This is a genomic window from Pseudomonas sp. PNPG3, from assembly GCF_023093815.1.
Taxonomy (GTDB): domain Bacteria; phylum Pseudomonadota; class Gammaproteobacteria; order Pseudomonadales; family Pseudomonadaceae; genus Aquipseudomonas; species Aquipseudomonas asiatica.
This window is the reverse complement of sequence record NZ_JALLKV010000002.1, coordinates 12031-69701: the sequence shown is the minus strand read 5'-3', so window position 1 is coordinate 69701 and position 57671 is coordinate 12031. Positions and strand designations below refer to the sequence as shown.

Here is a 57671-nt window from a genome sequence, read left to right as displayed (position 1 = left end):
GTTCAAAGGCCTGCACCATCGCCTCGATCACCTGGGTCGAGGCCAACAGGTTGCCTGCCGCCGCACATTGCTCACCGGCCACGGCGTGGTGGGTGCCCAGGGCTTCCTTGCCAGTGAACAGCGCGACCTGGCCATGGCTGTCGATCACCGTGAGCTGGCGATACTCGCTCCAGCCGTTGGCGCTCAGCACCCGGTCCAGCGCAGCGGCAGGCGGCAACTGGCCCTGTTCCAGGGCATCGAGAATCTGCGGGCCCAGCGCCGGCAAGGTGATGTTCTGGGTGGCGACCGCACCCACACCGGCACGCACCCACGGGCAGCGGGCGCCCACGGCGATGCTCGAAGAGCTGATGGCGATACCGACCTGGCCGGTTTCCTGGCAACGACCGATGATGGAAAAAGTCATGTCATGGTTCCTGTTGTGCTGTGCGATACACGGCATTCTGGGTTGAACCTTTCGGCCGGCGAAACGACCTTTTTCCGAGGGTTTGCAGAGGAAAAAACTATGACCACGAAACGTTCGGACAAAACCCTGGCACAGCTGCTGCTGGAACCGCTGCAGGCGGCAGGAATCAAAGCCTTCGCCGTTTTATCGGCAAGCCCCAGCTAAATACTATTTTCGCCATTTCCACGGCATCCCTAGTCTGGCCCCAGGCAACGGCGGTCCTCCAAACCGACCTGACAAAAACCGCCTGAACAAGGGCTCGGACATGACACTGAACAACCTCGAAATCGACACCCTCGTCGTCGGCGCCGGCCAGGCCGGCGTGGCCATGAGCGAACACCTGAGCAAGCTTGGCGTGCCGCACCTGGTGCTGGAGCGCAAGCGTATCGCCGAGGCCTGGCGCACCGGCCGCTGGGACTCGCTGGTGGCCAACGGCCCGGTCTGGCACGACCGCTTCCCGGGGCTGGAATTCAACCTCGACGCCGACGCCTTCGCCGGCAAGGACCAGGTGGCCGACTACTTCGAGCAGTACGTACGCAAGTACAACCTGCCCGTACGCACCGGCATCGAAGTGAAGAAAGTGCTGCGCAACAGCGACCGCCCCGGTTTTACCATCGAAACCAATGAAGGCGTGATTCGCGCCAACCGCGTGGTCGCCGCCACCGGCCCGTTCCAGAAGCCGGTGATCCCGGCCATCGCGCCGAAAGACAGCAACCTGCACCAGATCCACTCCGCTGCCTATTACAACCCCGAGCAGTTGCCAGAAGGCGCTGTGCTGGTGGTCGGCGCCGGCTCCTCGGGCGTGCAGATCGCCGAAGAACTGATGCGTGCCGGGCGCCATGTGTACCTCTCGGTCGGCGCCCACGATCGCCCGCCACGCGCTTACCGCAACCGCGACTTCTGCTGGTGGCTGGGCGTGCTGGGTGAGTGGGATGCGGAAATCGCCAAGCCTGGCCGCGAGCACGTGACCATTGCCGTCAGTGGCGCCCGTGGCGGCCACACCGTGGACTTCCGCGCCCTCGCCCACCAGGGCATGACCCTGGTCGGCCTGACCCAGTCGTTCGAGAACGGCGTAGCGCGCTTCCAGGACAACCTGGTCGAGAACATCAACCGCGGCGACGAAAACTACCTGGCCCTGCTCGATGCCGCCGATGCCTACATCGAACGCAACGGCCTGGACCTGCCGGAAGAGCCCGAAGCCCGCAAACGCCTGGCCGACCCGGAGTGCATGCGCAACCCGCTGCAGCAACTGGACCTGGCCAAGGCCGGCGTCACCAGCATCATCTGGGCCACCGGTTACGGTGTCGACTTCAGCTGGCTACAGGTCGACACCTTCGACGCCAACGGCAAGCCCCAGCACCAACGCGGCGTGGCCCGCGAGCCGGGCGTGTACTTCCTTGGCCTGCCGTGGCTGTCGCGTCGTGGCTCGTCGTTCATCTGGGGCGTGTGGCACGACGCCAAGCACGTCGCCGGCCACATCGCCACGCAACGCACCTATGCCGCCTACCGCGACCGCGAGCAACGCGCAGCGGATGAGCAGCAGCAACCCAAGATCAGCAACGTCAGCACCCTCGGAGCCCACTGATGCCTACTCATACCCGCATCCGCATGTTCAACACCAAGGCCACCTACCCCAACCAGACCCTGGACAACGACCTGTGCCAGGCGGTGCGCGCCGGCAACACCATCTACGTGCGCGGCCAGGTCGGCACCGACTTCGAAGGCAACCTGGTGGGCCTGGGTGACCCACGGGCGCAGGCCGAGCAGGCAATGAAGAACGTCAAGCAACTGCTCGAAGAAGCCGGCTCGGACCTGTCGCACATCGTCAAGACCACCACCTACATCACCGACCCGCGCTTCCGCGAGCCGGTGTACAAGGAGGTAGGCAAGTGGCTCAAGGGTGTGTTCCCGATTTCCACCGGTCTGGTGGTGGCCGGGTTGGCCCAGGCCGAGTGGCTGATGGAGATCGATGTGATCGCCGTGGTGCCAGATTCGGTCTGATCGATCGGTTCAACCTGTAGGAGCGGCCTTGTGTCGCGAAAGGGCCGCAACGCGGCCCCAGGATTGATGCGCAACACTTGAAATTGCTGGGGCTGCTTTGCAGCCCTTTCGCGACACAAGGCCGCTCCTACAGGGAACGCGCCCACTTTTGAAATGGGCTAGAAACCCACTGTCGCCGACAGCAGGTAGGTACGCGGCGTAGACAGCGTCAGCCCCGGCTCGCTGTCATCCGAAGCTCCGGCCGAGCTCCAGTAGCGGTCGTCCAGCACATTCTCGACACTGGCACGCAAGGTCACCTGAGTGGCATCCACCTTGAACGCATAACGCGCACCCACGTCGTAACGCTCCCAACCGTCGATCTGCTTGCTGTTGTTCTGGTCCAGGTACTGCGAGCTCGAGTGGATGCCCCGCGCCGTCAGGGTCAGGCCGTTCACCCCAGGCACATCCCATTCTGCGCCCAGGTTGACGTTGTACTCGGGCGTGGCCGGCGCGCGGTTGCCATCGTAGGCGCCACCGATGGTGTCGGTCAGTTCGCTGTCGATATACATCACCCCGCCCAGCACACGCACGCCTTGCACGGGCTCGCCAAACACGCTCAGTTCGATACCGCGGTTGTCGCGCTTGCCATTGGGGCCGAACACCCGCGATGTGGGGTTGGTTTCATAGGCGGGCTGGCGGATGCGGAAGGCACTGGCGGTAAAGGCGACCTGGCCCAGGTCGTACTTGGCCCCCACCTCGACCTGGCGGCTGGTGAACGGCGGGAAGATCTGGTCTTCGTTGACCGATGTCGACGGCGCAATCTTGCCCTGGCTCAGGCCCTCCATGTAGTTGGCATACAACGACAGCTGGTCGGTAACCTTGAGCAGCACGCCGCCCGAGGGCGACATCTTCTCTTCATCGTAGGCGGTATCCCCCTTGATGCCGTCGCTCCAGTCATCCACCTGCACCCGCTGCCAACGCGCGCCCAGGGTCAGCAGCAGGCGGTCGTCGAAGAAGCCCAGGGTGTCGGCCAGGGCCACGCCGGAAAAGCGGTTTTCCGTGTACACCTCGGGGTCGATGCGGGTTGGCGTGCCCGGTGTCGGCGTGGCCACCGGGTGGTAGAGGTTGCTGGGCGCCGAGGCATAGCGGGCGCCGCCGTTGGTGAAGTCCATGTAGAAGTAGGTGGCGGCCAGGTTCAGCTCGTGGCTGACCGGCCCGGTATGGAACCAGTTGCGCACGCCGGCCATGGCGGTACGCACGCTTTCATCCCGGGTGAAGTCGCGCGGCTGCACGGTGAAGTCGCCGGCATCGTTGCTGATGGACACGTTGTGGCGCAGGAAGTCATGGTTGCTCTTGCGCGCGCCGACCGCGCCATAGGCCAGCAGCGACTCGCTGATATCGTACTCGGCATGCAGCGCACCGAAGGTGTCGTTGGTGCGCGCCTTGCTCCAGGCCTGGGCGTAGTTGTGGCGTACGTCGTTGGCATCCGGCACCTTGGCATTGGCACCGACCAGCACCCGCTCCTGCGGTGCATCGGTATCGCGCTCGGTATGGCCAAGGTCCGCCGAAAGCCGCAGGCGCTCGCCACGAAAGTCCAGGCCCAACACCGCCATTTCACGTTCGACTCGCTGGTGGTCCCATTCGGTATCGCCCGCCTGTTTCACGCCATTGAAGCGCACGCCGAACTGCTGGCCTTCGCCAAAGCGCCGGCCAACGTCCACCGCACCGCCTGCCTGGCCGGCCGAGGCATAGCTGCCGGTAAACTCGGTGAGCGGCTGGTCGCCGGCTCGCTTGGGCTGCACATTGATGCCGCCGCCGACACTGCCTCGCGGCGAAATGCCGTTGATCAGTTGGCTGGGGCCTTTGATGATGTCGACCCGGTCGGCCATTTCCATGTCGATCGAGTAGGTCGGCAGGATGCCGTACAGGCCGTTGTAGGCCACATCACTGTTGAACAGGCTGAAGCCGCGAATGGTGAACTGCTCGAAGCGCCCACCCGCCGGGTTGGTGGCGCGTACCGATGGGTCGCTGGCGATCAGCTCGCCCAAGGTTCGCGCCTGCTGGTTCTTCACCAGTTCGCTGGTGTAGCTGGTGATGCTGAACGGGGTTTCCATGAAGTCGCGCGTGCCGAGCAGGCCCTGTGAACCCTGACGGGCCACCTGGCCACCGGCATAAGGTTGCGTTTCGTTGCCTGCGGCCAGGCCACCGACGATGCTGGTCGGGGCGATTTCAAGCGCACCACCCGCCTGGGGTGCCGGCATCAATGTGAAAGCGCCCTCGCCCACCGGCAGCAGCTGCAGGCCGCTGCCGCGCAACAGCTGGGTGAAGCCTTCGTCGACGCTGTAGCTGCCGGACAGGCCATTGCTCTGCCGGCCGTTGACCAGCGCCGGGTCCAGCGACAGGCTGACCCCGGCCTGATCGGCAAACTGGGTAAGTGCCGCACCAAGGTTTGCAGGCGGCACCTGATAGCTGCGCCGGGCGGGTTCTTCGGCCCAGGCCGGTGCACACAACAACAGGCTCATGGCGAACAACGGATGTGCCGCACGCGCCAGTGGGCGCAGGCGGCTGGACATGACAACAGGCATTGAACAAGGCTCCCCTTTATTTGCTCCTACCGGTAATGACCGGTGAGCGAAAAAAAGGGGACAGCATCATGCGCGATTTTCTCGCGCGGCCAGGCTCACCCAGTAACGCGTGCGCGTGTGCACCTGCAACGGCAGGCTGACGGCGAGCAAGGCCAGCACCCGGTCGGTGTCGTCGAGGCGGAACGTACCGGTCACGCGCAGGGCCTCCAGTTCGGGCGCCCAGCGCAGCACGCCGGGGCGGTACCTGCGCAGCTCGTGCAGCAGCTCGCCCAAGGGGCGATCCTCCAGCCGCAGTACCCCTTCGCGCCAGCCCAGCAGCCATGCGTCCAGGCCGGTGACAGGGCCAACCCCGACCACTTGCAGGCTGGCCTGCTGCCCGGCCTGCAGCAGCAGCGCCGGGCCTTGCCGCGGCTGCAGGTTGGCCGTGCCCTTGAGCACCGATACCCGGCAAGCCTGATCGACCAGGCGCAAGCACACCTCGCCAGCATCCAGCGCGACCTGGCCATAGGGCACCTGCAACGTCAGGCTCAGGTTGCCGGGCAACCTGACTGCCACTTCGCCACGCAGCAATGTCAGGCGACGCGCGCCCAGGTCGATATCCACCGCACTGTCGGTGTTCAACTGCACGAATGTGCCATCGCTCAGCAGCACCTGCCGGCGCTCCCCGACCGCGGTGCGCATGTCGGCGACCCAGGCCTCCAGCGGCAGTTCGCGGCTTGCCAGCCAGGCCGCCGGCAACAATGCAGCCACGCCCAGGGCCTGCTTGAGCAGCGCCCGGCGGCCGCTATCCGGGCGGTCCAGGGTGGCCATGGCCAATGCGCCGGGTAGCGCGGAAAAGCGCTGGCGCAACAGCAGTGCCTTTTGCCAGGCGTGTTCGTGCAAGGTGCTGCTGGTGCGCCATTGTTCCAGGCGCTGCAGGTCACCCTCGCTGGCAGCGCCAGAGTCCACCAGCGCCAGCCAGCGCGCGGCGGCCTGCAGTGCCTCGCGGGTTTCGGGGGAATGGCTGGTCATTACAGTTCAGCCAGCAGGCAATGCTCGTAGGCCTGCGCCATGTAGCGTTTGACCGAGCGCTCGCAAACACCCAGGCGCTTGCCGATCTCGGCATAGCCCAGGCCCTCCAGCTGGCTCCAGAGAAAAGCCTTGCGTACCGGCGCCTTGAGGCCGTCGAGCAACTCGTCGAGGGCTTGCAGGGTTTCCAGCAGTACCCAACGCTGCTCTGGCGAGGGCACATGCTGCTCGGGCAACTGCGCCAGTGCATCGAGGTAGGCTTGTTCCAGGCTGCGCCGCTGGTGGAAGTTGCTCAGCAGGCGCTTGCCCACGGTCAGCAGGTAGGCACGCGGTTCGCGAATGTCTGCCAGCGGCTGGGCGCTGGCCAGGATACGCAGGAAGGTATCCTGGCTGAGGTCGGCGGCATCCCAGGCATTGCCCATGCGCCGCCGCAGCCAGGTTTCCAGCCAGCCGCGGTGTTCCCGGTACAGGGCAGGCAGGCTATGCTCCGGTGGCGGCGCGGCGTCGATCATGGGGAAGGCCCTGTGGTGGCGTAAATAAGATTAATTCTAATTTACAGTACACCACAGAACCAAGCGGTTTGTTACCAGTCAGGCAATCGCCGCATCCACCAGCACTTGCGCTTCCTGCACCAGGCGCTGCAGGTGCGCCTCGTCGATGAAGCTTTCGGCGTAGATCTTGTAGATATCCTCGGTGCCCGAAGGGCGCGCGGCGAACCAGCCATTGGCGGTCATCACCTTCAGCCCGCCGATCGCCTGGCCGTTGCCCGGTGCATGGCTGAGGATCTGCACGATCGGCTCACCCGCCAGCTCGGTCGACTTCACCTGCTCCGGCGCCAGCTTGCTCAGCAAAGCCTTCTGCCGGGCATCGGCCTTGGCTTCGACACGGGTGGCGAACGGCTTGCCCAGCGCCTCGGTCAGGTCGGCGTAGGCCTGGCTCGGGTTGCGCCCGGTGCGGGCGGTCATCTCGGCAGCCAGCAAGGCCGGGATCAGCCCGTCCTTGTCGGTGGCCCAGACCGAGCCATCGCGGCGCAGGAACGAAGCCCCCGCACTTTCCTCGCCACCAAAGCCCAGCGTGCCGTCGAACAGGCCCTGGGCGAAGAACTTGAAGCCCACCGGTACTTCGTACAGTTCACGGCCCAGGCGCTGGGTGACGCGATCGATCAGGCCACTGGACACCACGGTCTTGCCGACGGCGGCATCGCTGCGCCATTGCGGGCGGTGGCGGTACAGGTAGTCGATGGCCACGGCCAGGTAGTTGTTCGGCTGTAGCAGGCCATCGGGGGTGACGATGCCATGGCGATCGTGGTCCGGGTCGCAGGCGAAGGCCACGTCGAAGCGTTCGCGCAGGCCGATCAGGCCCTGCATGGCATAGGGCGAGGAAGGGTCCATGCGGATCTGGCCGTCCCAGTCGACAGTCATGAAGCGGAAGGTCGGGTCGACCTCGGTGTTCACCACTTCCAGGTCGAGCTGGTAATGCTTGGCGATCGCCGACCAGTAGCGCACCCCTGCCCCGCCCAGCGGATCGACGCCCAGGCGCAGCTTGGCAGCGCGGATGACGTCGAAGTCGATGACGTTTTCCAGGTCGGCCACGTAGTTGCTCACGTAGTCATGACGCTGGGTGGTGGATGCCAGCAGCGCCTGGGCATGGTCCATGCGCTTGACGCCCGCCAGGTCAGCAGCCAGCAGTTCGTTGGCCTTGGCCTCGATCCACTTGGTCACGTCGCTGTCGGCTGGGCCGCCATTGGGCGGGTTGTACTTGAAGCCACCGCTTTGCGGCGGGTTGTGCGACGGGGTGATGACGATGCCGTCGGCCAGGCCCTGCTCGCGGCCACGGTTATGGCAGAGGATGGCATGGGAAACCGCTGGTGTTGGCGTGTATTCGTCGTCCTTGGACAGCATTACCTGCACGCCATTGGCAGCCAGCACTTCCAGGGCGCTGGCGGTAGCCGGTGCCGACAGTGCGTGGGTGTCGGCGCCGATGAACAGCGGGCCATCGATGCCCTTCTCCTGGCGATACAGGCAGATGGCCTGGGTAATGGCCAGGACGTGGTACTCGTTGAAGCTCAATTCAAGCGAAGTGCCACGGTGCCCCGAGGTGCCGAAGGCCACCCGCTGGGCCGCCACGGCAGCGTCGGGGCGGCCGGTGTAGTAGGCGGTGAGCAGTCGGGGAATATCGACCAGCACGCTGGCCGGAGCCGGCTTGCCTGCCAAAGGACTGAGCGTCATGCAGTAACCTCGAGTTCAACGGATGTTGGTGTTGGAGCGTGCAGTGTACTGAGAGTTGCAATGCCGCGCGATGGGCGGCAGCAAAGAATCAGTGAGCACACCGCATACCCTGTGGGAGCGGCTTTAGCCGCGAAGAATCCAACGCGGTGCATGGCACCGGCTGCGCCGGTGTTCGCGGCTAAAGCCGCTCCCACAGGGTACTTGCCAGCCACCGCGGTGGCTGCTTCGCGGGCTCGCCCGCTCCCACAATGGACCCGCGCATGTCCCTCATCTCTGTAATGACCGGCTAGAGTGGTAGCCATACCCCCGAAAACGAGGCCCCATGGCTTTCCACCGCCTGACCCACACCCACCCGCGCCTGAGCATCGCCACTGTGGTCGGCCTGCTCGGCGCCTGGCTGATCCCCGCCAGCGACAGCGTGCAGCACATCCTCGCCGGCTGGAATCTTGGCGTATGGCTGTACCTGCTGCTGGTGCTCTACCTGACCTTGAGCGCCAATGCGGAAAAGGTACGCAAGGTCGCCCGCGTCGAAGACGAAAACGCCGGCCTGGTCCTGCTCACCGTGTGCATCGCCGCCATCGCCAGCCTCGCCGCCGTCACCCTGCAACTGGTGTCCAGCCGTGGCCTGCAAGGCACGGCGCTGGTCGTGCACTACCTCTACACCGGCCTGACCGTGGCCGGTTCCTGGCTGTTGATCGGCTGCATTTTCAGCCTGCACTACGCGCGGCTGTTCTATACCGGACAAAACCACGAACCGCCGCTGCGCTTCGCCGATGGCGAACGCAACCCCGATTACTGGGACTTCCACTATTTCTCGTTCACCATCAGCGTGGCGGTACAAACCTCCGACGTGGGCGTCGCTGGGCGGGGCCTACGGCGGGTGGTGCTGGCGCATTCGCTAGTGGGGTTCGTATTCAATACGGCGATTTTGGGGTTCACCATCAACATCGCTGCTGGCCTGCTGGGCTGAGCTTCCCATCAATTCTGCTAGTTGCAACCGTTCGGCCCACCAAGAGACTCTTGATGGCCGAAGTGTAAAAGGGTTAAGCCATGAAAACGGCTGGTTCGAAAAGTTTGCTGATTCAAGCCGACACCGCAAGTACGATCATGGGCACGGCTGCAACGCCATCGCAACAGGTGTATTCACCTTATGGGGTTAGTAAGCCGAATTCCGTTGAAAGCTTGTTAGGTTTTACTGGAGCTCTCTATGACGCTGCTTTCAGAACCTATTCGCTTGGAAATGGCCATAGAGTCTATAGCCCTTTACTAATGCGCTTTTACCAACCAGACAGCTTTTCGCCTTTCCATTACGGCGGTCTGAACTGTTATGTCTACTGCCAAGATGACCCTATAAATTTCACCGATCCAACGGGCCGTTTCAAAATGCCGCGTCGACCAATGGCACAGGCCAGAACAAATGGCGTCCCGAAAAATAGCTTCCGCCCACCCCAAGGTTTTACTACCCAACGCCCTCGCAGAGTTCAACAAAGGGCCGAGCAACGACAGCAGCAACGAGCACAACGCCCGCAGGACCGGCCGCAAAGAGAGCCACAAGATAATCACCAGGCCCCGCAGCCGCACCAAGCTCCGGAAATGAACCTTGCACAACTGATGCAAATGATGGATCAGGCCGTCTTGCAGGCACAGAATATCGGCCTCCAGGCTGTAATCACTCAACAAGTCCACCCTGCTGAGCTAACTCTCGGGGGCATGACGCTCGCCATGTCAGGAGCTTCAATCCTGGAGACGGTCGTTACATGGATGACGACGGGAACCATCAGGAATCCCATGGATACTACCTCTGCGATGGCAAACTACTCGCCCGGTTATTCACTTCAACGTCCTCCCGTGGGCTGAGGAGCAATGCCGCTCGTCCGAAAGTACCATGTCACAGTATCAATTGCCCCTGCAGAGTTCATCGGAATATCTGCCGCCATCGCACGCGGAAAACGTTTGCCAGAGCGCCGGTCTCCAAGTTGCCGTCCCTCACAAGGATGTGACCGCTGTCATGCATTAGCACATTTGTCGTATTTGCAGCCGAGAATACTCCGTGACAGGTGCTATGGTTACTTTCCCGGCGGTCGCATCGATGTGGCCACCCGCTCACCACGTCCAGGTACGAACAAGGAGGCTGGCATGAACAAGATGACGTTCCCCAACGCCTGCCAGGTGATGCGCTGGCATTTCCACCCGCTGGGCTTCGAAGCCAGCATGGATGCGCCACGCAGCATGGTCGCGCGGCTGTTCGACCGCGCCACCGGCGAAACCCTGCTGGCGATTGCCGGCATCCCCTGCTCGGCAATCATGGCGGCCGCCGACGTAGAGCGCATCATCGAGGCCGTCGAGGCGGAGATGGATACTTTCATGCCCGCCTTCACCCTGCGCGACGCAGTCTAGCCCACTGCCGTACTTTCCTGGCGCATGGCCTGCAACTTGCCCATGAACTGCTCGGCCGGCACCGGCTGGCCCAGCAGGTAGCCCTGCAGCGAATCGCAGCCCAGGCGGGTCAGGAAGTCCTGCTGCCTGTCAGTCTCCACCCCTTCGGCAACGATGCGCAGCCCCAGCGCCTGGCCCAGCGCCACGATTGCCGAAACGATCGCCGCATCATCGCTGTCCTGCTCCAGGTCGCGCACGAAACCGCGGTCGATCTTCAGCTCGTTGGCCGGCAGGCGCTTGAGGTACATCAGGCTGGAATAACCGGTGCCGAAGTCATCGATGGACAGGTCCACGCCCATGTCGGACAACCGTTGCAGCACCGTAAGGCTGGCATCGGCGTCGTGCATGGCGGTGGTTTCGGTAATTTCCAGGGTCAGGCAGTTGGCCGGCAGGCTGTTCTGCTGCAGGGCTCGGGCCACGCTGTCGACCAGCCCGGCATGGCAGAACTGGATGGCCGACAGGTTCACCGCCATGCGCCAGCCGTGGTGCCCTTGGTCCAGCCACTGACGCATCTGCCGGCAAGCCTCGATGAGCACCCATTCGCCAATGGGAATGATCAGGCCGGTCTTTTCTGCCAGGCCGATGAAACGGTCGGGCAGCAACAGGCCCTGCTGCGGGTGCTCCCAGCGCAGCAAGGCCTCGGCACCGATCGGCTGGCAATTCTGGGCGTCGAACTTGGGCTGGTAGTGCAGGCGGAACTGGCGCTGCTCCAGGGCCTGGCGCAGGTCCTGCAGTAGCTGCAATTGCTGGCGGGCGTTGCTGTTCATCGACGCGTCGAAGAAACTGTAGCCATTCTTGCCGGCGCTCTTGGCGTGATACATGGCAGCGTCGGCATTGCGCAGCAGCTCATGCTGGTCCAGGCCATTGCCCGGGTACAGGACGATGCCCAGGCTCGCTGTCAGCTGCAGGTCATGCTCGGCCACGCGGAATGGCCGTGACACCAGGTTGACCTGCTTGACCGCCACATCCATGGCATCGTTCGGCTCGCGCAGCTCCACCAGCAGCACGAATTCGTCGCCGCCGATGCGCGCCAGCGTGTCCTGGCTGTGCAGGTGCCCGCGCAGGCGCGCCGCCACGGCCTTGAGCAGCAAGTCGCCGATGTGGTGGCCGAAGGCATCGTTGACTGGCTTGAAGCCGTCCAGGTCGATGAACATCAGGGCAAAGCAGCCGCCCTGCTCCGCTACCTTGGCAATGGCCTGCTCGATGCGGTCGGCCAGCAACGTACGGTTGGGCAGGTCGGTGAGCGTGTCGTGCAGGGCCAGCTGGGTCAGTTCCTGGTTGGCCAGGGTCAGCGAGCGGGCCAGCTCGGCGGTGCGTGCCTCCAGGCGGGCATCCAGTACCGAGGTGAGCAAGGCCACCGCCAGTACCGCCAGCGTGGTGATCAGCACCAGGTAGACCAGGCCGTCGCCTTGCAGGCCTCCCGCTGCCAGCGCACCGCAGAAGCTGCCTTCGGGGAAATTCGCCGCGGCCATGCCGGTGTAGTGCATGCCAACGATGGCAAAGCCCATCACCACTGCCGCCAGGCCGCGAATCTGCCTCACATAAGGAGTATGCGCACGCAGCCGGAAGGCGATCCACAACGCCGCTGCCGAGGCGGCCACGGCAATCAGCAGCGAGGCCCCGAACAGCGTCGGGTCATAGGCGATGCCCGGCAGCATGCGCAGCGCGGCCATACCGGTGTAGTGCATGCAGGCAATGCCGGTGCCCATGATCAGTGCGCCAAATGCCAATTGCTGCCACGGCAGGCTCGGCTGGCTGACCAGCCACAAGGCAAAGCCCGAGGACAACACGGCAATCAGCAGCGAGAACGCGGTCAGGGCAAGGTCGTAGCCCAGGTCGATGGGCAGGCTGAAGGCGAGCATGCCGATGAAGTGCATCGACCACACGCCGATGCCCATGGCCAACGCGCCCCCCCCCATCCACAGGCAGGCAGCCCGGCCTTTGGCCGTGGCGATGCGGCCGGTCAGGTCAAGGGCTGTATAGGACGCCAGGATCGCCACGCACAGCGAAATCAACACCAGCGAAGAGGAGTAGCTACCGGTCAGCATCGAGAGTTCCAGCGGGGCGGGAAGCCCGGAAAAAGCTGACGATTGTACTCAAGGTCAGGCGAAACGCACGGGGTTTTTGCGAATGGGAATGGATCCAAAGGGAAGACGCTATACGGCCTCGCAGAAATGCACTCTCTTTTGTGGGAGCGGCCTTGTGTCGCGAAAGGGCTGCGAAGCAGCCCCAGCAATATCAGCCATTGTGCCGAGAACCTGGGGCCGCTTTGCGGCCCTTTCGCGACACAAGGCCGCTCCCACAAAGCACTGCCAATATTTCAGTCCTGCTCGGCAAACGCCTGTTCCGCATCCCAACCACCACCCAGCGCGGCAACCAGCTGCACGCTGGCCACCAGGCGCCCTTGCAGCAGGTTCAACACACTGCGCTCGTTGCTCAGCGCCGTGGTCTGCACGTTGACCACATCCAGATAGCCGATCAGCCCGGCGCGGTACTGGTTCTCGGTCAGGCGCAGCGACTCGCGAGCGGCATCCAGTGCCTCCTGGCGCACCACCGCCTCATCGCCATACACCTTCAACTGCACCAGCAGGTTTTCCACTTCCTTGAAGCCGTCGAGCACGGTCTGGCGGTACTGCGCCACGGTCTGGTCATACACCGCCACCGTGCGGTCCACCTCGGCACTGCGCTTGCCGGCGTCGAACAAGGTCAGCGCCAGCTGTGGGCCCACCGACCAGTAGCGGTTGGGCAGTTCGATCCAGTTGCTGAAGCTGCTGCTGGAGTAACCGCCACTCATGCTCAGGCTCAGGTCCGGGAAATACGCCGCCCGCGACACGCCGATGTTGGCGTTGGCAGCCATCACGTTGCGCTCGGCCGCAGCGATGTCCGGGCGTCGCTCCAGCAACTGCGAAGGCAAGGCCACCGGAATTTGCGGCAGCGCTGGAATGGATTTGCTGTCGGCCAGGGCGAAGTCCGCCGGGGCCTTGCCCAGCAACACGGCAATGGCGTTCTCGAACTGCGCGCGCTGCCAGATCAGGTCGATCAGGTCGGCCTGGGTGCTCTTGAGCTGGGTACGCGCCTGGGCCACTGCATCCGGGCCGGCGACGCCGGCGCGATACTGGTTTTCGTTCATCCGCAGGGAACGTTCATAAGCTGCCACGGTGGCTTCCAACAGGCGTTTCTGCTCGTCGATCACCCGCAACTGCAGGTAGTTCTGCACCAGTTCCGACTGCTGGCTGAGGCGGATCGAGGCCAGGTCGGCCAGGCTGGCTTCGGCACTGGCTTCGTTGGCGTTCAGGGTCTCGCGCAGCTTGCCCCACAGGTCGATTTCCCAGCTGACGCCGAGCTGGGCGTTGTAGGTGTTGCGAATGCCGCTGCTGTTGTTGGACAGGCTCGAGCTGGAGCTACCGGTGCCCTGGGCCGAGCGGTTCTTGCCGACGCTCAGGTCCAGGCTGGGGAACAGCGCCGCCCGGCTGCTGCGCACCAGCGCCTGGGCCTGGCGATACTGGGCCTCCGATTGGGCCACGGTCTGGTTGCTGCGGTTGAGCTCTTCGACCAGTGCATTGAGCCCGGCATCGCCGTAGATTTCCCACCAGGCGCCGCGGGCGATGGCATCGGACGGCGTGGCCTGGGTCCAGCCTTCGGCGTGCTTGAACTGCGCCGTGCTGCTCAGCTCCGGGCGGTGGTAGTCCGGGCTCAGGGTGCAGGCGCTGAGCAAGGCGACGCACAACCCGGCGCCGAGCAGGCGCGAGCCACGCCCACGGGTCAGCGTCTGCAGGGCACGGTGAAGTGGGGTCTGGGCAAAAGTCATAGCGGGGTTTCCAGGGCGGCGTCGGTGCGCACGCCACGCCAACGGTTGAAACGGTGACGCAGGCGGTCCAGGTACAGGTAGACCACCGGTGTCGTGTAAAGAGTGAGGACCTGGCTGAACACCAGGCCGCCAATGATGGTCAGGCCCAGAGGCTGGCGCATTTCCGCGCCTTCGGCGCGGCTCAGCAGCAGCGGCAAGGCACCGAGGATGGCCGCCAGGGTAGTCATCAGGATCGGCCGCAGGCGCAGCAGGCAAGCCCGGCGGATCGACTCTTCCGGTGTCAGGCCCTGGTGGCGCTCCAGCTGCAAGGCCAGGTCGATCATCAGGATGGCGTTCTTCTTCACCACGCCGATCAGCAGGAACAGCCCCAGCAGCGAGATCAGGCTGAACTCGCCGCCGGTGACGTACAGCGCCAGCAAGGCACCGACGCCGGCCGAGGGCAGTGTCGAGAGGATGGTCAGCGGGTGAATGTAGCTTTCGTAGAGAATGCCCAGCACCAGGTAGACCAGCACCAGCGCGCCAAGGATCATCAGCGGCTGGCCTTCCTGGGTCTTGGCAAAGGCATCGGCGGTACCGCCGAGCTTGGCGATCACTTCCTCGGGCAAGCCCAGCTTGGCCACCGCAAGCTCCAGCGCCGCCATGGCCTGGTCGGGGCTGTAGCCTTCGGCGACGTCGAAGGCGATGCTTTCGGCGGCGAACTGGCCTTCGTGGCTGACCCGGTCGTTGGCCAGGCTGTTCTCGTAGTGGGCGATGGTCGACAGCGGTACGCGGGCACCGTCGGCGGTAATCACCTGCACCTGCTCGAGGGTGCTTGGGTCCCAGGCGTACTTCGGGTTGATCTCGAGCACTACCTGGTACTGGTTGAGGCTGTCGTAGATGGTGGAGATCTGCCGCTGGCTATAGGCGTTGTTCAGCACCGAGGTGACCATGTCCATGTCGATGCCCAGGCGCTTGGCCTGGTCACGGTCGACCACCAGGGTCACCTGCTGGGTGCCGGCACCGTCGCGGGCGTCGATGGCAGTCAGTTGCGGCAGTGCACGCAGCGCCGCCACCACTTTCGGGAACCATTCGCGCAGGGCCGCCAGGTCTCCGCTCTGCAGGGAGTACAGGTACTGCGAAGAGGTCTGGTCACGGCCACCACCACCCAGTTGCAGGTCCTGGTCGGCCATCAGGAACAGGCGCCCGCCGGGTACCTTGGGCATTTCCTTGCGCAGGCGTTCGATCACCTTCTGGGCGTCGAGCTTGCGCTCGCTAATCGGCTTCAGGCGCACCAGCACAAAGGCATTGTTGGTCCCGCTGTTGCCACCGATGAAGCCGGCAACGCTCTGCACTGCCGGGTCGGCCAGCAAGGCGCGGCGGTAGATTTCCATTTTCGGTTGCATGACGCTGAACGACAGGCCATCGTCGCCACGGATGAAGCCTATCAGCTGGCCGGTATCCTGCTGCGGCATCAGCGTTTTCGGCACCACCACGTACAGGGCGATGTTGATGCCGATGGTGGCCAGCAGGCTGATCAGCGTCAGGCGTTTGTGGCGCAAGGCCCAGCCCAGGCTGCGGTCATAGGCATCGACCATGCGCTGGTGCAAGTGTTCGCTCCAGCGCTGCAGACGTGTCGGCTCGGCCTGGTGCGGTTTGAGCCAGCGGGCGCACAGCATCGGCGTGAGGGTCAGCGACACCACCAGCGACACGATGATCGCCGCCGCCAGGGTGATGGAGAACTCCTGGAACAGGTTGCGCACGATGCCACCCATGAACAGGATGGAGACGAATACCGCCACCAGCGACACGTTCATCGACAGCAAGGTGAAACCCACTTCCTTGGCGCCCAAGAAGGCCGCTTTCATAGGTGGTTGGCCGTCCTCGATGTGCCGGGATATGTTCTCCAGCACCACGATGGCATCGTCCACCACCAGGCCAGTGGCGAGGATCAGCGCCATCAGCGACAGGTTGTTGAGCGAGAAGCCGCACAGGTACATGACCGCGAAGGTGCCCACCAGTGACACCGGCACCGCCAGGCTGGGGATCAGCGAAGCACGCAGGCTGCCGAGGAACAGGTAGACCACCAGGATCACCAGCACCACGGCGATCAGCAGGGTGTGCTCGGCTTCCTTGAGGGTTGCCTTGATCACTGGCGAACGGTCCATGGCCACGTTCAGTTGCACGCTGGCCGGCAGCAGCGACTGCAGGGCCGGCAACTGCGCCTTGATCTGGTCGACCGTTTCAATGATGTTGGCGCCTGTCTGGCGGTTGACCACCAGCAGCACCGCGCTCTGGTCATTGAAGAAGCCGCTGTTGTAGCGGTTCTCGACGCCGTCGGTGATGGTCGCCACGTCGGAAAGGCGCAGGATGGTGCCGTTCTGCTGGCGGATCACCACGGGCTCGTAGTCCTTGGCGCTTTCCAGCTGGTCATTGGCACGCACCTGCCAGTTGCGCTCGGCGTCCTCGACAAAGCCCATCGGCCGGCGCTGGTTGGCGTTGGACACCGCAGTGCGCACTTCATCCAGCGACACGCCGTACTGGTTGAGCAATTGCGGCTCGACGGCAATGCGCACCGCCGGCAGCGAACTGCCGCCGATCTGCACCTCCCCTACCCCGGGCACCTGGGCCAGGCTCTGCGACAGGATGGTGTCGGCCAGGTCGTACAACTGGCCCTTCTGCAGCACGTCCGAAGTCAGCGACAGCACCATGATCGGTGCCTGCGACGGGTTGATCTTCTTGTAGGTGGGCATGCTGCGCATACCGCTGGGCAGCAGGTTGCGGGTGGCGTTGATCGCCGCCTGCACCTCGCGCGCCGCTCCGTCGATGTCGCGGCCCATCTCGAAGCCGATGATCACCCGTGTGGAGCCTTGGTTGGAGCTGCTGGTCAGGGTGGTCACGCCGGCAATGCTGCCCAGCTTGCGCTCCAGCGGCGTGGCCACGGTGGACGCCATCACTTCCGGGCTGGCGCCTGACAGGTTGGCCGACACCACGATTACCGGGAAGTCCATCTGTGGCAGCGGTGCCACCGGCAACAGGCCGAAGCTGACCCCGCCCAGCAGCATGATCGCCAGGCTCAACAGCATCGTCGCAACGGGGCGACGGATGAAAGGACCGGACAGGTTCATGCCTCGGCCTGCTTCACGTCAGTGGCCGGGCGCCAGCGGCGGGCCAGGCGGTCGAAGTACAGGTAGATGACCGGGGTGGTGAACAGCGTCAGCACCTGGCTGACTAGCAACCCGCCGACCATCACCAGGCCCAGCGGCTGGCGCAGCTCGGCGCCGGAACCGGTGGCGAGCATCAGCGGCACGGCGCCGAACAGCGCGGCCAGGGTAGTCATCAGGATCGGCCGGAAGCGCAGCAGCGCCGCCTGGTAGATGGCATCGCGCGGGCTCATGCCCTGCTGGCGCTCGGCCTCGAGGGCGAAGTCGATCATCATGATCGCGTTCTTCTTGACGATGCCGATCAGCAGGATGATGCCGATGATGGCGATCATGCCCAGGTCGTTGCCGCTGATGAGCAAGGCCAGCAAGGCGCCGACCGCTGCCGACGGCAGGGTCGAAAGAATGGTCACCGGGTGGATGTAGCTCTCGTACAGCACGCCCAGCACGATGTACATGGTCACCACCGCCGCCAGGATCAACAGCAAGGTGCTCGACAGCGATGCCTGGAAGGCCTCCGCCGCGCCCTGGAAGCGGGTCTGCACGCCCAGCGGCATGCCGATGTCCTTCTGCACCTGCTCGATCACCTGCACCGCCTTGCCCAGCGAAGCGCCGTGGGCCAGGTTGAACGACAAGGTCACCGCCGGGAACTGACCAATGTGGGAAATGGCCAGCTGGGCCTGGCGCTGCTCGATGCGCGCCAGCGCCGACAGGCGCACCTGGCCGCCATCGGTGGCCTTGACGTGGATCGACTCCAGCGCCTGCGGGCCGATCACCGCCGCATCCTGCGACTGCAGCACCACGCGGTACTGGCTGGCCTGGGTGTAGATGGTCGAGATCTGACGCTGGCCGAAGGCGTCATACAGGGCGTTGGTGATTTGCGACACGCTGATGCCCAGGCGGCCGGCCATGTCGCGGTCGATCACCAGGTAAACCTGCAGGCCCTTGTCCTGCAGGTCGCTGGCCACGTCGGCCAGTTCCGGGCGTTGCTGCAACGCCTGCACCAGCTTGCCGCTCCACTGCGCCAGCAGGTCGGCGTCGGGCGACGAGAGGCTGAACTGGTACTGGGTCCGGCTGACCCGGTCCTCGATGCTCAGGTCCTGCACCGGCTGCATGAACAGGCGGATGCCCACCAGCCGATCGACTTGTGGCTGCAGGCGGTTGATCACCTCGCTGGCAGTGACATCACGCTCGCCATGGGGTTTGAGGTTGATCAGCAGGCGGCCGCTGTTGAGCGTGGCGTTGTCGCCATCGACACCAATGTAGGACGACAGGCTCTGCACCGCCGGGTCCTGCAGGATCACCTTGCTCAGCGCCTGCTGGCGTTCGCTCATGGCGGCGAACGAGGTGGACTGCGGCGCTTCGGAAATGCCCTGAATCACCCCGGTGTCCTGTACCGGGAAGAAGCCCTTGGGCACCACCATGTACAGGAATACGGTGAGCGCCAGGCTGGCCACGGCCACCAGCAGCGTCAGCGGCTGGCGCTTGAGGACCCACTGCAGGGCGCTACCGTAGTGCCTGATCAGCCAGTCGATCCAGGCGCCACTGGCGCGGTAGAACCGGCCCTGTTCCTCTTCCCTGGGCTCGCGCTTGAGCAGGCGCGCGCACATCATCGGCGTGAGGGTCAGCGATACCACCAGGGAAATCAGGATGGCCACCGCCAGGGTGATGGCAAACTCGCGGAACAGGCGGCCGACCACATCGGCCATGAACAGCAGCGGGATCAGTACCGCAATCAGCGAGAAGGTCAGCGAGATCAGGGTGAAGCCGATTTGCCGGGCGCCCTTGAGCGCCGCCTGCATGGGCGTCTCGCCCTCCTCGATGTGCCGGGAGATGTTCTCCAGCATGACGATGGCGTCGTCGACCACGAAACCGGTGGCGATGGTCAGGGCCATCAGGGTCAGGTTGTTGACCGAGAAACCGGCCAGGTACATCACGCCGAAGGTACCGATCAGCGACAACGGCACGGCGATCGACGGGATGAGCGTGGCGCTGAAACGGCGCAGGAAGACGAACGTGACCATTACCACCAGGGCGATGGCGATCAGCAGTTCGTGCTGCACGTCCTTGACCGCGGCGCGGATGGTCTGGGTGCGGTCGGTGAGCACCGACACATCGAGGCCGGCCGGCAGGTTGTCGGTGATCGACGGCAGCAAGGCCTTGATGCGGTCGACCACTTCGATGACGTTGGCGCCCGGCTGGCGCTGGATGTTCAGCAGCACGGCGTGGTTTTCGTTGGCCCAGGCAGCCAGGCGCTCGTTTTCGGCGCCGTCGACGATTTCTGCAACATCCTTCAGACGCAGAGGCGCGCCATTGTTGTAGGCCAGGATCAGGTTGGCATATTCCTCAGGGGAACGCAGCTGGTCGTTGGCGTCGAGCATCGACACCCGGGTCGGGCCGTCGAAGTTGCCCTTGGGCTGATTGACGTTGGAAGCGCCGATCAGGGTGCGTACGTCCTCCAGGTTCAGGCCGTTGGCGGCCAGGGCATCGACGTTGACCTTGATCCGCACCGCCTGGCGCTGGCCACCAGCGATGCTGACCATGCCCACACCGCTGATCTGTGCGAGCTTCTGTGCCACACGGGTATCGACCAGGTCGTTGAGCTTGGGCAGCGGCATGGTCTTGCTGGAGATGGCCAGGGTCAGCACCGGGGTGTCGGCCGGGTTGACCTTGTTGTACACCGGCGGCGCCGGAAGGTCGCTGGGCAGCAGGTTGCTGGCGGCGTTGATCGCGGCCTGCACCTGTTGCTCGGCAACGTCCATGTTCATGTCGAGGTTGAAGCGCAAGGTCAGCACCGAGGCGCCGCCGGAGCTGGTCGAGGCCATCTGCTCCAGGCCTGGCATCTGGCCGAACTGACGTTCGAGCGGCGCGGTAACCGCGCTGGTCATGACCTGCGGGCTGGCGCCTGGGTACAGGGTCATGACCCGGATGGTCGGGTAATCCACCTGCGGCAATGCGGAAACCGGCAGCAGCTTGTAGGCGATCAGGCCGGCCAGGACGATGGCCAGCATGCTCAGCGTGGTGGCAACCGGCCGCAGGATGAACAGACGCGAGAGGTTCATGCGCCCGCCTTGCCTGCTGCGCTACCAGGCTGTGCTTCACCGGGCTGCACATCGCCAGTGCTTGCCGAACCCTTGGCTTCCTGGCCTTGCAGGTGCTGGCCCGGGGTGGTCGGCACTTGCGAGCTGTCTTCGACAACTTCCACCTTGGTGCCTTCGCGCAGGCGGTCGGTGCCTTCCAGCACCAGGCGTTCGCCGGCCTTGAGGCCCTCGAGAATGACGCTGTTCTCGCCGTCGCTGGCGCCAACCTTGAGCTTGCGGATATTGACCGTGTTCTGGTCATTGACCACGTAGGCGAAGGAGCCGTCATTGCCGAACTGGATGGCCGCCGCCGGGGCCATGGTCACCTGCTTGAGGGTGTCGGCCAGCAGGCGCACGTTGACGAACTGGTTGGGGAACAGGGCCAGGTCCTTGTTCTCGAAGCGGCCCTTGAACTTGAGGGTGCCGGTGGTGGTGTCGATCTGGTTGTCGATGCTGCCCAGCACGCCGGTGGACTGCAGCTTGCTGTCACTGCGGTCCCAGGCCTCGACCGGCAGGCTGGCGCCGCTGCGGTAACGTTCCAGCACGGTGCTCAACTCGGTTTCCGGCAGGGTGAAGGCAACGCTGATCGGCTCGGTCTGGGTGATCACCACCAGCGCGGTGGTGTCGTTGGCCGCCACCAGGTTGCCCAGGTCGAGCTGGCGCAGGCCTACGCGGCCGTTGATCGGCGCGCGGATCTGGGTGAAGTCCAGATTCAGGCGGGCGTCGTTGACCTGCGCCTGGTTGGTCTTCACCAGCCCCTGGAACTGTGCCACCTGCGCTTCGGCGGTGTCGAGAGTTTGCTTGGCAATGCTGTCTTCGGCGTACAGGCCTTTATAGCGGGCCAGGTCGACCTGGGCGTTCTTCAGTTGCGCCTGGTTCTGCGCCAGGGTGCCCTCGGCCTGCTGCAGGGCAATGCGGTACGGGCGCGGGTCGATTTCGGCGAGCAGGTCGCCGGCCTTGACCTGCTGGCCTTCCTTGAAGTGGATCTTGACCAGCTCGCCGGCCACGCGGCTGCGCACGTTGACGGTGTTGGTCGCGGTGACTGTGCCCAGGGCCTTGTAGTACAGCGGGAAGTCGCCCACCCGCACCGGCTCGACGCGCACCGGCACCGGGTCGCTGGAGCCGCCGAAGCCCGGGCGACCGCCCATCATGCCCATGCCCTTGCCACCGCGCCCGCTACCGGCTTCTTTATGCGCAGGCGTCGCTGCGGGCCACAGCCACCAGGCCAGTGCAGCCACCAGCAGCAGGATCAGCAGGCCGACGAGCCAGCGACGAGGGGAGCGGGAATTGGACACTTGCATGGGTTGAACGAACCTTGTTCGGAATGACGGCTTGGGGAGAATGAACGATAAGCACTGGCATCGTTTTAGCAAAGCGCCTTTACCAGAGGTTTACCTTTGCCTGACGTTGCCAAGAGGTTGAACTTTAAATGAAAACGGCCCGGAAAGCGTTCCGGGCCGTTTACAGGGTGTTGCTTGAGCGGTGGCGGGCTGAAAGGTTTCGGTTGCCTGTGCCGGCCCCTTCGCGGGTAAACCCGCTCCCACAGGGATATCACAGCTTTTGAAACCTGTGCCGTACCTGTAGGAGCGGGTTTACCCGCGAAGAGGCCGGTACAGGACTCAGCCGACCTACCCCACAACCCTTACTTCAGCACAGCCAGAGCTGCGTCGTAGTTCGGCTCATCAGCGATTTCGCCAACCAGCTCGCTGTGCAGCACCTTGTCGTTTTCGTCCAGCACCACCACGGCACGGGCAGCCAGGCCGGCCAGCGGGCCATCGGCGATGGCCACGCCGTAGTTTTCGAGGAACTCGCGGCCACGCAGGGTCGACAGGTTCTTCACGTTGTCCAGGCCTTCGGCGCCGCAGAAGCGTGCCTGAGCGAACGGCAGGTCGGCGGAGATGCACAGCACCACGGTGTTGGCCACATCGTTGGCCTGGGCGTTGAACTTGCGCACGGAGGTTGCGCAGGTCGGGGTGTCGACGCTCGGGAAGATGTTCAGCACCTTGCGCTTGCCGGCGAAGTCTTTCAGCGACTTGTCAGCCAGACCTTCACCGACCAGGGAGAAAGCCGGAGCCTGGGCGCCGGCTTTCGGCAGCTCGCCGTTGACCTGAACCGGGTTGCCTTTGAGAGTCACTTGAGCCATGACGAAATCCTTATGCGGGTTTGAAAAGGACACTGAGTTAAGCATGAAGGCGGCCGGGTGCCTATGGGGGCAGTGAAATTGTTCTATTACCGGACAATTCTTGTGGACAAAAAAATGCCCGGGTGGCTACAAGCGCCCCGGGCATTACTTTTGCGGATGGCGTATCAGCCCAGCAGGCCGTATACCACCGAGGTCAGCGCAACCAGGCCGACGACTACCACGAACACGTTGGAGGCAGCACCGCTGTACTTGCGCATGGATGGCACGCGGCGAATGGCGTACATCGGCATCAGGAACAGCAACACCGCGAGGATGGGGCCACCGAGCGACTCGATCATGCCGAGGATGCTCGGGTTGAGGGTGGCGACAATCCAGCACACCACCAGCATCAGCGCGGCAACCACCCGGTCCAGGGTCTTGGCCGCCGGGCGTGCACCGGCCTTGGTGATGATGCCCTTCAGGCCTTCGCTGGCGCCGATGTAGTGGCCGAGGAACGACTTGGCAATGGCCACGAAGGCGATCAGCGGTGCAGCGAACGCGATGGTCGGGTTGCTGAAGTGGTTGGCCAGGTACGACAGGATCGACAGGTTCTGCGCCTTGGCCTCGGCCAGCTGGGCGCTGCTCAGGGTGAGCACGCAGCTGAACACGAAGAACAGCACCATCACCACCATCAGCAGGTGGGCACGGCGCAGGATCTGGCCGCTACGCTCATCGGCATGCTCGCCGTAGCGGCGCTTCTGGTCGACGGCAAAGGCGGAGATGATCGGCGAGTGGTTGAACGAGAACACCATCACCGGAATCGCCAGCCACAGGGTGTGCAGGAAGGCCGAAGCTGGTGGTACCTGGGTGGCGCTGTCGAGAATGCCACCGGTCCAGTGCGGCACCAGGTACAGGCCCAGCAATGCCAGGGCGACGATGAACGGGTAGACCAGCAGGCTCATGACCTTGACCGTGGCCTGCTCCCCGCAGCGCACGATGGCCAGCAGGCCGAGAATCAGCACGAACGACAGGATGGCCCGTGGCGGCGGCTGCATGTGCAACTGGTGCTCCATGAAGCTGGACACGGTGTTGGTCAGCGCCACGCTATAGATAAGCAGGATCGGGAAGATCGCGAAGAAGTACAGCACGGTGATCGAGGCGCCGGCGGTAATGCCGAAGTGCTCCTTGACCACTTCGGTGATATCGCCGTCATTGCGCCCGGAAAGGACGAAACGGGTCAGCCCGCGGTGAGCGAAATAGGTCATCGGGAAGGCCAGCATGGCCAGGATCAGCAACGGCCAGAAGCCGCCAAGGCCGGCGTTGATCGGCAGGAACAGGGTTCCGGCGCCGATCGCTGTGCCGAACAGGCCCAGCATCCAGGTGGTGTCGTGACGCGACCAGCTGCCGAGGGTGGCGGGGGTCGATTCTGCAAAGCGTTGTTCAACGCTTGGGGCCTGCTCATTCATTCCGGGTGAAGCTCCACTCGCAAGACTGCAACAGGCTGAGAATGGCGAAATAGACGTTTCGCCCAACTCAACCGAAAAAGGGAGCGCGATTGTGCACGGAAAGGTTGCACTTGCGAAGCCCTTTTCCGAGGAGCGGTTGCACTTGTCTTTACAAGCGGATTGCAACCAGAGGCTGCATGCAGCCTGATCGCCGGCAAGCCGGCTCCCACACCGACCGCGCAGTGCTTGAGCCTTGCGCTATCTCTGTGGGAGCCGGCTTGCCGGCGAAAGGGCCGCAAAGCGGCCCCGTGCGGTGTTACTTCTGGACGGCGGCGAAGGCTTCGGCAACCCGTTGCAGGTTGGCCGGGCGCAGGCCGGACATGCATACGCGGCCGCTGTCGATCAGGTACACGCCGAACTCGTCACGCAGGCGGCGCACCTGCTCGACGCTGAAGCCGGTGTAGCTGAACATGCCGCGCTGGCGCAGGAAGAACTGGAAGTCCTGGCCTGGCAGCAGCACGGCCAGGGCATCGACCAGCGCCTGGCGCATGTCGAGGATACGTTTGCGCATCACTTCGACTTCCTCGGCCCACTGGGCATTGAGGGCCGCATCGTTGAGCACGCCAGCGACCAGCTGGGCGCCGAAGTTGGGCGGGCTGGAGTAGTTGCGGCGCACGGTAGCCTTCAGCTGGCCGAGCACGCTCTGGGCAGTGGCTTCATCGTCGCAGACCACCGACAGGCCGCCGACACGCTCGCCGTACAGCGAGAAGATCTTCGAGAACGAGTTGCTGACCAGGCACGGCACGCCGGCGCGGGCCATTTCGCGGATGGCGTAGGCGTCTTCCACCAGGCCTTCGGCGAAGCCCTGGTAGGCGATGTCGAGGAACGGGATCAGTTGGCGTGCCTTGACCACTTCAACCACCTGTTGCCACTGGTGCTGTTCCAGGTCGGCACCGGTGGGGTTGTGGCAGCACGGGTGCAGCAGCACCACGCTGTTGGCCGGCAGGGTCTGCAGGGTAGCCAGCATGCCTTCGAAGTCCACGCCACGGGTGGCCTGGTCGAAGTACGGGTAGGTGTGCACCTTGAAGCCGGCGCCTTCGAAGATGGCGCGGTGGTTGTCCCAGGTCGGGTTGCTGACCCAGACTTCGGACTGCGGGAAGTAGCGCTTGAGGAAGTCGGCGCCGACTTTGAGGGCGCCGGAACCGCCTACGGTCTGCACGGTGGCCACACGCCCGCCGGTAACAGCCGGGTGATCGGCACCGAACAGCAGCGCCTGGATCGCCTGGCGGTAGCTGGCCAGGCCTTCCATCGGCAGGTACAAAGAGGCTTCGTGGTCCTGGCCGGCGATGCGTTTCTCCACCGCATCCACAGCCGCCAGCTGCGGCACCACGCCGGCCTCATCGTAGTACAGGCCGATACTCAGGTTGACCTTGTCGGCGCGCGGGTCGGCCTTGAAGGTTTCCATCAACGAGAGGATCGGGTCGCCGGCATAGGCATCGACATGTTTGAACACAGCGTGCAGCTCCTTGGATCAGGACAGTTCGAAAAGGCAGCCCTGAGCATACCCGGAGTGCGGGCTCAGGAACATCAACTATTATGCAAGGTTGTCTATGCAACATTGCATGGCTGAGGATTGGTGCTGGATTCTTCGCGGGTAAACCCGCTCCCACAGGTCATGCACAATTTTCGAAGCCTGTGATAACCCTGTGGGAGCGGGTTTACCCGCGAAGAGGCCGGGTCAGCCAAGCAATTCTTTCAGGCCTTGCAATTCCTGCTCGGTCACCGCCACCCCCTCCTCCTCGGCCACCTCGCGCTCGCGGTAACGCCGCTCGCCCGGCATGCGCGTCAGCCCTACCGCCTGCATCTGCTCGACCAGCTCGCGGCTGCGCTGGGCAAAACGTTCGCCCTCGGCCTTGTTCGGGTCGATGACGATGATCAACTGCCCGGTCCACGGCGTCTTCGCCCCCGGGTGCCCCGACCAGTCGAACTCCCAGGAAAAATTCCCGCCGGTCAGCGCCGCCGCCAGCAACTCGACCATCATCGACAAGGCCGAGCCCTTGTGCCCGCCAAATGGCAGCAACGCGCCGCCTTCCAGAATCGCCTTGGGGTCGGTTGTCGGCTCACCATTGGCATCCACCCCCATGCCCTGCGGCAATTGCTGGCCAGCACGCGCGGCAATCTGCACGTCGCCATGGGCCATGGCGCTGGTGGCCATGTCGAAGACGATCGGGTCATGTTCGGCGCAAGGTGCGGCAAAGGCGATGGGGTTGGTGCCGAACAGCGGCTTGCGGGCGCCGTGCGGCACCACACAGGTCATGCTGTTGACCACGCTCAGGGCTACCAGGCCTTCGTCGGCGAAAGGCTCCACATCCGGCCACAGCGCGGCGAAGTGGTGCGAGTTGTGGATCGCCAGCACGGCGATGCCAGCGTTGCGCGCCTTCGCCACCAGAAGTTCACGGGCCGCCGCCAGCGCCGGCTGGGCGAAGCCGCCTGCGGCATCGACACGAACATAACCGGGCGCCACGTCGCTGACCTTCGGCGTGGCCTGGCCATCGACCCAGCCGCTGGCCAATGTCGAAACATAGCCGGGCATGCGGAACACCCCATGGCTATGGGCACCATCGCGCTGGGCGCTGGCGCAGTTGTGGGCCAGCACCCGGGCCACGCTTTCGCTGCAGCCATGGCGCTGGAAAATGCTCTGCAACAGGCCCTGCAGCTCGGTAAAAGGCACACGCACGACAGTGCTGGTGGAAGGTGCGGACATCTGAAGCTCCTTGTTGGAATTGGAATGGCTACAGCGTTGCAACGACAAAAACTTTCCTGCATGTGACAGCTATCTGTCAAATGTTGACTTAATGACAGAAAACAGCCATTTTCTTTCGCAAGCCTTACCCCTGGAGCCGCAGCATGAGCCAACCGATCAAGCAACGCCTGGAAAACAGCCTCGAAGGGGCCGCTGCTTCGGGCCGCAAGATCGCCACCTACATGCTCGCCAACCTGCATGAACTGCCGTTCCAGACCTCGGCCAGCATTGCCGTCAAGCTGGGCGTCAGCGAATCCAGCGTCGGCCGTTTCTGCCGTTCATTGGGTTATGCCCATCTCAAGGCGTTGAAGCAAGACCTGCAGAACGACCTGGGCGATGGCCCGTGGCTGGTGGGCGACCGCCTGCAAGATTACCGCCAGAACCAGAACGCCAGCGACAACGCCGGCAGCCTGGAGCTGGAAATCGCCGCGCTGGTGCGCGTGCACGAGTATCGCCAGAGCAGCGCCTGGCACAGCGTCGCGCAGCGCCTGGCAAGCAAGCAGCGGGTGTTCATTGCCGGCTTCCAGACCGAGCGCGGCATCGCCATGTGCATGAGCCACCTGCTGCAGTACCTGCGCGATGGCGTGCAGCTGGTGGATATGAGTGCCGGGCACTTCGGCGAAGTATTGCTGGGCCGCGCCGAAGACAGCGCCCTGGTGGTGTTCGAAGCCCGCCGTTATTCCCGCCATGCCCTGCTGTTGTGCCAGAAGGCGCGCGAGGCTGGCATAGCGGTCACCCTGGTGACCGACACCTTCTGTGACTGGGCCGATGCCAACGCCGACGAGGTGTTCCGCATCCCCACCGAGTTCAACCTGTTCTGGGAGTCCACCTCGACCATGCTGTCGTGGGTGCACCTGATGGTCAACGAGGTCTGCAAGAAGCTCGGGCCGGATGTTGAAAAGCGCTTGGAAGCAACTGCCGCTCTACATAACGAATTCGTCGGCTACACCTCGTGGTCGACGGGAAAACAACAATAGCAAGAGTGCAATGAGGTGCGAGATGAAAAAGACCATGGCCTTGGTGGGTGCGTGCGCCCTGCTGCTGTCGGGTGCCGCCAGTGCCGAAACCCTGCGCTTCGCCACCGAGGGCGCCTACCCGCCCTTCAACTATGTCGACGCCAATAACCAGTTGCACGGCTTCGACGTCGACATCACCCATGCCCTGTGCGAGCAGATGAAAGTCGAGTGCACGCTGGTGGCCCAGGACTGGGAAGGCATCATCCCGGCGCTGATGGCACGCAAGTACGACGCGGTGGTCGCGTCGATGATCAATACCGAAGAACGGCGCAAGAAAATCGCCTTCACCGACCACTATTACCGCACCCCGCTGACCGTTGCCGTGGCCAAGGACAGCAAGATCAACGACGCCCAGACCACCTTCGACGGCTACACCGTTGGCGCCCAGTCGTCCTCCACCCAGGCCATCTACGCCGAAGACGTCTACGCCAAGGCCGGTGCCGATGTGAAACTGTACCCGACCATGGACGAAGCCAACGCCGACTTGGCCGCGGGCCGCCTGGATGGGGTGATTGCCGACAAATTCCCGCTGCATGAGTGGATGACCAAGAACGGCGGGGACTGCTGCAAGATCCTCGGTGACGTGGCCGACACCAAGGCCGATGCCGCCATTGCCGTGCGCAAGGACGACGAAGCCCTGCGCCAGCGCCTGAACACCGCGCTGCAGCAGATCGTCGCCAACGGCACCTACCAGAAGATCGCCAGCAAATACTTCGCTTTCGATATCTACAACTGATCTTCAGGAAGTTTTGCGCACCCCCTGTGGGAGCGGCCTTGCGTCGCGAAAGGGGCGCGCAGCGGCCCCGGCAATCTGTGCAGTTGCATGAATCCTGGGGCCGCTACGCAGCCCTTTCGCGACGCAAGGCCGCTCCCACAGAGATCGCACCTACCCGCCCAAGGGGTTTGTCATGCTCGATCAATTGTCCTTGCTGTCCTTCGCCAGTGGAGGCTGGGGCCAGGCGCTGCTGGCCGGCGCGCTGGTCACCGTTTCCCTGGCCCTGGCCTGCCTGCCCATCGGCCTGCCGCTGGGCCTGGTGGTCGCCCTTGCAGCACGCTCGCGCAAGCGCTTGCCGCGCGCCTGGGCCACCACCTTCTCCACCGTCTTCCGTGGCCTGCCCGAACTGCTGACGCTGCTGATCATCTATTACGGCTGCCAGATCGCCGCACAGAAAATTCTCGCAGCCATGGGCTACCAGGGTGAGTTCCTGATCAATACCTTCCTCGCCGCGATGATCGCCTTCAGCCTGGTGTTCGCCGCGTTCTCCAGCGAGATCTGGCTGGCAGCCTTCAAGACCCTGCCCAAGGGCCAACTGGAAGCCTGCTCGGCGCTGGGACTGAGCAAGCGCACCGGCTTCTTCAAGGTGCTGCTGCCGCAACTGACCCGCATCGCCCTGCCCGGCTTGTCCAACAACTGGCTGTCGCTGCTCAAGGACACCTCGCTGGTATCCACCATCTCGCTGGTCGACCTGATGCGCCAGACCAACCTGGCCGTCAGCGTGACCAAGGAGCCGATGTTCTTCTATGGCGTGGCCTGCCTGGGCTACCTGCTGTTCGCCGCCATTTCCGGGCGCGTGTTCGCCTTCATCGAACGGCGCAGCAACCGCCACCTGCAAGGAGCACGCGCATGAGCTTCGAACAACTGCTGGCGCTGATACTCGACCCCGACCTGCTGGACCGCTACGGCCCGCGCTTCCTCGATGGCCTGCTGGTAACGGCCAAGCTGGTGGCGATTTCCTTCAGCCTGGGTGCCGTGCTCGGCCTGTTGCTGGCCCTGGCGCGCATGTCGCGCAGCCTGTTGCTGCAGCGCATGGCCGCCGGCTATGTGTACTTCTTCCGCGGCTCGCCGCTGCTGGCCCAGCTGTTCCTTCTGTATTACGGCCTGGGTTCGCTCAAAGGCTTCTGGCAGGACGTCGGCCTGTGGTGGTTCTTCCGCGAGGCGTGGTTCTGCACCCTGCTGGCGTTCACCCTGAATACCGCCGCCTACCAGGCCGAGATCTTCCGCGGCAGCCTGATGGCCGTCGCCCCCGGCCAGTATGAGGCGGCGCGGGCGCTGAACCTGAAGCGCTCGACCACCTTTTTCAAGGTGATCCTGCCGCAGTCGCTGCTGGTGGCCATCGGCCCGCTGGGCAACGAACTGATCCTGATGATCAAGGCCAGCGCGATCGCCTCGCTGGTGACCATCTACGACCTGATGGGCGTGACCAAACTGGCCTTCTCACGCAGTTTCGACTTCCAGATCTACCTGTGGGCCGCCGTGCTCTACCTGCTGATCGTCGAACTGGTGCGGCGCCTGCTGAAACACCTGGAAGCCCGCTTGGGCCGCCACCTGAACTGACCGAAGGATACGTTCCATGCATTGCCAGACCCTTGTCCTCGGCGCCGGCATCGTCGGCGTCAGCACCGCGCTGCACCTGCAGGCCCGCGGGCGCCAGGTGATCCTGATCGACCGCGACGAACCGGGCAGCGGCACCAGCCACGGCAACGCCGGGCTGATCGAGCGCTCCAGCGTGATCCCCTATGCCTTCCCGCGGCAACTGGGCGCACTGCTGCGCTACGGCTTGAACCGCCAGCCCGATGTGCGCTACAGCCTGCTGCACCTGCCCAAGGCCGCTCCATGGCTGTGGCGCTACTGGCGCCAATCGGCCCCCGGGCGCCTGGCCGGGGCCGCTGCCGATATGCTGCCGCTGGTGCAACGCTGCGTCGAAGAGCACGACGCATTCATTGCTGCCGCCGGCCTGGAAGGGCTGGTGCAGGCCAAAGGCTGGATCGAAGTGTTCCGTGACCCGGCGCTGTTCGAGCAGGCCAAGGCCGACGCCAAGGGCCTGAGCCGATATGGCCTGCAGTTCGAAATCCTCGAATGCGGGCAGTTGCAGGCCCGCGAGCACCAGCTGGACGCCAGCGTGGTCGGCGGCATTCACTGGCTCGACCCCAAGACCGTGAACAACCCCGGCGCCCTCACCCGCGGCTACGCCACCCTGTTCACGCAGCGCGGCGGGCAGTTCCTGCATGGCGATGCGCGCAGCCTGCGCCAGGTCGACGGCCAATGGCAGGTAGACAGCCGCCGCGGCCCGATCACCGCCAACGAGGTGGTGGCCTGCCTCGGCCCGCAGTCAGCCGACCTGTTCAGTGGCCTGGGCTACCAGATACCGCTGGCGATCAAGCGTGGCTACCACATGCACTACAGCACCCGTGACGGCGCGCAACTGGAGCATTCCATCTGCGACACCCAGGGCGGCTACGTGCTGGCGCCGATGGCCCGCGGTGTGCGCCTGACCACCGGCATCGAGTTCGACGCCAGCAGCGCGCCGGGCAACCAGATCCAGCTGGGCCGTTGCGAAGCCCTGGCGCGCAAGCTGTTCCCAGCCCTGGGTGAGCGCCTGGACGACACCCCGTGGCTGGGCCGCCGCCCCTGCCTGCCCGACATGCGCCCGGTGATTGGCCCGGCGCCGCGCCACCCGGGGCTGTGGTTCAACTTCGGCCACGCCCACCACGGCCTCACCCTGGGCCCGGTCAGCGGCCGGCTGGTGGCCGAACTGGTCACCGGCGAACGCCCCTTCACCGACCCCGCGCCCTACAGCGCGACTCGTTTCGACTGAACCCCTGCGGGAGAACAACAAGATGACCGCACCACTGAGCCTTGCCACCCTTGCCCCCGAACCCGACCCACGCCCGGTGCTGATCCGCATCGAAGGCCTGAACAAGCACTACGGCGCGTTCCACGTGCTGCGCGACATCGACCTGCAAGTGCGCGAAGGCGAACGCATCGTGCTGTGCGGGCCGTCCGGCTCGGGCAAGTCGACCCTGATCCGCTGCATCAACCGCCTGGAAGTGGCCCAGCAGGGCAGCATCAAGGTGGATGGCATCGACCTGGCGGCCACCACCCGCGAAGCGGCGCAGGTGCGCAGCGACATCGGCATGGTGTTCCAGCACTTCAACCTGTTCCCGCACATGAGCGTGCTCGACAACTGCCTGCTGGCCCCCACCAGCGTGCGCGGCCTGTCGCGCAAGGACGCCGAGGAGCGGGCGCGCATGTACCTGAGCAAGGTCGGCATCGAAAGCCAGGCGCACAAGTACCCCAGCCAGCTGTCCGGCGGCCAGCAGCAGCGCGTGGCGATTGCCCGGGCGCTGTGCATGAAGCCGCGGATCATGCTGTTCGACGAGCCCACCTCGGCGCTTGACCCAGAGATGGTCGCCGAGGTGCTGGATGTGCTGGTGCAGCTGGCCGGCACTGGCATGACCATGCTTTGCGTCACCCATGAAATGGGCTTTGCCCGCCAGGTAGCCGAGCGGGTGCTGTTCCTCGAGGGCGGGCAGATCATCGAAGACAGCCCGCCGCAGGTGTTCTTCAACCAGCCGCGTACCGAGCGGGCCAAGGGGTTCCTGGCGCAGATACTGCACTGACACCTGTTCCGGCCTCTTCGCGGGCTCGCCCGCTCCCACAGGATCACCTCGGCCTTCGAGACCGGTGATCAAACTGTGGGAGCGGGCATGCCCGCGAAGAGGCCGGAACAGGCGACACCTTCATTGCACCGCTGCAAAGACCCAACTGCATCGTTAAATATTATTGACCGTACCCCCCGCCAAACCCACGCCACCACAGGCCCGCGACGGTTTCAGCCCCCAAAAACCGGCGCATTCCCTGCCATCAAGCCCTGCTCCGTCGTTTGACATATCGAACAGCTCTGGCAAGCTATCTACAAGCCCCGACCGGAATCGTCGCCTCCGACGAGCCGGCAGTGCTCGGGGCTACAGGTTGCACCCATGGCCCCGCGCCGTGCACCTGCACAACAACGACAGGCCGAACCTGTCCCAAGGTGACATATGTCCAACAGCAACATTGGCAACAAGCAACCCTCCCTGCGCAAACCCGTCGTCCTGATGACCATGGGCAGCCAAGAGCGCAAAGGCCATGACTATCAGGTCATGACCCACAAATACATCACCCCGCTGGTCGAGTTTTCCGATTGCGTCCCGGTGCTGGTGCCCACCTGCTGCGGCATCGAAGACCTCGAGACCTATCTGGACATGGCCGACGGCGTGTACCTGACCGGCGCCGGCAGCAACATCGACCCGGCCCTGTACGGCCAGGAAAACGAGACCCCCGGCAAAGGCCAGGACCAGAACCGCGACCTGTTCGACATCCCGCTGGTCAAGGCCGCGATCAAGCGTGGCCTGCCGATCTTCGGCATCTGCCGTGGCATGCAGGAAATCAACGTGGCCCTGGGTGGCGACATCTACCAGAAGGTGTACGCCGAGCCAGGCTTCAACGACCACCGGGAAAACCCGGAAGACCCGGTCGAGGTGCAATACGCCCAGGTGCACGGCGTGAAGATCAAGCCGGACAGCTGGCTGCGTGACACCCTGGGTACCGACGAGATTCGCGTCAACTCGCTGCATGGCCAAGGCCTGCACAAGCTCGGCACCGGCATCGAGGCCATCGCCCACGCCGAAGACGGCCTGGTCGAGGCGATCCATGCCCCGAGCATCTCGCCATTCCTGTTCGCCGTGCAGTGGCACCCGGAGTGGCAAGCGGCGAAGAACCCGGATTCGATCAAGATTTTCCAGGCTTTCGGCGACGCTTGCCGGGCCCAGGTACGCAAGGCGCAGATCAAGCGCCAGCACGCTGCCTGACCCCAGTTTCCTCTGCTTTGATCGCGGGGCGGCGCAAGGCCGCCCTCGTTTTCCCCGGTCACCCTCTGCTGGTCCCAGAACACTTCCCGTGGAAACGGGCGGCGGGCTTGTGCCTGTCTCCGCGATCTTTTTTTCCTGCCCCATAAAGAGATACGATGACTGATCGCGATGGATCTGCCATCTGCGTCTCGTGCATCTCTTGTTGTCGCCTGTTCTGGCCTCTTCGCGGGTAAACCCGCTCCTACAGGGATCTCCGCAAATTTCAAGCGCGACGCGGTCCGTGTGGGAGCGGGTTTACCCGCGATGAGGCCAGCACAGGCAATAACACTCCTTCCGCCCCTCCACAAAAAAATCTCCCAAAGGGACTAGTCATCGTACAAGTTGTACGATAACTTACCTCAAACGCAAAACAACACCCTTCACCCAAGCGCCACAGGATGCCAACAACAATGACTCCACAAGAACTCAAATCCATCCTCTCCCACGGCCTGCTGTCTTTCCCGGTCACCGACTTCAACGCCCAGGGCGACTTCAACCCGGCTGGCTACGTCAAGCGCCTGGAATGGCTGGCCCCGTACGGCGCCAGCGCTCTGTTCGCCGCCGGTGGCACCGGTGAGTTCTTCTCCCTGGCTGCCAGCGAATACAGCCAGGTGATCAAGACCGCCGTCGACACCTGCGCCAAGTCGGTCCCTATCCTTGCCGGCGTCGGTGGCTCCACCCGCCAGGCCATCGAATACGCGCAAGAAGCCGAGCGCCTGGGTGCCAAGGGCCTGCTGCTGCTGCCGCACTACCTGACCGAAGCCAGCCAGGAAGGTGTCGCCGCCCACGTCGAAGCCGTGTGCAAATCGGTAAACATCGGCGTAGTCGTCTACAACCGCAACGTCTGCCGCCTGAACGCCGACCTGCTGGAAAAACTGGCCGAGCGCTGCCCGAACCTGATCGGCTACAAGGACGGCCTGGGTGACATCGAGCTGATGGTGTCGATCCGTCGCCGCCTGGGCGACCGCTTCAGCTACCTGGGTGGCCTGCCGACCGCCGAGGTGTATGCAGCCGCCTACAAGGCCCTGGGCGTGCCGGTGTACTCCTCCGCCGTGTTCAACTTCGTGCCGAAGACCGCCATGGACTTCTACAACGCCATCGCCCGTGACGACCACGCCACCGTGGCCAAGCTGATCGACGACTTCTTCCTGCCGTACCTGGACATCCGCAACCGCAAGGCCGGTTACGCCGTGAGCATCGTCAAGGCCGGCGCCAGGATCGCCGGTTACGATGCCGGCCCGGTGCGTACTCCGCTTACCGACCTCACCGCCGACGAGTACGAAAAACTCGCCGCGCTGATGGACAAGATGGGCCCGCAGTAAGCGCCGCCCGCGGCCTGCCAGATGCCGCGCCCGGAGTGGGCCAGCCCCGCTCCGGTTACAATTCGTGAGCCCGCACAAAAATAACTAGTGGGAGTACTACCAGCATGCAAGCGACGAAGAAGACGCATGTGCGCTACCTGATCCTGTTCATGCTGTTCCTGGTGACCACGATCAACTACGCTGACCGCGCCACCATTGCCATCGCGGGGTCCAGCCTGCAGAAAGACCTCGGCATCGATGCCGTGACCCTCGGCTACATCTTCTCCGCCTTCGGATGGGCATACGTGGCTGGCCAGATTCCTGGTGGCTGGCTGCTCGACCGCTTCGGTTCCAAGAACGTCTACGCCTTCAGCATCTTCACCTGGTCACTGTTCACCTTGTTGCAGGGCTTTGTCGGTGGCCTGCCGGTGGCCTGGGCGGTGGTGACGCTGTTCACCCTGCGCTTTTTGGTCGGTTTTGCCGAAGCCCCGTCGTTCCCCGGCAATGCGCGCATCGTCGCGGCCTGGTTCCCGACCCAGGAACGCGGCACCGCCTCGGCCATCTTCAACTCGGCGCAGTACTTCGCCACCGCATTGTTCGCACCGATCATGGGCTGGATCGTGTTCAGCTTCGGCTGGGAGCACGTGTTCGTGGTGATGGGCGCACTGGGCATCGTGTTCTCCATGGTGTGGCTGAAGACCATCTACAACCCGCGCCAACACCCACGTATCAGCCCAGGTGAACTCGAACACATCGAGCAGAATGGCGGGCTGGTGGACATGGACCAGAAGCGCGGCAACGACGGCCCGAAATGGGGCTACATCAAGCAACTGCTGACCAGCCGCATGCTGCTGGGCGTGTACCTGGGCCAGTACTGCATCAACGCCATCACCTACTTCTTCCTCACCTGGTTCCCGGTGTACCTGGTACAGGAGCGCGGCATGACCATCCTCAAGGCCGGCTTCATCGCCTCGCTGCCGGCGGTCTGCGGCTTCATCGGTGGTGTGCTGGGCGGGGTGATCTCCGACTGGCTGCTGCGCCGCGGCAACTCGCTGACCTTCTCGCGCAAGCTGCCGATCGTCTGCGGCCTGCTGCTGTCGACCACCATGGTGTTCTGCAACTACGTCGACGCCGAGTGGATGGTGGTCGGCTTCATGACCCTGGCGTTCTTCGGCAAAGGCATCGGCGCGCTGGGCTGGGCGGTGGTCGCCGACACCTCGCCGAAACAGATCGCCGGGCTGTCGGGCGGGCTGTTCAACACCTTCGGCAACATCGCCTCGATCACCACGCCAATCGTGATCGGCTACATCATCAGCGCCACGGGTTCGTTCAAGTGGGCCTTGGTGTACGTCGGCGCCAACGCCCTGGTGGCGGTGTTCAGCTACCTGGTGATCGTCGGCCCGATCAAGCGCATCGAGCTGCGTGAAAGCCCAAAGCCTGACGCCGAGCCAGCGGCCGGCAGCGAACTGGCCGGCTCGCGCCACTGAGTGAACACGCCCGCGGCGGCCACCCCGCCGCGGGCGGATGTACAAAAGCCTGAGAACCTGACAAGTAGGGCCCGAACATGCAGTTGATCGAACATTCCGACTCGCCCCGCTACGTCCGCCTGCACGACGATGACAATGTCGTGGTGGTGGTCAATGATGGCGGCCTGGGCGAAGGCGCCCGCTTCGCCGACGGCCTGACCCTGGTCGAGGGCGTGCCACAGAGCCACAAGGTAGCCACCGTAGCCATCGCCAAGGGCGAACCGGTGCGCCGCTACGGGCAGATCATCGGCTACGCGCTGGAAGACCTGCGCCAGGGCAGCTGGGTGCAGGAAAGCCAACTGGCCATGCCGGCCGCGCCGGAGCTGGACAGCCTGCCACGCTGCGACGCCGTCCCGCAGCCGCTGCCGCCGCTCGAAGGCTTCACCTTCGAAGGCTACCGCAACGCCGACGGCACCGTCGGCACCCGCAACATCCTCGGCATCACCACCACCGTGCAGTGCGTGGCCGGCGTGCTGGAGCATGCGGTAAAGCGCATTCGCAGCGAGTTGCTGCCCAAGTACCCCAATGTCGATGACGTGGTGGCGATCACCCACAGCTACGGCTGCGGGGTGGCGATCAACGCGCGCGATGCCTACATCCCGATCCGCACGGTGCGCAACCTGGCGCGCAACCCCAACCTGGGCGGTGAGGCCCTGGTCATCAGCCTGGGCTGCGAAAAGCTGCAGGCCGGCCAGGTGATGCACGACAACGACCCGTCGGTGGACCTCAGCGACCCGTGGCTGTACCGCCTGCAGGACGCCAGCCTGGGCTTTGTGGAAATGATCGAACAGATCATGCAACTGGCCGAGACCCGCCTGAAGAAACTCGACCAGCGCCGCCGCGAAAGCGTGCCGGCCAGCGAACTGATCCTGGGTATGCAGTGCGGAGGCAGCGATGCCTTTTCGGGCATCACCGCCAACCCGGCGCTGGGCTACGCCGCCGACCTGCTGGTACGCGCCGGCGCCACCGTGCTGTTCTCGGAGGTGACCGAAGTGCGTGACGCCATCTACATGCTCACCTCGCGGGCGGAAAACCAGGAGGTCGCAGACGCCCTGGTGCGCGAAATGGACTGGTACGACCGCTACCTGCAGCAAGGCGCCGCCGACCGCAGCGCCAACACCACGCCGGGCAACAAGAAAGGCGGCCTGTCGAATATCGTCGAGAAGTCGCTGGGGTCGATCGTCAAGTCCGGTAGCGGCGCCATCCAGGGCGTGCTCGGCCCGGGCGAGCGGGTCAACCGCAAAGGCCTGATCTTCTGCGCCACCCCGGCCAGCGACTTTGTCTGCGGCACCCTGCAACTGGCTGCCGGGATGAACCTGCATGTGTTCACCACTGGCCGCGGCACCCCGTACGGCCTGGCCATGGCGCCGGTGGTCAAGGTATGCACCCGCAGCGAGCTGGCCCAACGCTGGCCCGACCTGATCGACATCGACGCCGGGCGCATCGCCAGCGGCCGCTCGACCATCGAGGAGCTGGGCTGGGAGCTGTTCCACTACTACCTGGACGTGGCCAGCGGCCGCAAGCAGACCTGGGCCGAACAGCATCGCCTGCACAACGACATCACCCTCTTCAACCCGGCACCGATTACCTGATGCCAAGGGCTTGCCCGACTCAATATTGCAACGCGGTCCCTGTGGGAGCGGGTTCACCCGCGAACACCGGCAATGCCGGTGCCATACACCGAGTTGCCTGCTTCGCGGGTGAACCCGCTCCCACAGGGTCCGAGCAAACGCCTCAAGCACGTTCTCTTCATTCACTACTCTCTACAGGAGCACCCCATGCCTGAAATCCTCGGCCACAACTTCATCGCCGGCCAGCGCAGCGCCGCTGGCCCGCAGCGCCTGCAGAGCCTGGACGCCAGCACCGGCGAGGCCCTGCCCTACAGCTTCGCCCAAGCCACCGAAAGCGAAGTGGACCAGGCCGCCAAGGCCGCGGCCGCCGCTTTCGCCGAATTCCGCCAGCTGGCCCCGGCGCGGCGCGCCGAATTCCTCGACGCCATCGCCGCCGAGCTGGACGAACTGGACGACGCCTTCGTCGCCATCGTCTGCCGTGAAACCGCCCTGCCCCCCGCCCGTATCCAGGGCGAGCGCGGCCGCACCAGCGGCCAGATGCGCCTGTTCGCCCAGGTGCTGCGCCGTGGTGACTTCCTCGGTGCGCGCATCGACCTGGCCCTGCCCGAGCGCCAGCCCCTGCCACGCGTGGACCTGCGCCAGATGCGCATCGGCGTCGGCCCGGTCGCCGTGTTCGGCGCCAGCAACTTCCCGCTGGCCTTCTCCACCGCCGGTGGCGATACCGCTGCGGCCCTGGCCGCCGGTTGCCCGGTGGTGTTCAAGGCCCACAGCGGCCACATGGCCACCGCCGACCTGGTTGGCTGTGCCATCCAGCGCGCCGCCGAGCGCACCGGCATGCCCAAGGGCGTGTTCAACATGGTGTTCGGTGGCGGCGTCGGCGAGTGGCTGGTCAAGCACCCGGCCATCCAGGCGGTCGGCTTTACCGGCTCGCTGAAAGGCGGTGACGCCCTGTGCCGCATGGCCGCCGAGCGCCCGCAGCCGATCCCGGTGTTCGCCGAGATGTCCAGTATCAACCCGGTCATCATCCTGCCGGGCGCCCTGGCCAAGCGTGGCGAAGCCATCGCCCGAGAACTGGCCGGTTCGGTGAGCCTGGGCGCAGGCCAGTTCTGCACCAACCCGGGCCTGGTGATCGGCCTGCAGTCGCCGCAGTACAGCCAACTGCTGGCCGAGCTTGGCCAGCACCTGAGCCAGCAAGCCGGCCAGACCATGCTCAACGCAGGTGGCCTGCGCAGCTACGTCGGTGGCCTGGAGCACCTGCACGCCCATGCCGGTATCGAGCACCTGGCCGGCCAGGCGCAGGCAGGCAGCCAGGCGCGCGCCCAACTGTTCAAGGCCGATGCCCGCCTGCTGGTGGCGTCTGACCCGCTACTGCAGGAAGAAGTGTTCGGCCCGACCACTGTTGCCGTGGAAGTGCAGGACAACGATCAGTTGCGCGCCGCCCTGCTCGGCCTGCGCGGCCAGCTGACCGCGACCCTGATTGGCGAGCCGGAAGACCTGCAGGCCTTCGCCTGGCTGGTCCCCCTGCTGGAAGAGAAGGTCGGGCGGATCCTGGTCAACGGCTACCCGACCGGTGTCGAGGTGTGTGATGCGATGGTGCACGGCGGGCCTTACCCGGCCACGTCGGATGCGCGCGGCACATCGGTCGGCACCCTGGCCATCGACCGCTTCCTGCGCCCGGTGTGCTACCAGAACTACCCGCAGGCGCTGTTGCCTGAGGCACTGCGCGACGGCAACCCGCTTGGGCTGCGCCGGCTGGTGAATGGCCAGTGGAGTGAGGGCGCGATCTGATCGCCCCTTGAAACCAGAAAGCCCCGCGGATGGCGGGGCTTTTCTTTTGGCTGTACCGGCCTCTTCGCGGGTAAACCCGCTCCTACAGGGACCGCGCCGTACTTACAGGTAATGGATAACCTTGTGGGAGCGGGTTTACCCGCGAAGAGGCCAGGTCAGGCAACAGAGAAGCCTCAGGCCCCCTGCGCCTCGGCCTCTGCATGCGCCTGGCGCAAGCGCTCGCGGCTGTTGCTCAGGTGCATGCGCATGGCCATCTTCGCCCCTTCGCTATCACGCCGGGCGATGGCTTCGTAGATCGCCTCGTGCTCATGCATCAGCCGGCTCATGTAGTGCGCCTGGTCATCATGGGCCAGCCGCGCCGAGTTCAACCGGGTACGCGGGATGATGCTGGTGCCCAGGTGGTTGATGATGTCGGCGAAGTAGTGGTTGCCGCTGGCCTGGGCAATGCGCAGGTGGAACTGGAAATCCGCCGACACCGCATCCGTGGCGTGGGCAGCCCCTTCGTTGAGTTCGTCCAGCGCCGCACGCATGCCGGTCAGCTCTTCATCGCTGCGCCGCTGCGCCGCCAAGCCCGCCGATTCGATCTCCAGGGCAATGCGCAACTCCAGCACCGCCAACACTTCGCGCAGGGTGACCACGGTCGCCGGGTCGATACGGAAACCACCCGTGGCTGGCGCGTCCAGCACGAAGGTACCGATGCCGTGGCGGGTCTCGACCTGCCCGGCAGCCTGCAGCCGCGAGATCGCTTCACGCACCACCGTGCGGCTGACACCCTCTTCGGCCATGATCTGCGATTCGGTCGGCAGCTTGTCGCCGCGCTTGAGCTGGCCGCTGCGAATGCGCTCGGTCAGCACCGTGACCAGTTCCTGGGCCAGACTGCGCGGCTTGCGCCGGGTCTTTGCCTGTACCTGCTGCTCTGTCATTGCCCTGTATTTCACCTTGAAAGACAGCGCTCATCATAGCGCAAGCAGTTGTACGATCACATACACGCAGTGCGGTATTTCTCGGCGTCCGCAGGCGACACGCAGCCCTGAACGAAACACTGGAATGCTGGCGCCTCGCAGTTGCAACGCTGTACTGTGCGGTTTTACGCTCATCCATGGAAGGAAAACACCGCATGAAACCCCTCGACCGCTTGTTGCTAGCCAGTGGCCTGTTGATCCCCTTCTGGCTGCTGGCAGGCGTATGGTTCACCGCCCTGGCCTACCCCGGCTACGACCACCTGCAACAGGCCATGAGCCAGCTCGGCGCCGTCGGTTCGCCGACCCAGAACTGGTCGCCGTTGGTCAACAACTTCCCCCTTGCCATGCTGTTCACCCTGTTTGCCTGGGGCCTGGCGCGGCGCTGGCGTGGTTCGAAGCTGGCATTGCTGAGTGCGGCGCTGGTGCTGTTTCATGGTCTGGGCAGCCTGGGTACCGGCTGGTTTCCTTGCGACCAAGGTTGCGCTCCGGCGCAGCCTTCCCCTTCACAGCAGCTACACAACCTGTCCGGCTTGCTGATGTTCCTTTCGCTGACCCTTGCAAGCGCACTGTGGGCCTGGTTGGGCAATCGCATTGCCGGCTCCAGGGCACTGGGGCTGTTTTCCCTGGCTTGCGTGGTGCTGGCGATCGTGACCGTCGTACTCATGGGCAAGGCAGCGCAAAGCGGCCAATGGTTCGGCCTGTACCAGCGCCTGAACTACGGCGTATCGGTGATCTGGGTCGCCAGCCTGGCCTGGACCAGCCTGCGCACACACCGCGCCAGCCCGTTGCGGATGGCAACAACCTGACGGCAATTTGCTGGCCCCCGGTAACTGCTTGTGAAGGCAAACTTCGTTTTCCTTCAGATGCTTAGGACAGCAACATGCGAGTACTTCTAGCAACGATGGCCGGCTGCCTGCTAGCCACGCTCGCTTTCGGCGCCCAGGCACGGGCGCTGAGCCAGAACGATCGCCACACTTGCGGTTGGGGCGCGCAGATAGCCGCCGAGGCGCAGCAGGCCAAGCTTTCCGGGGTAACCCTGTATGCCACGCGCAAGAAGCTGCAGGCGCGCAAATTCCCCAAACCGTGGATGCGCATGACCGCCTTCGGCATTACCGAACAGACCTACAACAGCCGCTCGCGGCTAAAGCCTGCAGCGATCAAGCAGACCTATTACGAGCAGTGCGTGCAACAAGCGGTAGCAAGGCGATAACGATTGCCCGCGTACCCTGTGGGAGCGGCTTTAGCCGCGAAGAATCCATCGCGGTGCATGGCACCGGCTATGCCGGTGTTCGCGGCTAAAGCCGCTCCCACAGGGTCCCTGCTAATTCAATTGATTATGTGCAATTCTATAGCCGCCACGGTGCGCCGGCCTCGAAGCGTGCTTCCAGCCACGCCTTGAAAGCCACCAGGGCGGCAGTGTTGAGGCGCGCGGTCGGCCGTACCAGGTAAATGCCTGCCGCCACATCCAGCTGCCATTGCGGCAGCACCCGCACCAAGCGCCCGGCGGCGAGGTCCTCGCCCATCAGCCAGTCCCCTCCCGCCAGGATGCCAACGCCACGCCGCGCCGCCTCCAGCAGGGCTTCGTTGTCATTGCTGCGCAGGCTGCCGGCAACCTTGACACTCACCTGCTGCCCGCCACTCATCAGTCGCCATTCGGGGAAGCTTCGCAAACCACTGAAACCCAAGCAGTCATGCCCGGCAAGATCCTCCGGCTGCACGGGTGCGCCATGCCGGGCCAGGTACTCGGGCGACGCACACAGGATGCGCAGGTGATCGCACAGCTTCCTGGCCACCAGGCGGTTGTCAGCCAGCTCGCCAATGCGGATGGCAGCGTCGAAACCCTCGCCGATCAGGTCGACGAAACGATCGGCATACTCGGCCTCCACCATCACCTGCGGGTAGGCCAGCACGAAATCGGCCAGCATCCCGCTCAACCAGCGCCGGCCCATGGCTGCCGGCAATGCCAGGCGCAGGCGCCCACGTACCGTCGCCGCCCCCTCGGCCGCTTCCTGTTCGGCCTCGGCGATCAGCCGGTTGGCCTCGCGCACCTTGGCCACCAGCCGCTCGCCTTCATCGGTAAAGCGCAGTTGCCGCGTGCTGCGCTCCACCAGGCGAATGCCCAGGCGCTTCGACAGCACCGTGGGGTGGCGCTCCAGCTGCCGCCCGGCAGCGGCAAACGAGCCCTGCTCGTGCAGCGCCAGCAAGGTGGCAAGTTCATCGGCGCGGCGGCTGTCGAAGGCATCCATGGCAAGGCTCGGCACAAGGCAGTAGAGGTGGAAGTCGGGTATCAGGCAGTAAGGACCAGCGCGCCCTCCGACTGCCCTTGCTCCAGGTCCCCGTGGGCCCTGGCCGCGTCGGCCAGCGGGTAGGCACGCCAGACCCGAGGCTGGATGATACCCTCGGCGACCGCCGCCAGCACATCGGCGGCGCGCTGCTGGTACTCGTCGACCGTGCGGGTGTGTGCTGCCAGCGAGGGCCGGGTCAGGTACAGCGAGCCCTTGGCGTTGAGCATGGCAACCTCGATGGCCGCCGGCGCGCCGGAGGTGCCGCCGAACGACACCAGCAAGCCACGCACCCGCAGGCTGTCCAGCGAGGCTTGCAGCGACACCTTGCCGACACAGTCATAGGCCACGTCCACGCCCTGGCCCTGGGTCAGCTCGCGGACCTGGCCGGCCAAGGTTGCCGCGTCGAACACCAGCACATGGTGGCAACCTGCTGCCTGCGCCCTTGCCACACTCTGCGGGCGTGATACCACGCCGATCACCGTCGCCCCCAGGTGCCGCGCCCAAGGCGCCATCAGCTGGCCCAAGGCACCGGCGGCACCGTACAACAACACTTGGCTACCCGGGCCCACGGCATAGGTGGTCTTCAGCAGGTACTGCGCCGTGATGCCCTTGAACAGCACGGCGGCAGCGGCCTGGTCATCCAGCTGCGGCGGCAGCTTGATCAGGCGCTCGGCCGGGTACAGGCGGCCGCTGGCGTAACCGCCAACCGGGCCCATGGCATAGGCGACCCGGTCGCCCACCTGCACGTCATGTACCCCTTCGCCGACGGCAGCGACCCGCCCAGCCCCTTCCAGCCCCAGCCCGGAAGGCAAGTCCAGTGGGGCACCGCCCTTGCGCTGCAACAGGTCGAGCGGGTTGACACCCATGGCCGTCTGTTCCAGCCAGACCTGGCCGGGCCCTGGGGCTTGTGCTTGCAAGTGTTCAAGCTGCATGACATCGGCAGTGCCGGTGCTGTTGAGAACGATGCGGGTAGCCATGATCGAATCCTGTTGGATGGGGGTTCGAGGCAGGCTAATCAGGCGAGGAATGTTGAACAATTAGGCAGGATGCAGATGATTTCTGCACCCCTTGCAGCAGTTCGCTCAGTGCCTCAGCACCCGGTCAGCGCTACAGGCCGACGCTCGCCGGCAAAGTACAGCGGACGCAGGCGCACGCCGATCAGGTTGCAGCCATAGGGGCGCCCAGGCGACGCGGCTCGGGTGTTGCGGTTGCGGAAAGACCCATCGGAATACTCGGATAACAGTGAAACGGGTGGGGAATATAACCCCAACGAATGACACGGTCCCTGTAGGAGCGGTCTTGTGTCGCGATGGGCCGCACCGCGGCCCCGACAATGTCAGCCATGATGCCGAAATCCTGGGGCCTCGACAGCCTTGGGCATTTGTTAAGCTGATCAAAACTGCCAGACACAACCAAGACCATTCGCACCATGGATGAACTACGCAAGATCGACCTCAACCTGCTGCTCGCCCTGCACGCCCTGCTGAGCGAAAAGCACGTCACCCGCGCCGCCCTGCGCCTGCACCGCAGCCAACCGGCGGTAAGCCACGCCCTGGCGCAGTTGCGCAAGCACTTCGACGACCCCTTGCTGGTGCGCCAGAACGGCAGCATGACCTTGACCGCCCGCGCCCAATCGCTGGCCAAACCGCTGCACGACGCCCTGGGCAACCTCAACGGCCTGCTGGCCGCCCCACAGTTCGAACCGGCCAAGGCCCAGCGTCGCTTCAGGCTCTCGCTGTCCGACTATTCCTCGCGGATCATCCTGCCACCCCTGCTGCGCCACCTGCGCCAGGTCGCGCCCGGGGTGGACCTGGCCATCAGCCAGGCCAGCCGCGAAACCATGCTGGCCCAGTTGCTCGATGGTGAACTGGACCTGGCCTTGGGCATCTTCCCGGACCTGCCCCAGGCCATCACGGCGCAGCCGCTGTTCACCGACAGCTTCATCAGCGTTGCCGACCGCCAGGTGCTACCGGCCAGCGGCGGCCTGGCCCTGGACGACTGGCTGGCCCGCCCGCATGTGCTGATGGCCATGCACCCGGATGCCTTCGATGAAATCGAACGCGCCCTGGCCGCGCAAGGCCTGCGTCGGCGGATTGCCCTGGCCTTGCCGCATTGGAGTGCGGCGGTCGAGGTGCTGGCCGGCACCGACCTGATCCTCACCGTGGCCAGCCGCGCGGTGGGCTCGCTGCACCAGCACGAGACATTGCGCCAGTTCGAGCCGCCACTGGCGATTCCTTCGTTCGATTACCAGCAAGCCTGGCATAGCCGCAAGGACGACGACCCCGGGCATCGCTGGCTGCGGGAAACCGTGTGGGCGTGCAGCCAGCCGGGGCGCTGATCAGCCTTCCGACTGTTTCTCCACGGCAGTGGCACTGGCCGGCGTGCCTGCTGCCCAGGTGCCCTGCACCAGCAGCACGCCGCAGAGGATCAGCACCACACCTGCCAACCTGGCCAGGTTGAGCGGCTTGCCCCCCAACCCCATCACCCCGAAGTGGTCTGCGACCACCGCCGTGATGATCTGCCCCGCCACCACCAGCACCAGGAACCCCGCCGCCCCAAGCCGGGGGGTGAGCGCAGCAGCACCGGCCACATACAGCGCCCCCAGCACACCACCAACCCACAGCCACCAGGGCCCCTGCAAGGCCTTGCCCATGTCCGGCGCCGGTACCCTGAGGATCAGCAGCGCGAAAATCACTACCAGCGAACTTACCGTCAATGACGTGAACGCGCCCCATAACCAATGCCCCAGAGCCCGGCCGACGGCGGCATTACCCGCAGCCTGGAACGGCAGCACGGCACCGGCAAGCAACGCCAGGGCAAAGGGAAGCACCAGAAGGCACAAGGTCTTGCTGAACATGGCAGTCCTCATTCGTGACAGATGTTCAGGCGATGATCGGGAAATTCCCTTCATCCATGGAAATCGAAAGTGTGCACGTACTTTATTCACCACATGGATACACGATCACGCAGCCCATTACCGGCAAGCCAGCGCCCATAGGTACCGCGCAGTCCTGAAGCCTGAGCCGTACCTATGAGAGCAACTGTCTTGCTCAAATTCTAAAAGTTGGCGCGATCTCTGTGGGAGCGGCTTTAGCCGCGAGAATCCAACGCGGTGCATGGCACCGGCTGCGCCGGTGTTCGCGGCTAAAGCCGCTCCCACAAAGTCCCTGCTAATTCAATGAGTTATGTGCAGTTCTATGGGAGCTGGCTTGCCGGCGATGGGCCGCACAGCGGCCCCCATCGATTAGCTGAAAGGGCATCAATGCAAGGCGATCCCATAGGCGGGCAACCCACAGCCTGCCCCAATGAATGGTCAGCGCGAGGTTTCGACGCGCAGCACTTCGGTGTAGATCGCGTCGACCGTCTGGCCGACCTTGAGGTTCTTCATGCGTGCCTGCAGGTCAGGGTTCTCGACCTTGACCACCTGCAGCTTGCCCTCCGGCGGCAACAGGCTCACTTCATGCGTCTTGAGGTCGATCTTCTTGATCTGCGAGGTCACCCTGACCTGGCGGAACGCCTCGCCGCCCGGGTTGGGGTTGTCTGCGGTGGCGCGAATGGTACCGGACTCTTCAGTCGCCTTCGGTGCACCGCCCACCTCGGGATTCAGCACATAGGCCACTGCACGGGTCACGTAGATGTCGACTTGGTCACCCACCTTGAGGTTGGGCAGCGCCTTGGCCTTTTCAGTGAGCTGGAAGGTCACATCCTTCTTGGCGTCAGGGCCTTTCACCGTGACCTGTCGGTTAGCCAGGTCGATGGCCGTGACCTGCGTGGTGACGTGGCTTTCCAGCGCCTCGCTACCAATGGGAATACCGGCAGCCTGCACCGTGAAGCTGAAGGCAGACGCCAGGGTGGCAACGGCAATGGCACGAGCGAGAGAGCGAATTGGATTCATAGGCCTGCTTCCATGTAATCGAGACCGGGTAGGGACGTGAAATGTTCACGCGCCAACAAGCATAGCCCTTGCCTGACACATTGCCGGCCCTTCCCCCTCACGACGCGTTTTGTCGCTTTTTCTGCCAGCTGCATTCTTGCAATAGCAAATACGAACTCTTTACACTTGCTTTACATTTGCAAATCATTACTATTCGTGACCTTCAAATACAACAAAGAGTCACCTGTAATGGCAAAAAAGTCTGTTGTCCCAGCATCCATTTCCGTGCTGGGCATTCTGGTTGTACCTGCTGTTCACGCGGTCCAATCTGAATCGCAGGGTTCCCTCGCCTTGCCCGCCACTGCGGTCACCAGCGCCTACGAGCAGCAAAGCTACAAGGCCAGCGAAAGCCGCAGCGCCATGAAGATCGACGCCCCGCTGCGCGACATCCCGCAAACCGTCAACGTCGTGCCCGAAAGCGTGATCAAGGACCAGGGTGCGCAGTCTATGGAAGACGTGCTGAAGAACGTGCCCGGCGTCGGCCTGTCCAACGGCGACGGCCAGCGTGACCAGGTGACCATTCGCGGCTTCAGCGCCATTGGCGACATGTACATCGACGGCGTGCGCGACGACGCGCTGTACTTCCGCGACCTGTCCAACATCGAGCGGGTCGAGGTGATCAAGGGCCCTGCCGCCGTGCTGTATGGCCGCGGCTCTTCGGGCGGCCTGATCAACAGCATCAGCAAGAAGCCGAGCTTCACGCCCAAGCGCGAAGTCGGCATGAGCTTCGACAGCGAAGGCAAGCGCCGCACCCAGTTCGACACCGGCTGGGCCGACCCGCAAAGCAACCAGGCCTACCGCGTGACCGGCGCCTTCGAAGACAGCGACACCTTCCGCGACGATGGCTATATCGACCGCAAGGCCATCGCGCCATCGGCCTACTTCCGCCTCTCCGACGACCTGGAACTGAACCTGGGCGCCACCTACCTGTACGACAAGCGCCTGATCGACTTCGGCATCCCGGCGCTGGGCAACCGCCCGGTAGATGTGGACCGCGACAAGCGCTTCGGCTCCGGCGATGCCGACCAGGACTACGCCCGCAGCGAAGTGTTCTCGCTGACTGCCAGCCTGGACTACCGCATCAACGACGACTTCACCCTGACCAACACCAGCCGGTACTACCGCTACGACCTGGACCGCAACAACACCTTGGCCGACAGCAGCCCGACGCGCTTCGTCACCGCGCCTGACGGCGAACTGCTGGTCAAGCTCAACCGTGGCAACGTCGCCCGCGACGAGTACGGCATGTTCAACCAGACCGAACTCAAGCAACAGGCGCAGCTTGCCGGCATGCAGCACAACCTGCTGTATGGCGTGGAAGTGGGCTTCCAGGACAAGCACCAGCGGGTGCTGAGCCAGAACAACGTGGCCCAGGTGCCGGTGTACCGCGACGCCCTGGTGCCGGTGCCGGAGCACGCCGCCAACCTGTCGTCCAAGGGCACCAACTTCCAGCAGACCGCCGGCCTGTATGTGCAGGACATGATCGAGCTGAACGAGCACTGGAAGGCCCTGGTCGGTGTGCGTTATGACATCTTCGGCCAGGAGTACGACGACGACCGCGCGCAGAACGTCGACCTCGACCGTACCGACAAGACCTGGAGCCCACGTGCCGGCCTGGTGTACCAGCCGGATAACATCCAGTCCTACTATGTGTCGGTCAGCCGCAGTTACCAGCCTTCGGGCGAAGTGTTCGCGGTCAGCCCGACCAACCAGCATCTGGAGCCGGAAGAAACCACCAACTACGAAATCGGCGCCAAGTGGGACCTGCTCGACAGCCGCCTGTCGGTGACCGCAGCGGTATTCCGCCTCGAGCGCACCAACATGAAGACCGCCGACCCGGCCAACCCCAACCTGACTGTGCTGGCCGGCGAACAGCGCACCGACGGTTTCGAAGCCACCGTCAGCGGGCAGCTCACGGACAAGTGGCAGATCTACGCCGGCTACGCCTACCTGGATGCCGAGATCACCAAGTCCAACAGCAAGACCAATGGCGTGGCCAACGAAGGCCAGACTCCTACCCTGACGCCGCGTAACAGCGCCAACGTCTGGCTGGTGCGCACGCTGACCCCGGAATGGCGCGTGGCCGCCGGCGCCAACTACGTCGACGAGCGCTACACCGCACTCGACAACGTGGTGGTGATGCCGGGCTACACCACCTTCGACGCCGCGCTGCTGTACAGCGTGCCGCAGTGGGATGCCGCGCTGCGCCTCAAGAACGTGTTCGACCGCGACTACTATGCCTCCGCGCACGGTTCGGTTGACCTGATCACCCCGGGTGCACCGCGCACGCTGGAAGCCAGCTTCAACTACCGGTTCTGATCGTTGCCCCAGGCGCAAGGCCTTGCCATGGTTCGAGGCCTTGCGCTGCTTCTGATACAACGCAAGCGTTCACCGCTTCGCTTGAATGCAATATCCTGTGCAGTGTATGGCACCGGCCTTGCCAGTGTTCGCGGCGCTTCGACGCCTCGGTAAACCCACTCCCACAGGGGCAGCACCTTGCTTGCGATCGCAGAGTCCTGCGCCTCGGTAAGGAGAGCATATGAGCAGTAAACCGATTCGCCCCTCCACCTCCTGGGCGCTGACCACCCTGCTCGCCTTCAGCCTGGCACTCACCGCCGGTTGCTCCAGCAAAGCCAGCAAGGCCAGGTACGCGACACCGGCAACGGGCTCCAACTGCTTCGCCAAGGCCGTGCCCACCACCGGCGAAGGCGGTCTCGCGTGGGGCAATACGCTGAGCATTGCCCGGCAGAAATCGCTGAACAACTGCGTGCGTTATGCAAGCCGGTCAGGAGGCACACCGAAGACTTGCCAGGTGGTGATGGCCAAGTGCAAGAACTGAGCGCTTGGCCCGTGGGCTCAACCTCGAATGATCACCACTTCAAGGTACTCACTCGGCACCACCAACGACGACGCGCCGCCCACATTGCTTTCATTCAGCAACTGGGTCAGATCCCGCTCCAGCGCCCCGGCCGCTTCCGGCTCCAGCGAGGCAAACGCTTTGTGCACCGGCCCGTACCAGGTGCGAAACACCTCGATGAAATGCGCCGCCGAGCGATAGCGGAAGTTGAAGTGCTGGCGGCTGACCTTCAATTCGCCCAGCGCCCCCTCGAACATCACGCGCAACTGTTCTTCATCACCCCAGCGTGAAGGCGGCAGAGCCCCGGCTGGTGGCGGTACATGCCGCCCGAGGGTCTTGAACATTTGCCCGACGAACCCTTGCGGGGTCCAGTTGGCCAGACCGATCCGGCCACCGGGCCGGCACACCCGGCTCAGTTCGCGTGCGGCCTGAGCCTGGTCGGGGGCGAACATCACGCCGAAAGTGGACAGCACGGCATCGAAGGTGCCATCGGCAAACGGCAGCGCTTCGGCATCGGCGACCTGGAACACCACATTGAGGTGCTCGGCCCGCGCGCGTTCTTCACCGCGCTTGAGCAGCTCGGGCACATAGTCGGTGGAGGTGACACGGCAGCCGAGCCGGGCAGCAGCCAGGGTGGCATTGCCGTTGCCGGCGGCGACATCCAGCACCTGTTCGTCCCAGCGCAGGTCACAGGCTTCGGCCAGGCGCTCGCCAACCAGTTGCAGCGTGGTGCCGATTACCGCGTAGTCGCCACTTGCCCACGCGGCTTGCTGACGGGCTTTGAGGGCATTGGTATCCAAAGGGGTGCTCATGGTCTGCGCCTTCTTGTTGTGCGCGGCCGAGGTCCTTCTGGCGGTCAACGCGCCATGGATCGAGGGGATGGGAGCAAAACGCTACGCGCCTGGCAGGCGAAGCGGCAAGACAGATTGGGGATAGCGTTTATTTGAAACCGATATATGAAGGCGATCGACGTCGCTGTAGGAGCGGCCTTGTGTCGCGATGGGCCGCAAGGCCGCTCCTACAGGAGTCAGGCGAACTTGGCCCGGGCCGCGTGCAGCTTCTTGTAGCTTTCGATCAGGCGCAGGTGGCGATCGAGGCCTTCGAGCTTCATGCTGGTCGGGGTCAGGCCATGGAAGCGCACGCTGCCGTCCACCGAACCCAGCACCGCGTCCATGCGCGGGTTACCGAACATGCGGCGGAAGTTGGCTTCGTAATCGTCCATTTCCAGTTCGTCGTCCAGCAGCACTTCCAGCACCACGTTCAGCGCCTGGTAGAACAGGCCGCGCTCGACGGTGTTGTCATTGAACTGCAGGAACGCCTCCACCAATTCCTTGGCATCCTCGAAGCGCTGTACCGCCAGGCAGATCAGCAGCTTCAACTCGAGAATGGTCAGCTGGCCCCACACCGTGTTCTCGTCGAACTCCACGCCGATCAGCGTGGTGATGGTGGTGTAGTCATCCACATCGCAGTTGTCCAGGCGCTTGAGCAGCAGCTTGAGGGAACGGTTGTCCAGGCTGTGCAGGTTGAGGATGTCGGCGCGGAACGACAAGGCGCGGTTGGTGTTGTCCCAGATCAGGTCCTCGACCGGGTAGATCTCCGAGTAACCCGGCACCAGGATGCGGCAGGCGGTGGCGCCAAGGTTGTCGTACACCGCCATGTACACTTCCTTACCCAGGTCCTCGAGGATACCGAACAGGGTTGCGGCCTCCTGCACGTTGGAATCCTCGCCGTGGCCGGAAAAGTCCCACTCGACGAACTCGAAGTCGGCCTTGGCACTGAAGAAGCGCCACGACACCACACCGCTGGAGTCGATGAAGTGCTCGACGAAGTTGTTCGGCTCGGTCAGCGCGTGGCTTTCGAAGGTCGGTTGCGGCAGGTCATTCAAGCCTTCGAAGCTGCGGCCCTGCAGCAGTTCGGTGAGGCTGCGCTCCAGCGCCACTTCCAAGCTCGGGTGGGCGCCGAACGAAGCGAATACGCCGCCGGTGCGCGGGTTCATCAAGGTCACGCACATCACCGGGAACTCACCGCCCAGCGACGCATCCTTGACCAGCACCGGGAAGCCCTGCTCTTCCAGGCCCTGGATGCCGGCGACGATGGCCGGGTACTTGGCCAGTACCTCCTGCGGCACATCCGGCAGGCACAGCTCGCCTTCGAGGATTTCGCGCTTCACGGCGCGCTCGAAGATTTCCGACAGGCACTGCACCTGCGCCTCGGCCAGGGTGTTGCCGGCGCTCATGCCGTTGCTGAGGAACAGGTTCTCGATCAGGTTGGACGGGAAGTACACCACCTGCTGGTCGGACTGGCGCACGAACGGCAACGAGCAGATGCCGCGCGCGGTGTTGCCCGAGTTGGTGTCGTACAGGTGCGAGCCACGCAGCTCGCCGTCCGGGTTGTAGATTGCCAGGCAGTGCTCGTCGAGGATCTCAGCCGGCAGCGCATCGCGCGGGCCGGGTTTGAACCACTGCTCGTTCGGGTAGTGCACGAACGGCGCGTTGGCCAGGTCCTCGCCCCAGAACTGGTCGTTATAGAAGAAGTTGCAGTTCAGCCGCTCGATGAACTCACCCAGCGCCGAGGCCAGCGCGGCCTCCTTGGTCGCGCCCTTGCCATTGGTGAAGCACATCGGCGACTGGGCGTCGCGCACATGCAGCGACCACACGTTAGGCACGATGTTGCGCCACGAGGCGATCTCGATCTTCATCCCCAGCCCGGCGAGGATGCCCGACATGTTGGCGATGGTCTGTTCCAGCGGCAGGTCCTTGCCGGGGATGTAGGTGCTGGTGTCCGCCACCGGCATCAGCAAGCCCTGGGCATCGGCATCGAGGTTGTCGACCACTTCGATCACGAACTCGGGGCCGGTCTGCACCACCTTCTTCACCGTGCAGCGGTCGATCGAGCGCAGGATGCCCTGGCGGTCCTTCTCGGAAATGTCCTCGGGCAGCTCGACCTGGATCTTGAAGACCTGGTTGTAGCGGTTTTCCGGGTCGACGATGTTGTTCTGCGACAGGCGAATGTTTTCGGTGGGAATGTCGCGGGTCTGGCAGTACAGCTTGACGAAGTAAGCCGCGCACAAGGCCGAAGACGCCAGGAAATAGTCGAACGGCCCCGGGGCCGAGCCATCACCCTTGTAGCGGATCGGTTGGTCGGCGATCACCGTGAAGTCGTCGAACTTGGCTTCGAGACGGAGATTGTCGAGAAAATTGACCTTGATTTCCATGCGGGATTACCGTGATTTAAACGTGCAAAACGAAATTGGCCGACATTATCCGGGTTTTCGTTGCGGAAGTCCTCCTCACCTCCAAATGCGCTTTCTTGTAGGAGCGGCCTTGTGTCGCGATGGGCCGCAAAGCGGCCCCTTACAATACTGCATGCTGCCAAGATCCTGGGGCCGCTGCGCGCCCCATCGCGACACAAGGCCGCTCCTACAGGCGATAGCGCACATCGCCGCTTGCGCATTTCACCGAATTGCTTGCCTGATCCTCTGAACCTGCCCCCGTCAGCAGACCGGCGGTCACCCCGCTGTGCTAGCGTTTCTGCACTGGGGAGCACCGTATTCCCCGATCACAAGAAACCAAGCGACAGCAACCGTTGACGGGCAGGTGAACCATGGAACTACGCATCAACCAGAAGACCTACCAGGTCGAGGCAGACGCCGACACGCCCCTGCTATGGGTGATCCGCGATGACCTGGGGCTGACCGGCACCAAGTATGGCTGCGGCCTGGCCCAGTGCGGCGCCTGTTCGGTGCTGGTGGACGGCAACGTGGTGCGCGCCTGCGTCACCCCGGTGGCCGGTGTGGTCGGGCGCGAGGTGACCACCATCGAGGCGATCGAGGCCGATGCCGTCGGCAAACGGGTGGTCGCGGCCTGGGTCGAGCACCAGGTGGCCCAGTGCGGCTACTGCCAGTCCGGCCAGGTAATGGCCGCCACGGCTCTGCTCAAGCACACGCCCAAGCCCAGTGACGCACAGATCGAGGCAGCCATGGTCAACCTGTGCCGCTGCGGCACCTACAACGCCATCCATGCTGCCGTGCATGAGCTGGCCCAAGGGGAGAAGGCCTGATGAACACACCAGTCGATTCCCCCGCCGAACTGCTCAAGCTGCAACTGGGCGAAACCGTCAACCTGTCGCGTCGGCGCTTTCTTGCCGGCACGGCTGTCGGTGCCCTGGTGCTGGGTTTCGGCCTGCCCATGGGCTCGGCCCGCGTGCAGGCAGCTGCCGCAGCAACCCCGGAGCGCGGCACCCAGGTGCCGGCGTTTCTGGAGATCCGCCCGGACGGCAAAGTGCGCCTGCTCAGCCCGTTCATGGAAGGTGGCCAAGGCCCCTTCACCGCCATGGCGCAGATCGTTGGTGAAGAGCTGGACGTCGACCCGGCCAATTTCGTGGTCGACAGCGCGCCGCCCGGCGAAGCCTATGTAGTGATGGAAAACGGTATGCGCATCACCGGCGGCAGCATGTCGGTGCGCATGAGCTACCCGACCATGCGCCGCCTGGGCGCCCTCGCCCGGGCCATGCTGCTGCAGGCGGGTGCCGAGCAGCTGGGCGTGCCGGTCGAAGAACTCTCCACCACGCCGGGTCACGTGGTACATACCACGACTGGCCGCTCCATCCCCTACGGAGAACTGGCCGGGCGGGCCATGGACCTGCCGGTGCCGGACCCGGCCAGCGTCAAGCTGCGCGACCCCAGCCAGTTTCGCTGGATCGGCAAGCCGGTACGTCGCCTGGATGCCTACGACAAGTCCACCGGCAAGGCGGTGTACAGCATCGACATCAAGGTCGACGGCATGCTCCACGCTGCCGTGCAGCACGCGCCACGCCTGGGCATGACCGTCGGCAGCCTGCGCAACGAAGACCAGGTCAAGGCCATGAAGGGCGTGCATTCGGTGCATCAGCTGCCGGGCGCCGTGGCCGTGGTAGCCGAACGCTGGTGGCATGCCAAGCGCGCGGTCGAGGCCATCCAGGTTGACTGGAAGGAGCCTGCGGCTGACAGCCCGGTACGGCCGATGCCGGCCGACTTCTCCAGCGATGGCTGGCGCGAGCACCTGGCCACGGTCACGGGCCCGGCGCGCGACGACGAAAACCAGGGCGACGTGGCCGGCATGCTGGCCAGTGCCAAGACCCGGGTCGAGGCAACCTACCATAACCAGTACCTCAACCACGCCCAGCTGGAGCCGCCGTCGGCACTGGCGCGCTTCAACCCGGACGGCACCCTGGAGGTATGGCTGCCCAACCAGGCGCCGGACATGTTCCGTGACGACATTGCCAAGCGCACCGGCCTGGCCCCGGCACAGATCACCCTGCATTCGCCGTTGCTGGGCGGTTTCTTTGGCCGCCACTTCCTGTACGACTCGGCCAACCCCTACCCACAGGCCATTGCCTTGGCCAAGGCGGTCGGCCGGCCGGTGAAACTCATTTGGAGCCGCGAGGAAGAATTCCTCCGCGATGTGCTGCGCCCGGTCGCCGTGGTGAAATTCCGTGCCGGGCTGGATGCCGACGGCCTGCCGGTGGCCCTCGAAGCCGTGAGCGCCACCGAAGGCCCGACCGAGGCCCTCGCAGGCAAGCAAGGCGAAAAGCTCGACCCGACCGCGCTCGAAGGCCTGTCGGGCAAGTCCTACGCCATCGCCAACAAGCGTATCGCGCAGATCTACGTGAAAGGCCCGGCCATGCTCGGCTACTGGCGCTCGGTGGGCAACTCGCTGAATGACTTCTTCTATGAGTCGTTCCTCGACGAACTGGCCGACAAAGGCGGCAAGGACCCGTTCGAACTGCGCCTGCACCTGCTGCGCGACAACCCGCGCCTGACCAACCTGCTGCAGGCCGTCGCCGAGCTTTCCGGCGGCTGGAAGCGCGGGCCGTTCACCGCCGAGGACGGCAGCAAGCGGGCGCGTGGCGTGGCCATGGCCTCGCCGTTCGGCTCGGAGGCAGCGGTCATTGCCGAGGTATCGATCGAGAACGGCCAGGTCAAAGTGCACGACATCTGGCAGGCCATCGACCCGGGCAGCATCGTCAACCCGGCGATCATCGAGCATCAGGTCAACGGCGCCGTCGCCCTGGGCCTGTCGCAGACACTGCTGGAAGAAGCGGTGTACGTGGATGGCAAGCCGCGCGCGCGCAACTACGACCTGTACCCGATCCTGCCGCCGTCGCGCATGGCCAGGGTGCATGTGCGCATTGTCGAAAGCGGGGCGAAGATGGGCGGCATCGGCGAGCCACCGTTGCCCGCGGTGGCACCGGCGGTAGCCAACGCAGTCGCGCAGCTGACCGGCCAGCGCGTGCGCAGCCTGCCATTGAGCCGCCATACCTTCAGCTGAGCACACAAGGACGCCCCATGACCCATCGTTTCGCAAGAACCGCTGGCTGGCTGGCGCTGCCGTGCCTGGTCGCGGCAGGCCTGCTGGCCTGGTACGTCACCCGCGAGCCCGCCTCGCCATTCGCCGATGCGCAGGCCACCACTGCCGACCCGGCGCTGGTCAGCCGTGGCGAGTACGTGGCCCGCCTCAGCGACTGCGTGGCCTGCCACAGCCTGCCGGACGGCAAACCGTTCGCCGGCGGGCTGGAAATGGCCACCCCGCTGGGGGCGATCCACGCCACCAACATCACCCCCGACCGCGACACCGGCATCGGTGGCTACAGCCTGGCCGACTTCGACCGTGCCGTGCGCCAGGGCGTCGCACCCGGTGGCCGGCGGCTGTACCCGGCCATGCCCTACCCGTCCTACGCCAAGCTCAGCGATGACGATGTAAAGGCGCTGTACGCCTTCTTCATGCACGGCGTGCAACCGGTGCAACAGGCCAACCTGGCCAGCGACATTCCCTGGCCGCTGAACCTGCGTTGGCCCATCGCCTTGTGGAACGGCGTGTTCGCCGCCACCACGCCCTACACCAACCAGGCCGGGCAGGATGCCCAGTGGAACCGCGGCGCCTACATCGTCCAGGGCCCTGGCCACTGTGGCAGCTGCCATACGCCGCGCGGCCTGGCCTTCAACGAAAAGGCCCTGGATGACAGCGGCAAGCCGTTCCTCGCTGGTGCCCTGCTCGATGGCTGGTATGCACCGAGCTTGCGTGCCGACCCCAACACCGGGCTGGGGCGCTGGAGCGAAGCCGAGATCGCGCAGTTCCTCAAGACCGGGCGCAACCGGCATGCGGTGGTATTCGGCTCGATGACCGAGGCCTTCAACAACTCCACGCAGTTCATGAGTGACGACGACCTGGCCGCCATCGCCCGCTACCTGAAGTCGCTGCCCGGCGACCCGCAACGCGACGGTGCGCCGTGGCAATACCAGGCCGAAACGACGGCGGCGCGGCTCGACAGCCCTGGGGCGCATACCTATGTAACCCGCTGTGCGTCGTGCCACGGCCTGGACGGCAAGGGCCAGCCCGAATGGATGCCGCCTTTGGCCGGCGCTACTTCAGCACTGGCCAAGGAAGACGCCTCGGCGATCAACATCACCCTCAATGGTTCGCAGCGGGTGGTGACGGCCGGGTTGCCCGATGCCTATCGCATGCCGGCCTTCCGTGAGCAACTGAGTGACCAGGAAATTGCTGATGTGCTGGGTTTCGTGCGCAGTGCCTGGGGGAACAATGGTGGCGCGGTGAATGCGCAGGCGGTGGGCAAGTTGCGTGGGCATACCGACCCGGCCAGCAGTAGCCCGATCATTTTGCATATGCGATGAATTTGGTGGCTGTACCGG

The 57671-nt window shown here is 64.5% G+C and carries 46 protein-coding genes (1 of these 46 running past the window's edge); 25 read left to right on the top strand and 21 right to left on the bottom strand.

The genetic code is table 11. The features are described 5' to 3' along the window. Window positions 1-403: the 5' portion of a DUF1028 domain-containing protein gene (locus tag MJ643_RS02435; RefSeq protein ID WP_013972966.1), read on the bottom strand. The gene continues 275 nt to the left of window position 1, outside the view; the window shows 403 of its 678 coding nt (coding positions 1-403); the start codon lies at window positions 401-403; the stop codon falls past the left edge of the window. A gap of 3 nt (window positions 404-406) precedes the next feature. On the opposite strand from MJ643_RS02435, the gene MJ643_RS02430 reads away from it, so the two are divergent. The 3 genes from MJ643_RS02430 (at window position 407) to MJ643_RS02420 (ending at window position 2443) form a co-directional block, all read left to right on the top strand. After that, the gene (locus tag MJ643_RS02430) at window positions 407-607 is read left to right on the top strand and encodes a hypothetical protein (RefSeq protein ID WP_156155234.1); all 201 of its coding nucleotides are present in this window, start codon (window positions 407-409) and stop codon (window positions 605-607) included. Window positions 608-707: 100 nt separating this feature from the next. Further along, complete coding sequence (locus MJ643_RS02425; RefSeq protein ID WP_038409763.1) at window positions 708-2027, top strand: NAD(P)/FAD-dependent oxidoreductase; 1320 nt, start codon at window positions 708-710, stop codon at window positions 2025-2027. Then, complete coding sequence (locus tag MJ643_RS02420; protein WP_015270679.1) at window positions 2027-2443, top strand: RidA family protein; 417 nt, start codon at window positions 2027-2029, stop codon at window positions 2441-2443. Before MJ643_RS02425 ends, MJ643_RS02420 begins: the two co-directional genes overlap by 1 nt. 158 nt (window positions 2444-2601) lie before the next feature. Here the strand turns inward: MJ643_RS02420 and MJ643_RS02415 are convergent, their stop codons facing one another. The 4 genes from MJ643_RS02415 to pgm all read right to left on the bottom strand — a co-directional run bounded on the left by MJ643_RS02415 (window position 2602) and on the right by pgm (window position 8243). Further along, window positions 2602-5007, bottom strand: coding sequence for a TonB-dependent receptor (locus MJ643_RS02415; RefSeq protein WP_023662601.1), 2406 nt, complete (start codon window positions 5005-5007; stop codon window positions 2602-2604). Window positions 5008-5073: 66 nt separating this feature from the next. After that, a complete protein-coding gene (locus MJ643_RS02410) occupies window positions 5074-6018 on the bottom strand; it encodes a FecR domain-containing protein (RefSeq protein WP_196184937.1) in 945 nt (314 codons plus the stop codon). Further along, window positions 6018-6527: a sigma-70 family RNA polymerase sigma factor gene (locus MJ643_RS02405; protein ID WP_013972971.1), complete on the bottom strand. Its 510-nt coding sequence runs from the start codon at window positions 6525-6527 to the stop codon at window positions 6018-6020. Before MJ643_RS02405 ends, MJ643_RS02410 begins: the two co-directional genes overlap by 1 nt. A 78-nt stretch (window positions 6528-6605) precedes the next feature. After that, window positions 6606-8243 (bottom strand): phosphoglucomutase (alpha-D-glucose-1,6-bisphosphate-dependent), encoded by a 1638-nt coding sequence (pgm, locus tag MJ643_RS02400; RefSeq protein WP_024087281.1) that lies wholly within the window; start codon window positions 8241-8243, stop codon window positions 6606-6608. 322 nt (window positions 8244-8565) lie between these two features. Here pgm and MJ643_RS02395 point away from each other — a divergent pair, with 322 nt between their 5' ends. The 3 genes from MJ643_RS02395 (at window position 8566) to MJ643_RS02385 (ending at window position 10640) form a co-directional block, all read left to right on the top strand. Then, the gene (locus tag MJ643_RS02395; RefSeq protein WP_013972973.1) at window positions 8566-9213 is read left to right on the top strand and encodes a DUF1345 domain-containing protein; all 648 of its coding nucleotides are present in this window, start codon (window positions 8566-8568) and stop codon (window positions 9211-9213) included. Window positions 9214-9293: 80 nt separating this feature from the next. Beyond that, a complete protein-coding gene (locus MJ643_RS02390) occupies window positions 9294-10100 on the top strand; it encodes an RHS repeat-associated core domain-containing protein (RefSeq protein ID WP_080563789.1) in 807 nt (268 codons plus the stop codon). 279 nt (window positions 10101-10379) lie between these two features. Next, a complete protein-coding gene (locus MJ643_RS02385) occupies window positions 10380-10640 on the top strand; it encodes a DUF1652 domain-containing protein (protein ID WP_013972974.1) in 261 nt (86 codons plus the stop codon). Here the strand turns inward: MJ643_RS02385 and MJ643_RS02380 are convergent. The 9 genes from MJ643_RS02380 to MJ643_RS02340 form a co-directional block, all read right to left on the bottom strand. Beyond that, window positions 10637-12727, bottom strand: a complete 2091-nt coding sequence (locus MJ643_RS02380; RefSeq protein WP_013972975.1) for an EAL domain-containing protein — start codon at window positions 12725-12727, stop codon at window positions 10637-10639. The genes MJ643_RS02385 and MJ643_RS02380 overlap by 4 nt on opposite strands. A gap of 272 nt (window positions 12728-12999) precedes the next feature. Next, window positions 13000-14487, bottom strand: a complete 1488-nt coding sequence (locus MJ643_RS02375) for an efflux transporter outer membrane subunit (RefSeq protein ID WP_013972976.1) — start codon at window positions 14485-14487, stop codon at window positions 13000-13002. Next, on the bottom strand, window positions 14484-17591 hold the full coding sequence (locus MJ643_RS02370) for an efflux RND transporter permease subunit (protein ID WP_247726591.1): 3108 nt from the start codon (window positions 17589-17591) through the stop codon (window positions 14484-14486). Before MJ643_RS02370 ends, MJ643_RS02375 begins: the two co-directional genes overlap by 4 nt. Continuing rightward, a complete protein-coding gene (locus MJ643_RS02365) occupies window positions 17588-20686 on the bottom strand; it encodes an MdtB/MuxB family multidrug efflux RND transporter permease subunit (RefSeq protein ID WP_013972978.1) in 3099 nt (1032 codons plus the stop codon). The genes MJ643_RS02370 and MJ643_RS02365 overlap by 4 nt, the downstream gene beginning before the upstream one ends. Then, window positions 20683-22005 (bottom strand): MdtA/MuxA family multidrug efflux RND transporter periplasmic adaptor subunit, encoded by a 1323-nt coding sequence (locus tag MJ643_RS02360; protein WP_013972979.1) that lies wholly within the window; start codon window positions 22003-22005, stop codon window positions 20683-20685. The genes MJ643_RS02365 and MJ643_RS02360 overlap by 4 nt, the downstream gene beginning before the upstream one ends. Window positions 22006-22346: 341 nt before the next feature. Beyond that, the gene (gene tpx / locus MJ643_RS02355) at window positions 22347-22847 is read right to left on the bottom strand and encodes a thiol peroxidase (RefSeq protein ID WP_023661376.1); all 501 of its coding nucleotides are present in this window, start codon (window positions 22845-22847) and stop codon (window positions 22347-22349) included. A gap of 164 nt (window positions 22848-23011) precedes the next feature. Further along, window positions 23012-24292 (bottom strand): serine/threonine transporter, encoded by a 1281-nt coding sequence (locus MJ643_RS02350; protein WP_013972981.1) that lies wholly within the window; start codon window positions 24290-24292, stop codon window positions 23012-23014. A gap of 295 nt (window positions 24293-24587) precedes the next feature. Further along, window positions 24588-25784 carry an amino acid aminotransferase gene (locus MJ643_RS02345; protein ID WP_013972982.1) on the bottom strand — a complete coding sequence of 399 codons (1197 nt, stop codon included), beginning with the start codon at window positions 25782-25784 and terminating at the stop codon, window positions 24588-24590. Between the two features lie 225 nt (window positions 25785-26009). Then, complete coding sequence (locus tag MJ643_RS02340) at window positions 26010-27035, bottom strand: Ldh family oxidoreductase (protein ID WP_024087284.1); 1026 nt, start codon at window positions 27033-27035, stop codon at window positions 26010-26012. Window positions 27036-27178: 143 nt separating this feature from the next. Between MJ643_RS02340 and MJ643_RS02335 the strand changes: the two genes are divergently transcribed. The 11 genes from MJ643_RS02335 (at window position 27179) to MJ643_RS02285 (ending at window position 39946) form a co-directional block, all read left to right on the top strand. Further along, window positions 27179-28051 (top strand): MurR/RpiR family transcriptional regulator, encoded by an 873-nt coding sequence (locus MJ643_RS02335; protein WP_013972984.1) that lies wholly within the window; start codon window positions 27179-27181, stop codon window positions 28049-28051. 22 nt (window positions 28052-28073) lie between these two features. Further along, window positions 28074-28826, top strand: a complete 753-nt coding sequence (locus MJ643_RS02330; RefSeq protein ID WP_013972985.1) for a transporter substrate-binding domain-containing protein — start codon at window positions 28074-28076, stop codon at window positions 28824-28826. Between the two features lie 172 nt (window positions 28827-28998). Further along, a complete protein-coding gene (locus tag MJ643_RS02325; protein ID WP_004376260.1) occupies window positions 28999-29718 on the top strand; it encodes an ABC transporter permease subunit in 720 nt (239 codons plus the stop codon). Next, window positions 29715-30425, top strand: coding sequence for an ABC transporter permease subunit (locus MJ643_RS02320; RefSeq protein WP_013972986.1), 711 nt, complete (start codon window positions 29715-29717; stop codon window positions 30423-30425). Before MJ643_RS02325 ends, MJ643_RS02320 begins: the two co-directional genes overlap by 4 nt. A 16-nt stretch (window positions 30426-30441) precedes the next feature. Further along, complete coding sequence (locus MJ643_RS02315) at window positions 30442-31686, top strand: FAD-binding oxidoreductase (protein ID WP_013972987.1); 1245 nt, start codon at window positions 30442-30444, stop codon at window positions 31684-31686. Window positions 31687-31708: 22 nt separating this feature from the next. Then, on the top strand, window positions 31709-32491 hold the full coding sequence (locus MJ643_RS02310) for an amino acid ABC transporter ATP-binding protein (protein WP_013972988.1): 783 nt from the start codon (window positions 31709-31711) through the stop codon (window positions 32489-32491). Between the two features lie 420 nt (window positions 32492-32911). Next, window positions 32912-33721, top strand: coding sequence for a type 1 glutamine amidotransferase (locus MJ643_RS02305; protein WP_013972989.1), 810 nt, complete (start codon window positions 32912-32914; stop codon window positions 33719-33721). Between the two features lie 449 nt (window positions 33722-34170). Continuing rightward, window positions 34171-35082 carry a 5-dehydro-4-deoxyglucarate dehydratase gene (gene kdgD / locus MJ643_RS02300; RefSeq protein ID WP_025338830.1) on the top strand — a complete coding sequence of 304 codons (912 nt, stop codon included), beginning with the start codon at window positions 34171-34173 and terminating at the stop codon, window positions 35080-35082. 104 nt (window positions 35083-35186) lie between these two features. After that, window positions 35187-36548: an MFS transporter gene (locus MJ643_RS02295; RefSeq protein ID WP_015270698.1), complete on the top strand. Its 1362-nt coding sequence runs from the start codon at window positions 35187-35189 to the stop codon at window positions 36546-36548. Between the two features lie 77 nt (window positions 36549-36625). Next, the gene (gene garD / locus MJ643_RS02290; protein ID WP_013972992.1) at window positions 36626-38179 is read left to right on the top strand and encodes a galactarate dehydratase; all 1554 of its coding nucleotides are present in this window, start codon (window positions 36626-36628) and stop codon (window positions 38177-38179) included. 186 nt (window positions 38180-38365) lie between these two features. Continuing rightward, the gene (locus tag MJ643_RS02285) at window positions 38366-39946 is read left to right on the top strand and encodes an aldehyde dehydrogenase (NADP(+)) (protein ID WP_013972993.1); all 1581 of its coding nucleotides are present in this window, start codon (window positions 38366-38368) and stop codon (window positions 39944-39946) included. A gap of 173 nt (window positions 39947-40119) precedes the next feature. On the opposite strand, the gene MJ643_RS02280 is transcribed toward MJ643_RS02285, so the two are convergent. Further along, window positions 40120-40869, bottom strand: a complete 750-nt coding sequence (locus MJ643_RS02280) for a FadR/GntR family transcriptional regulator (protein WP_013972994.1) — start codon at window positions 40867-40869, stop codon at window positions 40120-40122. Between the two features lie 194 nt (window positions 40870-41063). Between MJ643_RS02280 and MJ643_RS02275 the strand changes: the two genes are divergently transcribed. Next, window positions 41064-41714: a DUF998 domain-containing protein gene (locus MJ643_RS02275; protein WP_031324318.1), complete on the top strand. Its 651-nt coding sequence runs from the start codon at window positions 41064-41066 to the stop codon at window positions 41712-41714. 74 nt (window positions 41715-41788) lie between these two features. Further along, on the top strand, window positions 41789-42118 hold the full coding sequence (locus tag MJ643_RS02270; RefSeq protein ID WP_247726590.1) for a hypothetical protein: 330 nt from the start codon (window positions 41789-41791) through the stop codon (window positions 42116-42118). Window positions 42119-42254: 136 nt separating this feature from the next. Here MJ643_RS02270 and MJ643_RS02265 read toward each other — a convergent pair whose 3' ends face one another. Together MJ643_RS02265 and MJ643_RS02260 are read right to left on the bottom strand one after the other, a co-directional pair. Beyond that, window positions 42255-43154, bottom strand: a complete 900-nt coding sequence (locus MJ643_RS02265; protein ID WP_038409774.1) for a LysR family transcriptional regulator — start codon at window positions 43152-43154, stop codon at window positions 42255-42257. Between the two features lie 41 nt (window positions 43155-43195). Next, window positions 43196-44170 (bottom strand): quinone oxidoreductase, encoded by a 975-nt coding sequence (locus MJ643_RS02260; protein WP_013972997.1) that lies wholly within the window; start codon window positions 44168-44170, stop codon window positions 43196-43198. A gap of 452 nt (window positions 44171-44622) precedes the next feature. Between MJ643_RS02260 and MJ643_RS02255 the strand changes: the two genes are divergently transcribed. After that, complete coding sequence (locus MJ643_RS02255; protein WP_208209121.1) at window positions 44623-45531, top strand: LysR family transcriptional regulator; 909 nt, start codon at window positions 44623-44625, stop codon at window positions 45529-45531. On the opposite strand, the gene MJ643_RS02250 is transcribed toward MJ643_RS02255, so the two are convergent. Together MJ643_RS02250 and MJ643_RS02245 are read right to left on the bottom strand one after the other, a co-directional pair. Then, on the bottom strand, window positions 45532-46050 hold the full coding sequence (locus tag MJ643_RS02250) for a DMT family transporter (RefSeq protein ID WP_039615271.1): 519 nt from the start codon (window positions 46048-46050) through the stop codon (window positions 45532-45534). A 456-nt stretch (window positions 46051-46506) separates the two neighbouring features. After that, window positions 46507-47088: a hypothetical protein gene (locus MJ643_RS02245; protein ID WP_013973000.1), complete on the bottom strand. Its 582-nt coding sequence runs from the start codon at window positions 47086-47088 to the stop codon at window positions 46507-46509. A 228-nt stretch (window positions 47089-47316) separates the two neighbouring features. Between MJ643_RS02245 and MJ643_RS02240 the strand changes: the two genes are divergently transcribed. Both MJ643_RS02240 and MJ643_RS02235 read left to right on the top strand, forming a co-directional pair. Beyond that, entirely contained in the window at window positions 47317-49446 is a 2130-nt protein-coding gene (locus tag MJ643_RS02240) for a TonB-dependent siderophore receptor (RefSeq protein WP_024087293.1), read from the top strand. Window positions 49447-49666: 220 nt separating this feature from the next. Then, window positions 49667-49966 carry a hypothetical protein gene (locus MJ643_RS02235; protein ID WP_003260568.1) on the top strand — a complete coding sequence of 100 codons (300 nt, stop codon included), beginning with the start codon at window positions 49667-49669 and terminating at the stop codon, window positions 49964-49966. Window positions 49967-49983: 17 nt separating this feature from the next. On the opposite strand, the gene MJ643_RS02230 is transcribed toward MJ643_RS02235, so the two are convergent. Both MJ643_RS02230 and MJ643_RS02225 read right to left on the bottom strand, forming a co-directional pair. Next, window positions 49984-50796 (bottom strand): class I SAM-dependent methyltransferase, encoded by an 813-nt coding sequence (locus MJ643_RS02230; protein ID WP_044047080.1) that lies wholly within the window; start codon window positions 50794-50796, stop codon window positions 49984-49986. 215 nt (window positions 50797-51011) lie between these two features. Continuing rightward, a complete protein-coding gene (locus MJ643_RS02225; RefSeq protein WP_013973003.1) occupies window positions 51012-53198 on the bottom strand; it encodes an OsmC domain/YcaO domain-containing protein in 2187 nt (728 codons plus the stop codon). A gap of 389 nt (window positions 53199-53587) precedes the next feature. On the opposite strand from MJ643_RS02225, the gene MJ643_RS02220 reads away from it, so the two are divergent. The 3 genes from MJ643_RS02220 to MJ643_RS02210 are packed head-to-tail and all read left to right on the top strand — an operon-like array spanning window position 53588 to window position 57653. Continuing rightward, window positions 53588-54043: a (2Fe-2S)-binding protein gene (locus MJ643_RS02220; RefSeq protein ID WP_003259224.1), complete on the top strand. Its 456-nt coding sequence runs from the start codon at window positions 53588-53590 to the stop codon at window positions 54041-54043. Next, the gene (locus MJ643_RS02215; protein WP_013973004.1) at window positions 54043-56292 is read left to right on the top strand and encodes a molybdopterin cofactor-binding domain-containing protein; all 2250 of its coding nucleotides are present in this window, start codon (window positions 54043-54045) and stop codon (window positions 56290-56292) included. Before MJ643_RS02220 ends, MJ643_RS02215 begins: the two co-directional genes overlap by 1 nt. A gap of 17 nt (window positions 56293-56309) precedes the next feature. Then, window positions 56310-57653 (top strand): cytochrome c, encoded by a 1344-nt coding sequence (locus tag MJ643_RS02210; RefSeq protein ID WP_013973005.1) that lies wholly within the window; start codon window positions 56310-56312, stop codon window positions 57651-57653. The last annotated feature ends 18 nt before the right edge of the window (window positions 57654-57671 follow it).

What these genes read in the sequence shown, in the direction of transcription:
- MJ643_RS02225 (WP_013973003.1), bottom strand. Translation starts at nt 53,198, where the DNA reads ATGGAAATCAAGGTCAATTTTCTCGACAATCTCCGTCTCGAAGCCAAG.
- MJ643_RS02295 (WP_015270698.1), top strand. Translation starts at nt 35,187, where the DNA reads ATGCAAGCGACGAAGAAGACGCATGTGCGCTACCTGATCCTGTTCATG.
- MJ643_RS02220 (WP_003259224.1), top strand. Translation starts at nt 53,588, where the DNA reads ATGGAACTACGCATCAACCAGAAGACCTACCAGGTCGAGGCAGACGCC.
- MJ643_RS02260 (WP_013972997.1), bottom strand. Translation starts at nt 44,170, where the DNA reads ATGGCTACCCGCATCGTTCTCAACAGCACCGGCACTGCCGATGTCATG.
- MJ643_RS02235 (WP_003260568.1), top strand. Translation starts at nt 49,667, where the DNA reads ATGAGCAGTAAACCGATTCGCCCCTCCACCTCCTGGGCGCTGACCACC.
- MJ643_RS02420 (WP_015270679.1), top strand. Translation starts at nt 2,027, where the DNA reads ATGCCTACTCATACCCGCATCCGCATGTTCAACACCAAGGCCACCTAC.
- MJ643_RS02320 (WP_013972986.1), top strand. Translation starts at nt 29,715, where the DNA reads ATGAGCTTCGAACAACTGCTGGCGCTGATACTCGACCCCGACCTGCTG.
- MJ643_RS02350 (WP_013972981.1), bottom strand. Translation starts at nt 24,292, where the DNA reads ATGAATGAGCAGGCCCCAAGCGTTGAACAACGCTTTGCAGAATCGACC.
- MJ643_RS02305 (WP_013972989.1), top strand. Translation starts at nt 32,912, where the DNA reads ATGTCCAACAGCAACATTGGCAACAAGCAACCCTCCCTGCGCAAACCC.
- tpx (WP_023661376.1), bottom strand. Translation starts at nt 22,847, where the DNA reads ATGGCTCAAGTGACTCTCAAAGGCAACCCGGTTCAGGTCAACGGCGAG.
- MJ643_RS02365 (WP_013972978.1), bottom strand. Translation starts at nt 20,686, where the DNA reads ATGAACCTCTCGCGTCTGTTCATCCTGCGGCCGGTTGCCACCACGCTG.
- MJ643_RS02270 (WP_247726590.1), top strand. Translation starts at nt 41,789, where the DNA reads ATGCGAGTACTTCTAGCAACGATGGCCGGCTGCCTGCTAGCCACGCTC.
- MJ643_RS02405 (WP_013972971.1), bottom strand. Translation starts at nt 6,527, where the DNA reads ATGATCGACGCCGCGCCGCCACCGGAGCATAGCCTGCCTGCCCTGTAC.
- MJ643_RS02390 (WP_080563789.1), top strand. Translation starts at nt 9,294, where the DNA reads ATGAAAACGGCTGGTTCGAAAAGTTTGCTGATTCAAGCCGACACCGCA.
- MJ643_RS02395 (WP_013972973.1), top strand. Translation starts at nt 8,566, where the DNA reads ATGGCTTTCCACCGCCTGACCCACACCCACCCGCGCCTGAGCATCGCC.
- MJ643_RS02410 (WP_196184937.1), bottom strand. Translation starts at nt 6,018, where the DNA reads ATGACCAGCCATTCCCCCGAAACCCGCGAGGCACTGCAGGCCGCCGCG.
- MJ643_RS02255 (WP_208209121.1), top strand. Translation starts at nt 44,623, where the DNA reads ATGGATGAACTACGCAAGATCGACCTCAACCTGCTGCTCGCCCTGCAC.
- MJ643_RS02335 (WP_013972984.1), top strand. Translation starts at nt 27,179, where the DNA reads ATGAGCCAACCGATCAAGCAACGCCTGGAAAACAGCCTCGAAGGGGCC.
- garD (WP_013972992.1), top strand. Translation starts at nt 36,626, where the DNA reads ATGCAGTTGATCGAACATTCCGACTCGCCCCGCTACGTCCGCCTGCAC.
- MJ643_RS02325 (WP_004376260.1), top strand. Translation starts at nt 28,999, where the DNA reads ATGCTCGATCAATTGTCCTTGCTGTCCTTCGCCAGTGGAGGCTGGGGC.
- MJ643_RS02280 (WP_013972994.1), bottom strand. Translation starts at nt 40,869, where the DNA reads ATGACAGAGCAGCAGGTACAGGCAAAGACCCGGCGCAAGCCGCGCAGT.
- MJ643_RS02430 (WP_156155234.1), top strand. Translation starts at nt 407, where the DNA reads ATGGTTCCTGTTGTGCTGTGCGATACACGGCATTCTGGGTTGAACCTT.
- MJ643_RS02230 (WP_044047080.1), bottom strand. Translation starts at nt 50,796, where the DNA reads ATGAGCACCCCTTTGGATACCAATGCCCTCAAAGCCCGTCAGCAAGCC.
- MJ643_RS02275 (WP_031324318.1), top strand. Translation starts at nt 41,064, where the DNA reads ATGAAACCCCTCGACCGCTTGTTGCTAGCCAGTGGCCTGTTGATCCCC.
- MJ643_RS02245 (WP_013973000.1), bottom strand. Translation starts at nt 47,088, where the DNA reads ATGAATCCAATTCGCTCTCTCGCTCGTGCCATTGCCGTTGCCACCCTG.
- pgm (WP_024087281.1), bottom strand. Translation starts at nt 8,243, where the DNA reads ATGACGCTCAGTCCTTTGGCAGGCAAGCCGGCTCCGGCCAGCGTGCTG.
- MJ643_RS02415 (WP_023662601.1), bottom strand. Translation starts at nt 5,007, where the DNA reads ATGCCTGTTGTCATGTCCAGCCGCCTGCGCCCACTGGCGCGTGCGGCA.
- MJ643_RS02250 (WP_039615271.1), bottom strand. Translation starts at nt 46,050, where the DNA reads ATGTTCAGCAAGACCTTGTGCCTTCTGGTGCTTCCCTTTGCCCTGGCG.
- MJ643_RS02370 (WP_247726591.1), bottom strand. Translation starts at nt 17,591, where the DNA reads ATGAACCTGTCCGGTCCTTTCATCCGTCGCCCCGTTGCGACGATGCTG.
- MJ643_RS02385 (WP_013972974.1), top strand. Translation starts at nt 10,380, where the DNA reads ATGAACAAGATGACGTTCCCCAACGCCTGCCAGGTGATGCGCTGGCAT.
- MJ643_RS02240 (WP_024087293.1), top strand. Translation starts at nt 47,317, where the DNA reads ATGGCAAAAAAGTCTGTTGTCCCAGCATCCATTTCCGTGCTGGGCATT.
- MJ643_RS02330 (WP_013972985.1), top strand. Translation starts at nt 28,074, where the DNA reads ATGAAAAAGACCATGGCCTTGGTGGGTGCGTGCGCCCTGCTGCTGTCG.
- MJ643_RS02310 (WP_013972988.1), top strand. Translation starts at nt 31,709, where the DNA reads ATGACCGCACCACTGAGCCTTGCCACCCTTGCCCCCGAACCCGACCCA.
- MJ643_RS02210 (WP_013973005.1), top strand. Translation starts at nt 56,310, where the DNA reads ATGACCCATCGTTTCGCAAGAACCGCTGGCTGGCTGGCGCTGCCGTGC.
- MJ643_RS02380 (WP_013972975.1), bottom strand. Translation starts at nt 12,727, where the DNA reads ATGCTGACCGGTAGCTACTCCTCTTCGCTGGTGTTGATTTCGCTGTGC.
- MJ643_RS02315 (WP_013972987.1), top strand. Translation starts at nt 30,442, where the DNA reads ATGCATTGCCAGACCCTTGTCCTCGGCGCCGGCATCGTCGGCGTCAGC.
- MJ643_RS02215 (WP_013973004.1), top strand. Translation starts at nt 54,043, where the DNA reads ATGAACACACCAGTCGATTCCCCCGCCGAACTGCTCAAGCTGCAACTG.
- MJ643_RS02265 (WP_038409774.1), bottom strand. Translation starts at nt 43,154, where the DNA reads ATGGATGCCTTCGACAGCCGCCGCGCCGATGAACTTGCCACCTTGCTG.
- MJ643_RS02425 (WP_038409763.1), top strand. Translation starts at nt 708, where the DNA reads ATGACACTGAACAACCTCGAAATCGACACCCTCGTCGTCGGCGCCGGC.
- MJ643_RS02375 (WP_013972976.1), bottom strand. Translation starts at nt 14,487, where the DNA reads ATGACTTTTGCCCAGACCCCACTTCACCGTGCCCTGCAGACGCTGACC.
- MJ643_RS02340 (WP_024087284.1), bottom strand. Translation starts at nt 27,035, where the DNA reads ATGTCCGCACCTTCCACCAGCACTGTCGTGCGTGTGCCTTTTACCGAG.
- MJ643_RS02360 (WP_013972979.1), bottom strand. Translation starts at nt 22,005, where the DNA reads ATGCAAGTGTCCAATTCCCGCTCCCCTCGTCGCTGGCTCGTCGGCCTG.
- MJ643_RS02285 (WP_013972993.1), top strand. Translation starts at nt 38,366, where the DNA reads ATGCCTGAAATCCTCGGCCACAACTTCATCGCCGGCCAGCGCAGCGCC.
- kdgD (WP_025338830.1), top strand. Translation starts at nt 34,171, where the DNA reads ATGACTCCACAAGAACTCAAATCCATCCTCTCCCACGGCCTGCTGTCT.